Source organism: Paenibacillus algorifonticola (assembly GCF_000971975.1).
GTDB classification, from domain to species: Bacteria; Bacillota; Bacilli; order Paenibacillales; family Paenibacillaceae; genus Pristimantibacillus; species Pristimantibacillus algorifonticola.
Window position 1 is genome coordinate 288,358 of record NZ_LAQO01000001.1, and the last position, 57,671, is coordinate 346,028.

Below are 57,671 nucleotides of genomic sequence, written 5' to 3' on the forward strand. Positions count from 1 at the left end.
CTAGAGCGCGACGGATTAGTTGAACGTCGATCAGATCCAACCGATGGCCGTGCAGTGCTGGTTCACATTACAAGTCAAGGCGCGAAGGTCATCGATTCACGCCGAATAGATCGAATTACGCAGATCAAGGAGGAACACGCATGACAGAATCCGCTTTTGCGCTTGAACCCACACCGATTTACGTTTCAGAGGACCTGCTTACAGATCTCAATACAAGGCTGAAATCTACCCGATGGCCTCTTGGCAATGGCAATGAAGACTGGTACTATGGCGTGAGCAGGAGCTACCTCGCGGAGCTCGTCGACTACTGGATCAATGAATTTGACTGGCGCAAATCCGAAGCTGCGATCAACGCCTATGAACACTACAAAATAAAAGTTGACGAAGTTCCTATACACTTTATGCGAAAGCCCGGTGTTGGACCAAATCCCACTCCGCTAATACTGACTCATGGTTGGCCGTGGACTTGGCATACACTCATGACCGATATTCTCGGTTATAAAAAATACGCCGCAGCGGGGTGCGACGTTGGTGCTCTCGTGACTGGTCAACTTGGCCACAAATATAATGACGAACTCTATGCCATCCACATTGGCTCCGCACAGAAGCTCAGCCTATTCAACGGTGCTCGCGCATGGGATCTCAGCGGTGGGCGGCCAATCCCTGACAACATTCCTGATGAGGTTCGCAGCAAAATACTGGAATTTGATCACCGTTTTGCATCGCATCTTGCCGTACATGTTCTCGATCCGAGTACACTCGCCTTCGGATTGAGCGACTCGCCAGTTGGAATGCTCGCATGGATTTTGGAACGATGGGCCAGATGGAGCAGCAACGACGGCAATGTCAAGAATGTCTTTACAAAGGATGACATTCTTACACATGCGACCATCTTTTGGGGTAAATAATGCCATCGAATCTTCAATGCGCTTTTACGCAAACGCAAATCGATACCCGTGGACGCCAACTCACGACCATTGGCCTGTCGTTAAAGCGCCCACCGGCATTACCTTCGTAGGCTACGAGAACCCGTCAGGCGTCACAACCGGGAACAGAGTTGAGAACTTCCTCAGCAGCGACCGTGCACCTTGGTACAATCACGTTAACATAACAGCCCATGAACAAGGCGGCCACTTCATACCTTGGGAAATTCCGGGCAACTGGGTCGATGACCTGCGCCGAACCTTCCGCGGACGACGATAATTGTATGCCTAGTTCATATCTTTTGTGCATCCATTGCATCGACCGTTCGATCTAAAATGCAAACAAGATGTTCACATTTCATCAATATTATTAGAAGCTAACTTAATTTTTTGATGACAACAGAAGCGTTTACGTTTGTTTGTGTACCACCGGCCAAAGTCTGAAGGCTAACCGCAGCAGCTGAACTATGATTTCTCAGAGTAAGAACATCACCGGCCGCTAGAGCAATTATAGCCTGCCCATTGTTTTGCTGAGTGCCGGCACCTGAACCATATACAGTTCCCGTAACCAGCGTGCCATTTAAAAATAGGGCGAATTGGTTGGGTTCTGCACACGTCACGGAAAAAGTAACCTCATATTTTCCCGGATTGCTAACTGCAATTTGTGCGGTTCCGGGGTCATGTGTGATTCCAGGTGAAAGAATGCCATTTGAATCAAAAATAATATCAGTTTCTACAGGAACAGTTTGAGCACCTACATTATAAATAACACCGGAAATTATGGGGGGAATGATAGGGTATATAATCGCCATTCATTTTCACTTCCTTTATTTGTTTTTCAAGTAGATATGTACGAAAATAATATCCCCAAAAGCATTTAAAAAGACAATACCGACAATCCAAAACAATATAATTGTCGGCATCTCATCAATAAAGATGATTAGTTTACAACAAATTCGACTACAATTGTTGTCGCAGGATCGAGTGTATCACCACCAGGTATCGTAATCGCAGTGGTGGTAACGGTTGAAGTATCCGCTGTTTGAATCTGCGCATTAATATAAAGATTATAATAGGCGGGTGCAGTTGGAAAGGCTGTGGCAGCAACTCCGGCATCATTGGTGGTGGCTGTTGCAAGAATATTATATGCAACGCCGACACCTGTTCCGTCTCCAATTGTAGCAGTAAACCTTCGAGCAGCCATAAAGGGTTTTGTAATTGCCATTTATATCACCTCCCTTCTTCAATCTCTACTAGTAAATGACAGAGATAGATTAAAGGGAAGGGCGGATCATCTGATTAAACGCACATTTTATAAGGTTACTTGAGCAAAAAATTGAATGATTTCGAGAATAATAGGCGTACCTAAAAAATAGTTTGATTGTTTAGATTAATGTTCAAGGCACTGAATATTTGAGGTCACAATACTCGCGGAGCCGTTACAATATTTTCCAGCTGTGTACAAGCAACACGTTTAAAATTTTTTCTGGATAAAATAAACTTTTTACGTTCTTTTTTCTTCTCAGAGGGCAAACAATAATTGTTTTCTTTTTAAAATCTTTTTTCCGACCAGTATTAGAGTTCATCACTTTCCGTTTAGCTGTTATACGTATTTTCTTTTTTTGACGATACATTTCTTATTACGTGCATGCTTTCTTGTTACTGAAGTCATTCCATTTTTATTATGGATATTGACACTCTACAAGCTAAACATCTCCCTATACAACAATTGTATATTATGAGATTTCTCTATTGAAGGTATAGACTTTTAACTAATAACTATATAGACGTTAATCTATTTTACTGAAAATAGGTGTCAGACTACTTGTCTTTATATTCCTAGTCTACAACTTTATTTATTGTGAACACCATTTCAGATTACTCTGGAAAATAGACGTACTTTTTTTACCTTCCAACGTTCAAACATTCGCCTTTTCAATTGATAAATGATCATTTTTTGGCGAATCATTAGAATACCCCCTTTATTTCTGCCAAAATAAATACTGTCAACAGCGCTCATGACGCTTTCTTCTTTTCCTTTCATTGCGACTGTAAACGCTATACATTAACATGATTATAAACCCGTTTGTTAACAGCTACATGAAAAACGGTGAAAACTTGTTGCGCGTGATGATCGCTTCGTTCATTCATATACCCGCGCCTATCGAAGCTGTTATTGCTTCGCAATTCATTGAGGAGGAGTCATGTCATGAGTAGTCAAGAAGTACAACAATCGTCATCCGGCGGCGTAAAGGTAGGGGTGCAGAAATTCGGCCGGTTCCTAAGCGGAATGGTTATGCCGAATATCGGTGCATTTATTGCCTGGGGGATTATTACGACCCTGTTCATCCCGACCGGCTGGTTTCCAAATGAAGATTTGGCAACGCTTGTTGGCCCAACCATTACTTATTTGCTGCCGCTCCTGATCGGTTATACAGGTGGTAAAATGGTTCACGGCACTCGGGGCGGCGTCATCGGTGCCATGGTCACGATGGGCGTTATTCTCGGATCGGACATTACCATGTTCCTTGGAGCCATGATCGTAGGTCCGCTGGCCGCATGGATTTTGAAAAAATTTGACCAATCGCTGGAAGGCAAAATTCCCTCTGGCTTCGAAATGCTTATCAACAACTTTTCTTCCGGCATCATTGGCGCGGCGCTCTCTATTGGGGCATACAAAGGTGTTGGCCCGCTCGTTACCGCATTCAGCAAGCTGATTTCTTCCGGCGTTGAATTTCTCATCAACCACGGCCTGCTGCCGCTGGCGAACATTTTAATTGAGCCGGGTAAAATTTTGTTCCTGAACAATGCGATTAACCACGGTATTTTAAGTCCAATCGGGCTTGAGCAATCGCTTGCTACTGGCAAATCCATTATGTTCATGCTGGAGTCGAATCCAGGTCCTGGTCTTGGTATTTTGCTCGCTTATTGGCTGTTTGGCAAAGGCGCAGCGAAAGGCTCTGCTCCAGGCGCTATCATCATTCAGTTTTTCGGTGGTATTCACGAAATTTATTTCCCGTACGTCCTGATGAATCCGCGCCTCATTCTTGCGGTTATCGGCGGCGGCATGGCTGGTACGTTCACCTTCTCCCTGCTGGGCGCAGGCCTTACAGCCGCTCCTTCACCAGGAAGTATTCTCGCTTATTTTGCCCTTGTGCCTAAAGACGGCTACTTTGCTATGATTAGCGGCGTTGTCGTTGCGGCGGCGGTATCATTCGTAATCGGTGCGCTTCTGCTGAAAACAAGCAAAAACGCTCAAGGCGATATTGAGGAAGCAACGACTAAAATGCAAGATATGAAAGCCTCGTCCAAAGGAGCTGAAACGGCTGGTGCTCAAGCTGTCACAGCTTCCGCAGCCGCTAACACGGTGAAATCGAAAGACGATGTGAACAAAATTATTTTTGCCTGCGACGCTGGAATGGGCTCTAGTGCAATGGGCGCTTCCATTATGAAAAAGAAAGTCAAAGCAGCTGGTCTTTCTATACAGGTGACCAACACGGCGATTAACGATCTCCCTTCCGATGCGGATATCGTCATTACCCATAAATCGCTGACTGAACGGGCGCGCCTCAAAGTTCCTGGAGCTGAGCACATCTCCATTGAAGATTTCTTGAAGAGCCCCGAGTATGATGCTTTGATCAAAAGATTAAGCTAAGCGTAAACGGCTGAAGCTGCCCTTTGGCGGCAAAGCTGCCGTTTCGAGGGTGAAATATAAGTCCATTTATAAGTGTGAGGCTTATAAATTCTTATATTTTAAACGAAGCAAGCCTAGACTTTGCGCTTAACGCTGACATTTAATGTCGGCGTTAAGTCCATTTCCCGGATAAGGATGATCTCCTATCAAAGTATCGACGAGACAGCGACGTATTGTAGAGCTGCTTCTGGAGCAGCGGGATGAAATAACAGCGGCCGATATTGCCGCTGAGGTAGGGGCAAGCACCCGAACGATTCACCGCGAGCTGAGTGACATTGAGCTTGTGCTAGCTGCCAATCATATCAAGCTGCATAAGCGTTCCGGAATCGGGATCAAAATTGAAGCGGACAGCGAGAGACTGGAGCGTTTTAAGCAAGCGCTTGAGCATGCGGATCTGTTTGAATATTCAGCTGAGGAACGCAAGGCGCTTATATTGTGCAGGCTGCTTAAGCATACCGAGCCGATCAAACAATTTTCGCTCTCCCACCAGCTGCGCGTTACGATGCCAACGATTAGCCATGATCTTGACGAGCTGGAGCAAATGATTCGCGATCACGGGCTGACACTCGTGCGCAGGCGCGGCTACGGCGTAGAAATAAGCGGACCAGAGCCAGCAAAAAGGCTGTTTATTGCTTGGCTCGCGCAAACTCATCTGGACGAATCCGACCTGTTCGGCCAAGCCCAGGAAGCCGTCGCCTTGCATCCTTTATCGAAAGAGCTGCTGGCGATGGTTGGCAGGAAGCATTTTTTCTCCCTGGAGCAGGCGTTTTGGAAGCTGGAGGATGGCTGGCAGCTGCAATTATCAGAAAAAGAGCATTTAAATCTGCTCATTCGGCTTGCTGTCACGATGACGCGAATTCAGGAAGGCCATTTGGTTCCACCGCATGTGAACGGAGCTCTGCCCTCCTACTCAGCGAGAGGGGGAAGCAAAGCCGAGGAACTGCTGCGCATGCTTGCAATGGACCTGCCTTCTGAGGAAGTCCGCTATATCGCCAAGCTGCTAAAAGCTACCGATTCGACTGAAGAAGATGGACTGCTGCTCGCCCAAGGAGATTGGACGCTCAGTGCAAGTGTAACGAAGCTGATCGCTTTTATGGAGGAGCAGCTCGGCGAGCCTTTTACTGAGGACCGTTCACTTAGAGAAGGTCTGCAGCAGCATATGCTCCCTGCTTTTCGCAGAATCGAGGAAGGCAGCATGATTCGCAATCCGCTGCTCGCGCAAATTAAGAAAGATTATGAATTGCTGTTTACCCTTATTCGCAAAGGCGTTAATGCTATTGTAAGCACAATTGAAGTGCCTGATGAGGAAATTGGCTATATGGTCATGCATTTTGGCGCCTCCATGGAACGGCTCAAGCAGTTTCCGCGAAAAGTTAGAGCGGTGCTTGTCTGCACCAGCGGTATCGGTTCGTCAAAGCTGCTTGCCGTTAGAATTAGCAAGGAGCTGCCGCAAATTGAGCTGATTGGCAATCGGTCTTGGTACGAAGCGGCTCGCATGCCGGAGCAGCAATACGATCTTATTATTTCGACGGTTGATTTGCCGATAGCTGCCGAGCGTTATATTAAGCTAAGTCCCCTGCTGCTGGAGGCGGAAGTAGAACGGCTGCGGTCCTTTATTCAAAATATTACGCTCAAGCATGCTCCCTCGCCCAATACGCCGGAAACGAGCAGCCACTCGCCGCTGGAGCGGTTAATGCAGTTAAAAATGTACGCCTCTGATGCGGTTATGCTGCTGGAAACCTTTCAGGTTTATACGATGCCGGAACGGCCTGGCCTGCCTCGAGACGATTTAACGGACGTCACCGAGGAGCTTATTGAAAGCATTCGGCACTTGCATGCGGTGACCGACGAGCAGAAGGTCGTTCACCTGCTGTTGACACGGGAGCAGCATGGCAGCCAGGTTATTCCGGACACGGAGCTGGCGTTGTTCCATACCCGCTCTGATGCGATTGCCTTTCCTGTGCTCAGCCTATTTCGATTTAATGAGCCGCTGCCATTTGGAGACAGCAGCGCTGCTCCAGTGAAGCAGATTTTAATGATGCTTGGCCCTGCCGAGCTTCGTCGTACCGCTCTGGAGATTTTGAGCGAGGTGAGCGCGATGCTGCTGATGACGGAGCTGACAGAGCTGCTCAAGCACGGCAGCGCAGCGGAAATTCAAGCATTTATTTCCTTTCACCTAGAGAAAGAAATCAAATTCAAACTGGATTGGAGAAATGAGCCATGACTATTTTATCTACAGACAAAGTGAAATTGAACGTCCAAGTTAACGACAAATATGAAGCAATCCGCCTTGCAGGACAGCTGCTCGTTGAAGCAGGCCATGTTCCGGCGTCCTATGTTGACAAAATGATTGAGCGCGAAGAGCTGCTCTCGACTTATATTGGCGGCGGACTTGCGATGCCTCACGGCACAAATGATTCCAAAAGCCTCATCCACTCGACGGGCATGTCGATTCTAATCGTGCCTGGCGGAGTAGATTTTGGCGGCGACGAGCCAGCTAAACTCGTCATTGGCCTGGCAGCAGTCGGCGATGACCATCTGAACATTTTAACGAGCGTTGCGATGCTTGTATCCGAGGAAGACGATATGGAGCGGATTTTGAACGCCAGCTCCGAGGCCGAGCTCATCGCTATTTTTGAGCAGGGTATGGAAGAATGAGGGCCGTCCATTTTGGCGCAGGCAACATCGGGCGAGGCTTTATTGGCCTCCTGCTCTCACAAGCAGGCTGCAGCGTCACTTTCGTCGATGTAAATGCCTCACTCGTCGCGCTGCTGCAGGAAAAGCAGCAATACACCGTTAAGCTTGCCAGCGAGCAAGCAGAGTCGTTCACCGTTTCGGGCGTCAATGCGATTAACGGCAATGATACGGCGCTTGTTGCCGCAGCGATTGCCGAGGCAGACCTCGTCACGACAGCAGTCGGCGTGTCAGTCCTGAGGCATATTGCCGGAGCCATCGCTGAAGGCATCACGCTTCGTCTCGCGAAGAACCCGGCGGCAGCCGCTTCTCTTTTGCCTATTATCGCCTGTGAGAATGCGATTGGCGGCAGCACGCAGCTGGGGGAGCTTGTTTATTCCCATCTGGCCGCTGAGGTTAAAGCACAGGCGGAGCAAGCTATTGCTTTTCCAGACGCGGCCGTTGACCGCATCGTTCCGCTTCAGCAGCATGACGATCCGCTGCAAGTGACGGTTGAGCCTTTTTATGAGTGGACGGTTGACCGCTCGGCGCTGCCGCAAGGAACGCCGGAAATTCCCGGCATCCATTATGTTGACCAGCTCCAGCCCTATATCGAGCGCAAGCTGTTCACCGTCAATACCGGACATTGCGTTGCCGCTTATCATGGCTATTTGCAAGGGTATGCCACTATTCAGGAAGCGATGCAGGACGCCGCTGTCCGCAGTGAAGTCGAGGGCGCGCTTAAAGAGACGGGCGCGATGCTTGTTCGTACTTACAGCTTCTCGGAAAGCGAGCATCAAGCGTATATTGAGCAAATTTTAGAGCGTTTTATTAATCCTTATTTGACGGATGAAGTGGTGCGTGTCGGGCGTTCGCCGATTCGCAAGCTGTCGCCGGATGACCGTCTCGTGCGGCCCGCGCTGCTCGCCTTCGAGCTCGGACTGCCTACTGCACATTTGACAAAAGCGATGGCCGCAGCGCTGCGCTTTGCCTATACTGAAGATCCCGAAGCTGCGGAAATTCAGGCAGCTCTCGCAAGCTCCACACTCAGCGAGGTTATTGCCCATTATACGTCGCTGCCGGCGGAACACCCGCTGCACGCGCAAATCGTAGAAGCCTACAGCAAGCTGTAATCATTTTTAAAACAAACGGCTCCCGGTTCAAGTCAAGTAGCCAAGGAGTCAAAGAGTCAAGGAAAGGAATGAGGTTGCATGACGGCATTAAGGAAAGGTACGGGTGCATCGCCAGGACTCGCGGCAGCTCCCGCCTACTTTATTCATCAAGACCACTATACGCCGAAAAAGCTTGAAGCCGTAAATACGACAGGGGAAATTCAACGTTTTCGCAGCGCAGTAGCCCAGGCGCAGGAAGAAATTGAAGCGATCAGAGTTTCTACGGAGCAAAAGCTTGGTGCAGATAAAGCCGAAATTTTTGAAGGCCATCTAATGATTTTGGAAGACCCTGATTTCATTGATGCTACAGAGGAAAAAATAAGCGACGAAGGCATTAACGCTGAATATGCCCTTCATGAAGTATCGACTTCCTTCATTGAATTATTGCAAGCAATGGAGGATGAGCTGCTTCAAGGCCGAGCCGTCGATATTAAAGATGTGGCGGGCCGCATTATGAGCCATTTGCGCGGAGTGCCCCATCTCGATCTAGCGAATATGACCGAGGAATGTATTATTATTGCCGAGGATTTGACGCCTTCGGATACAGCGCAGCTCAATTTGGACGTCGTGCGCGGCTTCATTACCGAAATCGGCAGCCGTACTTCCCATTCGGCCATTATGGCGCGAACGCTGGAAATTCCGGCAATCGTAGGCGTCGGCTCCGCCCTTCGCTCATTGCCGGCGGATGCTTTTATCGCAATGGATGCCGAAGCTGGCTCCATCATTATCAACCCGTCCGCAGACGAGCTTGCTGCCTTCCAGCAGCAAAAGCAGCAATATGACACGTTTAAAGCCGAGCTGACCAAGCTCAAGGATCAGCCAACCTTTTCTAAGGACGGCAAGCAGGTTGAGCTCGCGGCCAACATCGGGAAGCTGGAGGATGTACAGCGCGCGCTCGATAATGGCGCCGAAGGCATCGGCTTGTTCCGCACCGAGTTTCTTTATATGGGACGCAGCTCGCTGCCTACTGAAGAGGAGCAATATACCAGCTACAAATATGTACTTGAAAAAATGAACGGCAAGCCCGTCGTCATCCGCACGCTCGATATTGGCGGCGACAAAGAGCTTCCTTACATGGATTTGCCGAAGGAAAGCAATCCATTCCTTGGACAGCGTGCGCTCCGGCTTTGCCTCGATCGCCAGGATATTTTCCGCACGCAGCTGCGCGCTCTGCTTCGTGCCAGCAGCCACGGCAATCTTAAAATCATGTTCCCGATGATTGCGGTCATCGAAGAGCTGCTTGAGGCGAAAAAACTACTTGCCGAAGAGCAGGCAAAGCTTGCTGACGAAGGCATTGCTGTTGCAGACCGCATTGAAGTCGGCATGATGGTTGAAATTCCGTCCGCTGCTGTGTCCGCTGATCTGTTCGCGCCAGAGGTTGATTTTTTCAGCATCGGGACGAACGATTTGATTCAATATACGATGGCGGCGGACCGGATGAACGAGACGGTATCTTATTTGTATCAGCCATGGCATCCTTCGATTTTGCGCCTCATCAACATGGTGATCAAAGCCGCGAAGCAGGAAGGCAAATGGGTTGGCATGTGCGGGGAAATGGCTGGCGATACGACGGCCATTCCACTGCTGCTTGGGCTTGGGCTGGATGAATTCAGCATGAGCGCTGGCGCAATTTTGCAGGCTAGACAGCTCGTTGGCGAGCTGGAGCAGGCCGAGTGGGCTGCCTACGCTGAGCAGGCGCTTCGCATTCGCAGCTATGAGCAAGTGACCGCTTTCGTCCAACAAAAACGGAAATAAAGATTAGCCCAATAATAAAATATATCCGAAATGGAGTGATCTCCTCATGATCAGTCAAACGTTTACGATTCTTAACCCAACAGGTTTTCACGTTCGCCCGGCTAAAACATTCGTTCAGGCCGCAAGCGCATTTCCCTGCAAAATTTCCGTCCTGAACAAGGGCAAAAAAGTAAATGGGAAAAGCTCGCTCAGCATGCTGACGCTCGGTATTGCCATGAACGAGGAAGTGACGCTGGAGATCGACGGCGAGCAGGAAGCCGAAGCGATGAAGGTGCTTGGCGATTTGCTGACGCAAATTCACGAATAAGCGGAATAGCGTCCAACCGTTTATTGAAAAAGAGAGGAGGCCGTTTGCTTAGGTTTAAGCCTAAGCAAACGGCCTCCTCTCTTTTTTCGTTCAAGCCTGCCTCTCCCGCTCATTTGAAGGCAACTGGAATCATCACATAGAAGGTGCTGCCTTTGCCAACCTCAGGCCATACGCCAATTTTGCCCTGATGGGCTTCCACAATTTGCTTGGCAATTGCGAGTCCCAGCCCATGGCCGGACGTTCGCCGCGTTCGCATCTTATCCGTCCGATAGAAACGGTCAAATATGCGGGCAGCTTCTGCCGCTTTAATACCCGGCCCTTTATCCCGCACCGTCAGCCTCAGCAAGCCCCGACGCTCCGAGGCTGACGCGCTTAGCTGGACGATAATACGTTCTCCCTCAGGCGAAAACTTAATCGCATTATCGAGTAAAATATACAGCACCTGCTTCATGCGCTCCGCGTCGCCACGCATCATCGTCTGATTTGGCGCTTCCAGCTCAAGACGTATGCTTCTGGAAGCGGCCAACGTCTCCATCGATTGAACTGTCTTTTCGGCAATGGGGCGAAAATCAAACATTTTATGCTCCAGTTCAAGCTCACTTGCATCCGAACGGGCCAGCAGCAGCAAATCACCAACCAGCCGCGTCATCCGCTTCACTTCATCCTTCATCGTCGCAAGCGTCTTAGAAACAAAATCATTTTCGTTTCCTGCAGCTGTCCCGAATCGGGCTGCACCTGAGGCATCTTCAAGCTCCATATGAACGAGTCCAGCACTTTCATCATTGCTGCCGGAGCTCTCCTGCTCCAGTTCAAGCGCGTTGATCGACATCAGCAGCACGCTCAGCGGCGTACGGAGCTCATGCGACGCATCCGCTGTAAAGGTGCGCTGCCGATCGTACGATTCGGCAATGGGCAGCATGGCGCGGTACGACATATATCGGCCAATTAGAAAAGCGACAATCGTAAACGAAGCCGCGACGCCTATGAGAATGCAGAGCAGCCATTGAAACAGCGAATGCTGCTGGGAAATATTTTTCGCCACATAAAAAATGCTGGAGCTGCCTTGTCCGGTCAGAACAGGCTTGCCCGCAATCATTAATGAGAGCTTGCCTGCCGGCGGCTTCGAGCCTGGCTTGCTGTCCGCTGAAGCCGTATCGGTCGAGATCGTCTCATAACTGACTTCTCCATTGCCCGGCTTCCAGCCCTGGATTAGTCCCAGCAGCTCCGGCCTCAAGAACGGAAATACCTCTTTGCCCGCAATCAGGCTGCCTTCCGCATTGACTAAATAATAAAAAAACTGGTCATTGCCAAAGCCAAGCAAGTTGCGATCGTTCAAATCAATTTCTTCAGCCTGCCGATTGTCTTTCATCTGCTTCTCAATAACGTTCGTCGATTGATCGAGAAACGACAGCAGGTCCTTCTTCTGCTCATTGTAAATGACAAACGACAGTAGCCAGTACACAACGACGACAAACACAGCGAGAAACAGCGACAACAGACCGACATACAGCAGCGTCAGCCGCGCCTGCGTCTGCGCAAACACATCTGTATTTTTAAACAAACGGTTAATCATCGAATTTGTACCCAACGCCGCGGATGCTCTGGATTTTATCCGCCTTGCCGAACGGCTCCAGCTTTTTGCGCAGCAGCTTGACGGTAGCATCGACGGTCTTTGGCGCCACATCGGCATCATAGCCCCAAATCCGCTCTAAAATCAGCTCGCGCTGCATCACGCTTCCCTTGTTACGCAGCAGCAAATCCAGCATTTGAAATTCGCGTGGGCTAAGTGCCCCTTCCTGCTCTCCCTGCTTCAACAACTGCGTGCTACGGTTCAGCGTCATATCGCTAATTTGGACAATTTCCTCCAGAAGCGGCGCAAAATTGCGACGGCCCAGCGCCCGCAAACGGGCCAGTAGCTCGAACAGCTCAAACGGCTTGACCAAATAATCATCCGCCCCAGAGTCAAGGCCTTCTATACGATCCTGCAGCGTATCGCGTGCCGTCAGCATCAGAATCGCTCCGCTGTAGCCTTGCTCCCGCAGTTTCCTGCATACTTCAACTCCGCTCATGCCCGGCATCATCCAATCGAGCACTACGACTTCATAATGCGCCGCAAACGTATAATCATAAGCATCCTCGCCATCCTGCACCCAATCAACCTGATGGTAGCCGGATTTCTCAAGCATCTGTACAATTAGCCCGCCCAGCCGCTCATCATCTTCGGCTAGCAAAATATGGCCTTGCAGCATACTATCCCTCCTTGTATCGCCTTGTCCGTATGTTATGCTTTTTCCAGCGTTTCACGCAGTCCCGGCTCTAACGCCTTCTATGTTTGACAGGGTTAGCAACCAGTTTACACTGTGAAAATGTACAAGCTATGAACGAGGCTGATGTAAAAAATGGAAGCTGCTATCCAAACAACACCCAAACCAAAAAGCCGGAAGGCTCTGCACGCGGCCTCCAGCTTACAGAAGCCTGCGCCAGAACGTTCCGGCTTTCAGCATACGATTCTTGAACCTGCTCCACATTCAAATTCAAACTTAGATGATAAATCCGATCCCGCTCTTGCGCTGCTCTAGCATTTTGCGCAGAACGGAGCCAATATGGGCCCCTGCTTCAACGGGCGGCGTACCTCTTGCATGAATATTGGAAATAACCGTTCGCTCCGAATCCTTCCTCCCCGGATAGGGGCGGTAGCACATATAGGCGCTCATTGAAGTTGCCGCCGCAAGGCCGGGGCGTTCTCCAATGAGAAGGACAAGCGACTCCGGCTCCAAAATCCGCCCGATATCGTCCATACAACCAACCCGCGCCCCTCTGACGTAGAAGGGCGTTCCCGCCGTTAGCCCGTTTGCTTCCAATGAATCCATCAAAGCAGGCAAAATATCAGGCAGATTGGCATCGACCGCCTTGGCGCTCAGCCCATCCGCCACGACGACCTGCACTTGGGGTCGCCTCAAGCAGCGCTCCGCTATTGCCGCGCTCCCCTCCGCGGACAGCAGCCTGCCTTTATCGGGCCGCTTCAAATATAATTCTTTGTCTTGAAACTGAGTATCAACGGTAAACAATTCGAATTCCGCAAGCAATGCCGGAGATACTTCCCCGTATACCGCATCCACCGCATGGGCATGATCCAGCCTCAGCTTCAGCACTTCCTGCGTAAGCGCACGAGTACCTGTGCGGCCAACTCCAATTCGGGCTGGCGAGTGGGCAGCAAGTCTTTCAAAGATTTCGGCCTGCCTTTGTCGATCCATTAGATGGCCTCCTCTCTCAATAGACGAACCGGATGGCATCTCCCGCCTCAGCAGTAAGCCTGCCGTCCCGCATGACGCCGACGCTTTCCAGCCATGCTTCAAACGCAGGGGCCGGCTTCATCCGCAGCGTCTCGCGCACAGTTGCAATGTCATGATAGCTTAACGACTGGTAGTTCAGCATACAGTCATCCGCTAGCGGAACGCCAATAACGAAGCTGACTCCGGCAGATGCGAGTAAAATGCTCAAATTATCCATATCATTCTGATCGGTCTGCATATGGTTCGTATAGCAAATGTCGCAGCCCATCGGCAGCCCGTGAAGCTTCGCCATAAAATGATCCTCAAGCCCCGCGCGGATGACCTGTTTGCTGTCATACAAATATTCAGGACCGATAAAGCCGACAACCGTGTTGACGATAAACGGGTTAAACCGTTTCGCAAGGCCGTAGCATCTTGCTTCCAGCGTAACCTGGTCGATGCCGAAATGCGATTCCGAAGACAGCTCGGAGCCTTGCCCCGTCTCGAAATACCAGCGGTTCGGCCCCTCAGCCGTGCCCCGTGCGCGAATTAAAGCATCCGCTTCCTCAAGCAGCGCCAGATCGATGCCAAAGCCGCGATTGCCCTCCTCGGTTCCGGCGAGGCTCTGGAAAAGCATATCTGCCGGGGCCCCCTCCTCCACTGCCCGCATTTGCGTCGTGATATGGGCGAGCACACAGTTTTGGGTTGGAATCGACCAGCGGTCAATGACCTCCTTCGTCGCATAGAGCAGCGATTTCATATTTTCAACCGCATCCGTCGCCGGGTTGATGCCAATGACCGCATCGCCGATGCCGTAGCTGAGCGCCTCGAACAGCGAGGCCTTCATGCCGCCAACATGGTCGGACGGGTGATTCGGCTGGGCGCGGGAAGCAAGCGTTCCCTTATAGCCAATTGTCGTCCGGCAGGTTGTCAATATTTCCATCCGCGAAGCCGCCTGAATTAAATCCAGATTGGACATCAGCTTGCATACCGCCGCTATCATTTCACTCGTCAAGCCCGAGCCGACGCGCAGCAGCTCGCTGCCTGTCGTATCGGAGCGAAGCAAATACTCACGCAGCTCGCCGACCGTAAAGCTGGAGAACGCCTGATAGACGTCCTCGGCAAGATCCTCCTCAATCAGACGAGAAACCTCGTCCTTATCTGGGCATAGCAGTGGATTTTCCCGAATATCCGCGAGGCGCAGCTCCGAGAGCACATATTTGGCGGCAACCCGTTCCGCCGCATCGGCTGCGGCAATGCCTGCCAGACGGTCTCCCGATTTCTCTTCGTTTGCTTTGGCCAACACCTCTTTCAAATCATGGAAGGAGTAATTCCGGCCTTTCAGTGTAACGGATAACTTCATGCTTGCTCCTCCCCGCTCTCCCGCCGGTGAAACACCAGCGTTTTCATGATAACCGGAACCATGTCCTCCTTTATTGGAAGGCCAACGTCAACGTAATCGCCGTCAGCAGCGTTTAACTGATCAACGCATACGAGCCGCAGCTTGCCGCGCAGCCGCTTCACAAGCGCATGTCCAAGCGCCTTGGCCATATCATTTTGGCAAATGACAAGCAGCACTGAAGCCCCCGGAGCTGCGGCCGCATACTCGGCGCACAGCACTTCTGCCAGCTTTTGCAGGCGAATGTACGAGCAAACTCCGCCGCCTTGCAGAGCCAAAGCAAAGGGCGGATCGGTCATGCCGCTGCCGTATAAGCCAGCAGCCAGCTTCATACTCGCCCGTACCGCCTGCTCCAGCTTGTCATCAGCTGGCGGCAAGCGGCAAATGCCAACCGGAATGTTGCGCAGCGGCAGCGCCTCCAAATCATAATACAGCGTCGCTCCGCTCACCTCCGTCATATGTGTTCCCGCGCCAATGACCGTTGCGCGGGCCGCCTCTTCCGCTTGCCTGACCGGCACCTCATGCCTGGTTGCTAATTGCGCCAGCTGCGCCCCCAGCTCCGGCCCGATATCACCATATTTAGCTATTTCCTCCATTGTAAGGGAAGCTGACACATCCATCAATGCTCCCACGCCGCCGGAAATCAAAATTTCGTCCGGCAGCGGCAGTTCACCGGCAAGCGGCGCGACAAGCAGCGCATCCGTTTCCAGACCGTAGCCGCCCGCCTGTCCGCCTGATACGACGCACGAATACAAATGCTCTGCCATTCGCTTGCACAACAGACGCAAAGCTGCGAGCGGAAACAGACTACCTATCGCGGGCAGCTCGCTTGCATAGCCCTGCTGCTCTGCCCAGAGCCGCCAATATGCAGCGTCACCGTCCCTATCATTGCGCCATCGCGGTAATAGGCCGCATTTGCCGTTCCGCCGCCGACGTCCACATTGACAATTATGCCTGGCTGCCGCGCTGAGCGGGCAGCTGCTCCCGAGCCTCGCCCGGCTAGCAACGATTCCAGATCCGCGCCTGCTGTTGCGACGACGAATTGTCCGGCATGCCCAGCCATCGCATGTACAATTTTCTCGGAATTGTCCTTCGTCGCCGTCTCGCCCGTAATGATAACTGCTCCAGTCTGCACGTCCTGCGGCTTAATGCCAGCCTGTTGGTATTCCCGCTCCAGCAGAGAGGATAAAGCTTGCAGATCAATTTCGGATTCGCTTAGCAGTGGAGTAGGAAATACCGGACTTTCATAAGCCAGTCTTCGCTCGGTTATTTCATAGCGCGGCAATGAAAAGCCGCCAGAGATCTCCTCAACCTTAAGCTTCGAAACAATCCACTTGGTCGTGCTTGTGCCCAAATCGATGCCTACACTCGTCAGCCATTTCTCCCGCGCCATGTGGCTCATGCCATCTTCCAGCCAATTTCTGGCGGTATCCGGCGGGCGCATCCCGTCGAGATGGCAGCTTCAATAACGGCTAGCCGCACTTTAGCAACGACCTGCTCATTAAAAATGCTCGGAATAATGTATTGCTCATTAAGTTCCCCATCAGAGACGACCGAAGCAATGGCCCGCGCCGCTGCCAGCTTCATCGCTTCATTAATATGTCGTGCCCGGCAATCCAGCGCGCCCCGGAAAATACCGGGAAACACAAGCACATTATTAATTTGATTTGGCAAATCGCTGCGTCCCGTTGCAAAAATGCGAACGTGCGGCAACGCTTCCTCCGGATCGATTTCCGGCATGGGGTTCGCCATCGCAAACACAATGCTGTCCTTCGCCATCGTCCGTATATGTTCGCTATTCAGCAAGCCGCCCCGCGATACGCCGATGAACACATCCGCTCCGGCCAGCAGCTCCTTCAAACTTCCGGGAGCGCCCTCAACCTGTGGCTGCGTCGCCAGCCACTGCCACATCGAATTGTCATAGGAGCCGCCAAAGACGATAGCGCCGTCCAGATCGATCGGCACGAGACGGCTCGCTCCTGCGGCAAGCAGCATTTTACAAATCGATACGCCTGCCGCTCCAATGCCGTTCACCACAATTCGCACATCCGCGAGCTGCTTCCCCGTTACCTTGAGCGCATTCAGCAGGCCAGCCATCACAACGATAGCCGTACCGTGCTGGTCGTCGTGAAACACCGGAATATCCAGTTCCTCCACTAGCCTGCGTTCAATCTCAAAGCAGCGGGGCGAAGAAATATCCTCAAGATTAATGCCGCCAAAAATCGGGCTGACCGCTTTAATCGTGCGAATCAGTTCCTCCGTGTCCTGCGTATCCAGGCAAAGCGGGAACGCATCTACATCCGCAAGCTGCTTGAACAGCATCGCTTTGCCTTCCATAACGGGAGCAGCAGCATAGGGGCCGATGTCGCCAAGCCCCAGCACCGCCGTTCCGTCGGTAATAACCGCAATCGTATTGCGCTTGATTGTCAGCGAATACGCCTTATCCGGGTTTTCATGGATGGCCTTCGACACTTTGGCCACTCCGGGCGTATAAACCTTGGAAAGATCATCCCGATTTTTGACCATTAGCTTAGGGCTTGTAGCAATCTTCCCGCCCAAATGGGCGAGAAATACCGGGTCCGAAACATGGATCAGCTTCGTCCCTTGCAGCTCTTCCAGCCGTCTGAGCAAGGGGCTCTCATCTGAATCATTAATATGAACTGTAATGTCGCGTACCGACATGTCCTTGCCGGAGCGAATGACATCAATCGATGTCATATCGCCGCCGGCATGGCTGACCTGAGAGGCAATCTCGCCGAATTGCACAAGTCGATGATCCATCTCCAACCTTATAATCAAACTGCTAATCGTCATGTATGCTTCCTCCGCCATTTTGGCTTTCGGTTCTAATTTTGCTTCCATACATCTGGAGGACCGGCAGATACGCCGCCATCCAGTACAAATTCCGCTCCTGTCGCATATGAAGATTCATCGGAGGCAAGGAATAGGGCCAGCCGCGCTACGTCGAGCGTACTGCCTACTCTGCCAAGGGGAACAAGCGCCCCTTGATCCTCCACCTTCTTGCCTGCAAGCTCCGCCGCATAATCGATCATTTGCGTATGAATATAGCCCGGGTGAATGGAGTTGACGCGAATATTCACCGAAGCGAACTCAAGCGCTGCATCCTTCGTCATAATGCGGACAGCCCCTTTGGTGGCGCCATACAGCGTCAGTCCGGAAGCGCCAAACAGACCCGCATTGGATGATGCATTGATAATCGAGCCGCCTTTGCCTCCGGCCAGCATCAAGGGAATGATATGCTTCATTCCAAGAAAAACCCCCGTTACATTAACGGACATAAGGCGATCCCAATCCGCAAGCGTCGTCTCCAGCAGCGGCTTAATCAGAAACAGCCCGGCGTTGTTGAATAAAATATTCGCTTTGCCGTAAGTGTTCGCCGTTTGAACAGCAACCTCCTCCCAGTCCGTCTCGCTGCGCACATCATGCTTAACGAATAATGCTTGTCCGCCCATCTCCATGATTTTCTTGACGGTCTTCAGTCCGCTATCCTCGTCAATATCCGTTACGACGACGCTTGCTCCCTCGCCTGCAAACAACAGGCTGGCCGTTCTGCCGATTCCCGTTCCGCCGCCAGTGATGACGGCCGTTTTTCCTTTTAGGCGCATACGAACGTCTCCCTTCCGATCTATTCAATTCAAATTATAGTCATGCCGCTCAAGTCTGCGTCTTGGTACGCGCGTAATAATCGAACATGACTGCGCCGATAATAATGCAGCCTTTGAAGACAGACTGCCAGTACGGGCTTAGCGACAAGCTATCAAAGACGTTGGACAGTACCGCCAAAATACACCCGCCTACAATCGTCCTCCAGATCGCCCCTTCGCCTCCGCTTAGCGAGGTTCCGCCAATGACGACTGCCGCAATAACGTCCAGCGCAATCGTCTCGCCGATATTCGCCTGCCCTTGGCCGAGCCGCGAAGCGATGAGAATGCCAGATACAGCTGCGCACAGCCCGCTCAGGCCATACGTGCTGGAAATAAGCCAGTTGACGCGAAGGCCGGATAAGCGGCTTGCTTCCTTATTGCCTCCAAGCGCGTACAGCGAGCGGCCATAGGTTGTAAAAGCAAGCACGATCGCGCCAACGACGTAAACGAGGAAAAGCAGGAACACCGCTACGGGAATCGCGCCAAGCTCGCCGGAGCCCATCCATTGGAACGACTCCTTTTGCACGAAGAAAGGCTGGGCATTGGAATAAATAAGAGCAATTCCGGTAAATACAGAGCCGGTCCCGAGCGTCGCTACAAATGGCGGCACCCTGAGCCTCGTAACAAGCATCCCATTGATCAGTCCTGCCGCCAAACCGACAACAAGCGTAATGGCAAAAGCGACTGGTAGCGGCATGCTGTCTGCATAGCTCGCAATCAGAGTGGCACACAACGCATAAATACCTCCAACTGACATATCGAGTCCGCCCGTAATCATCACAAAGGTCATCCCGATGCTCATAATGCCTACAATAGCGAGCTGGCTAAAGATATTGAGCAGGTTAGCCGGGCGCAAAAAACCCGGATACAGGATGGCAGACAAGCCGACCACGACGATAAAAGCAACAACTACGCCGTAGCGCAGCATGAGGCTATTCATATTTTTGAACAATCCCTGTCGCTCCGTATTCAAATTAAGCTGATTTCCCAGCGTGCTCATACGATAACCCCCTTTTTCTAAAAAGTAGCTTGCAAAATATGATCGACGCTAATTTCTGAGCGCTGGCTCAGCTCCTTCACCAGCCGTCCTTTGGACAGCACCAGCACGCGGTTGCTTACCGCAATAACCTCCTCCAGCTCCGAGGAAATAATTACAATCGCCATGCCTTCGTTTGCAAGCTGGCGCAAAATTTTCAGCACCTCAACCTTGACGCCAATATCAATGCCGCGGGTAGGCTCATCGACAATGAGCACCTTCGGGCGCAAATTGCATACTTTCGCAAGCAGCACCTTTTGCTGGTTGCCTCCTGAGAGATTGCGGCAAAGCGTATGAATAGGGCGGGTGAGGCCAAACCTTTTGCTAAGTCCGTCTGCGATATGGCCTGCCTTTGCCTTGCGGTAAAAGCCCAGCTTCTTGACTTGGCTGAAGTTGACCATGTTGATATTGTCCTCGCAGGACATTCCGAGCACCAGCCCCTGATGCTTGCGATCCTCCGGCGCCAAGGCAATGCCAAGGCTCATCGGATAGCCAGGCTCGCGCGGCCATTTGACCTGCTTTCCTTCGATCCACAGGCTTCCGGTCGATTTGGGCTCAAGGCCGGCCAGCGCCCGTACGAGCGTCGTCCGCCCCGAGCCTACCAACCCGCCGATGCCAACGATTTCGCCGGCATGAAGCGTAATAGCAATATCCTCGATTGCGCCCGGCACGGTCACCCCGGTTGCCCGGAGCAGCTCTGGGCCGGGAGCGGCATCCTCATGCCTGGTTTCCTGCGTAACTCTGACGATTTCCTCCGCCACCTCTGCGCCAAGCATCGAAGACACCAGCTTGTCCTTCGTCCAATAGGCACGCGGCTGGGTTACAATCTTTTCCCCATTGCGCAAAATCGTCACGCTGTCACTAAGCTCCAGCACTTCATCGAGATGATGGCTCACATAAATGATCGTAATGCCGCCCGCTTGCAGCGTCTTAATCGTTTTCAGCAGTGACTTGCGCTCAGGGGGAGCGAGCGAAGCCGTCGGTTCATCCAAGATCAGGATTCCCGCATCCAGCTGCAAGCCCCGCATAATTTCCAGCATTTGCTGATCAGCAATCGACATATTCCCCGCCCGCTGGAGCGGTGAAATGTTCACGCCCATCAATGCGCAAAGCTCCATATAGCGCTTTGTCATCCGCTTGCGGGAAATAAAGCCTTTGACTGACAAGAGCTGTCCAAGAAAAACATTTTCCAGCGCGCTCAGATTAGGGGCTATCGTCAGCTCCTGATAAATCGTCGCGACACCGAGCTTGCGCGAGGACCTTGGGTCGCCGTAATGCAGCTCGCTGCCAAATATGCGGACACTTCCCTCGCTCGGAGCTGTCCGGCCGGACAAAATGCCAAGCAGCGTCGATTTTCCCGCTCCATTTTGTCCAACCAGTGAATGAATCTCTCCACGCTGAATGTCGATATTTACCCCATTCAGAGCGCGAAAGCCTCCATAGGACTTAATAAGCTCCGATATTTCAATCGCCATTTCCTTCTTTACCGGCGCCGCCTCTGCCACAGCTCCTCCACTCATTCGCAATCTCTCCTCCGCTTAATATTCAGGCAATCCTTTAGCTGTAAAATCAGCCATGTTGTCCTTGTAGACGAACGGTGTGCCGGGGAGAATCGGATCTTTGGTCAGATCGATATATTTCTCTACTTCCTTGCCATTGAACGAATCATACAGCGCCTGAATCGCATGCTGAACCTCTTCCACTGGAAGCATGACAACCGTCGATTTGATTTTGCCGGAGCTTACCGAATCAAAGGCCCATTTGTCTCCGCCGAAATCGTAGACCGCTACATCATCCCGTTTGGCCGCATCAATCGCTTTAACGACGCCGACGGTCATTCCGGAATAGTTGGAGAAAATAACGTCAAGATTTTTATTGGCCTGCAAAATATTTTGCGCCACTTGGAACGCCTCGTTCGCCGTATAAGTCGTCGCGTGCATGCCGATGAGCTTCCACTCCGGGTGGTTCGGCAGCTCGCTGTCGAAGGCAGCCTTCATGCTCAGGTACGGACCGCCAGTTGCCGGGCCGCCAATGACGGCGATTGTGCCTCCTTCCGGCTTGTCACTGAATATTTTATTCACGATTTCTTTATAAACGTTGACTTCCTGTCCGCCCACATAAGTCAGCGTACCTTCCTGCCAATCCGGCGATCCGCACAGCGTTGCATTGATGATGGCTACCGCCACGCCTTTGGCCGGCACATCCTTGGACAACACCTTACAGAGCTGGTTGCCATCGACCGGCTCCACGACGAACCCTTTATATTTCCCGGTTGTCACCGCATTTTGAATTTGATTGAGCTGCGTCAGCGGATCAAAGCGTCCATCGAATGTATCAATTTCGAATCCGAGCTCCTTCGCTTTGGATTCTGCTGCCTCCAGCCCTTTTTGAAGATACGCATTTGAGGCCCCAGCGGAAAAATATGCAATTTTCCCCGCTCCGCCCGCTCCCTCTGACGAGCCGGATGGCTCGGATGAAGCGGCGCCTGGGCTCGAGCTGTTTCCGCTGCATGCGGAGGTTGCAAAAACAAGGACAAGAAGGGCTATGCCTGCTATCATGTGCGCGGATAAACGTTTCATTTAAAATCCTCTCCCTTTTCTCATGAGTTAGTTGGAACGTTCCTGTGTATACGGAGCATGGTTGGCGTACATTCCGCTTTTGCGAATGCGGTCATTGTAGGTCGTCGCCGCGCCAGTCTTGCGATTCTCATAAAGCGCATCCAGGTTGACGGTTCCGGTTATGACGGTCTGTACATTCGTATCCGCTTCAACGGCTATGCCGTTTGCCGTCCACGGCGTGTCGCATGGCGTCAATATCGCGGAGCGGCCATAACCGCTGTCAATCGGCTTGCCGATGTCACAAATCGTCGGGCAATGCACGACATAAATCTGATTTTCGATGCTGCGGGACTGCGCGCAATGGCGAACCCGCCAAAAACCGAACTCCGTGTACGTATAGGACGGACAAAATACGATATCTGCTCCCTGTCTGCTCAAAATATGGGCGACCTCAGGAATTTCTGCCTCATAGCAAATCGCAATGCCAATGCGGGCCGGACCAATGTCAAAGACGTTCAGCTCCTCGCCCTCCCTCGTCTTCCACTTGCCCTCAGCGGGAAAAATATGCGATTTCTTATGCTCCGCCATATCGCCATTCGGCTGAAAGATCGTGCTTACATTAAAATAATCCTCGCCTCGCTTTTCCAAATGCGAACCGGCGACAATAATTTGCCCCCGCTGCGCCGCCAGGTCTGCGAATAGCTTCTTGAAAGGATCGGTGAATTGGTCCAGCCTCATCATCGCTGACGGTCCAGCTGTCTCCCAATCGGGGAATGAGGTCAGCAGGCCGACCGTAAACAGCTCAGGGAACAGCACATAATCGGAATCCAGCGGCACATCCTCCATCAGTCCGCGAACCTGCCGCTCAAAGTCTTCAAAGCCGGCTACACGCTCGGCGCGGAACTGAACAGCGGAAATACGAATGTTTGTCATAGTTGCCTCCTATTTAATCAGTGTAGACTCCGTTTTATGAGCTGCTGGCGTCTGCCTCGTTATCGGTATAGGCATCGTAAATTTCACCTAGCGTCGCGAACCAGGCTCCACGCGATTCCATATGCTGAATCAGCTTCTCCAGCATTTGAATGTTATGCGCCCGGCCAATCGTCTGCGGATGTGTCGTCAGCACATAACATGCGCCCTCTTCATGGTCACAAGCATAGTCAAAAATATCTCTCCACCGCTCGAATACCTCCTGCGTAGAGCGCATGCCTTCCGCTCCGCCAATGACATATTCCTGGGTTGGAAAATCATCCAAATACCATGAAACCGGAATTTCCACGATTCGGCTAGGCGGGCCAAACACATTCGCCTTGTCCATATTAATCTCTACGACTTCCCTTGGGCGGTAAGGATGTAAATCATTTCCCATCAGACTGCTGTCATAGCTGAATCCATGCTTCTCCAGCAGCTTCAAGGTGTTGGGGCTGTAATCCCATGCAGGCGAGCGGTAGCCGCGCGGCTTGACTCCCAGCCTGTCCAGCGCCGCAAAGCCGCGGAGCAAAATTTCTTCCTCTTCCTCATAGCTCATATGGGTTGGATTTTCATGCGCATAACCGTGATGGCAAATTTCATGCCCGGCAGCTACGATTTCACGACATACCTCCATATGCGTATCAATCGTATGGCCCGGAATGCACCAGGTTGTCGTGATGCCGTATTTGCAGAACAACTGAAGCAAGCGCGGTGCGCCCACCTCTGCACAAAATTCACCGCGTGACAGATAAGCCGGCGAGAAGCGGTCGAATGTCCCCATCCATACGGATGCGGCATCAAAATCGACACCGATGTTGACGGCGACCTTTTTTCCTGCAGGAAGTTTCACCTTACCAGATCGTTGCATTTTTAACCCTCCCGTTAACTTTTCTAACATCATTTTGTCATTCATCTTAATTTAAGGCTCAGAGCCAGTCTCATTTGCCCCGGCCGCTTGAATTCATTATAAGATCGCTTACAAAACAAAAAAACTCTAACAATTTGCGGAAAGGTGTACTTTTTCACGGTATCAGGTTAATATTTCCTGCCTATTCATGCATTTATTTTTCAAATAACACTTGTCAAGCTCTTTACTATTCATGATATATTAATTAACAAGCGTTATAAAAGTCTATCGTTTACACGATGATTGGAAATTAAAGGAGGGTCCCGGTGGCGAGAGTACCTTTGAGCGTAAAATATAAAATGATGCTTGTTCATACCATCGTCATTATGATTCCGATTATTGCCGTCCAGTGGCTGGCTTTTCAGACGTTGAGCAGCAAGCTCTACGACAATGTTGTGGAGAGCAATCTCAATATTTTAGATGAAGCAAGCAACAGCCTGATTTTTCTTAATCTCAATGCGCTGCAGCTGGAGGACAAAGGAAACGACCAAGTCCAGCAATTTATTTTTTACGGCCTTGCCAATACCGCCATGGGAAAAGACAGCGACGTCATTATTAGCAACCATAGCGGGCAAACGTTATTTTCCACGAATAAGCATCTCGCTACCAAGCATCTGCATGAGCAAATCTTCACATCCAAGGACGGCAAAGGCTCATTCACCGTCGATTATCTGCATGTCAAACGGGTCGTCTTCTATTCGTATAATGCTTTCGCTGACTGGTACATTATTGTGTACACGCCGGAATCATCCATTATGGAAAAGCTGTCGTACATTCATCATTTAATGGGTATTTTAATGCTTTCGAGCGGCATTATGTGTGTCGTGCTCATTATCATTCTATCCATCTACTATTCGGGACCGATTATTTTGTTAAACCGGAAAATGCGACAATACGCCACCGGAAAAATCGATATGATGCGCCCAAGCCGGCGCCAAGACGAGGTCGAGGAATTGGAGGGTTACTTCGAGGACATCGTTGTTCGGCTGAAGGAAAGCGTAAATCGGGAATATGAGATGAAAATGAAATCCGATAAAGCGAAGCTGCTGGCGCTGCAAGCGCAAATCAATCCGCATTTTCTCCATAATGCACTGGAAACGATCAATTCCATTGCGCTGATCCACCGTGTGCCGCTCATTTCCGAGCTTGCCCGCTCCTTGTCCCAGATGTTCCGCTACAATATTGTCAATGAGGAGAAGCTGGTGACAATCGATGATGAGCTTCATCATATTGAAAATTATTTGAAGGTTCAATTAATTCGCTTCGACCAAGCGATTCAAACGAAAATCGACATTGATCCCAACGTCCGTAGCAGCCGCACGATCAAATTCGTCCTGCAGCCTATTGTTGAAAACAGCATTGTGCATGGTTTTCGAAATATGGACAAGAAAGGCTTTATTAACATTACCGGGTACTGCGAACGGGGACGGGTCATTATCAACGTCCGCGACTCCGGCGAAGGCATGACTGAGCAAGGAGTCCAGCAAATGAACGATAAGCTTGGCAATTTGGACATGTCGCTTAGCCTGGAGCAGAATTCGCAGGAATCGGCTGGGAATAATCGCGCTTATGAAAACGGAATAGGCATCTACAACGTCAATAACCGCATCAAGCTTGCTTTTGGCGAGCAATACGGCCTCACTTACCGCGCTATGGAGGAAGGTCTGTTGGTCATCATTATATTGCCTTATCAACCGGAGGGATAATCATGTATAAGACTATCATTGTGGAAGATGAGCCATGGATTCGCAAAGGAATTGAAGAGGTTATCCCTTGGAATGACCTGCCGCTGCTGCATGCCGGCAGCTTCCGTGATGGCCTGGAGGCGCTGGAATGGCTGGCTTGCAATGAAGCCGATATCGTCATTACCGATATTCGGATGCCCAAGCTGGACGGCATTGAAATGCTAAGCAGGATTGCGGCTAAAAACGGCAAGCAGCCGAAATGCATCATTTTATCCGGGTACGATGATTTCAGTTATGCTAAAAAAGCGATTGCCTACGGGGTTAAAGAATATTTGCTGAAACCGATTAACCCCCTGGAAATAGCGGGCGCCATGGAGAAACTGACCGCTGAGCTCGACAAGGAAAGCAGCACGCGCAATATAGAGCTGAAAAATCGCGTTTGCGAAATTATTCTTGACGACACGACACTGGCTGCCTGCGAGGAGCTGCCTTATTCAAGCCTTTGCCTGCTGCTTGCGAATGAGCCGCTTCCGCAGCAAAGCCCGCCTCCGTCAGGAATTACCCTCGTCGCTATTCCGCTTGGCTCGCATACGGTGTATTGCGCGGCTTCCGACGAGAAGGACAAGCTTGCCGAATGGCTGAAGCGCCTCCCTCCGCTTGAAGCTAATACCGCAAGCGTTTACAGTGCTATTTTTAATGGAGATGGCCAGTCTTTGCAGCAAGCCTACCGTGAAGCCGAAAAACAACTGCATATGCTCCGGTGCTCGACTACCGCAAGTCAAGTCGGCTTGACGCCACAGGACGAGAACAGCTTTGCTCTTACGGTTCAAAAGGAAGGCAAGCAAGCCGTGTTAAAGCTGATTGAAGAATATGAGCAGCGGTTCCGCACCTTTGAAGAACGGTGGATTGTGTATTTGCAGCTCTGGATATCGATCAGCAAGCATGCAACGAGCCCCTCCTGCCTGGAAGGACTGCAATCGTTGAACGAGCTTAAACGCACGAATACGCTTGTTTCGCTAGTCACTTGGCGTTCGCAGCAGCTTGATCCCCTTATCGAAAAGCTTGCCGCTGGTGTGCTGGCGACGAATGGCTCCGGCTCCCATACCGCACTTAGCATTAAACGATATGTGGAGCAAAACTATCGCAACTCTTCCCTGTCGCTGCTGGATGCAGCCGAGCATTTTCAGCTTTCTTTCTCTTATTTGAGCAGCTTGTTCAAATCGCAATATGGCGTCAATTTCACGGCTTTCGTCACGAACCTGAGAATTGAGGAAGCTAAGCGGCTGCTCGCCACCTCTAGGCAAACGGTCTATGAAATCGGGGAGCTGGTCGGCTTTAACGATGTGAAATATTTTGTGCGCGTCTTCAAGAAAGCGACTGGCATAACGCCCAGCTCCTACCGTGAATTAAACGGGAGCCTCTAGTCGTCTTTTCACCATTAAATCGTACACCCAGCTTGAATATTTGGAATTTACCCCGGCTTCCGATCCTTCTATCCTAGTTATATAAAGACTCTTGTATAACTATACTTGGAGGTGCACACGGCATGAAACGATTACAAAATAAAGTAGCCATAGTCACGGGGGCAGCCGGAGGTATTGGAGCCGCCATAGCCGCCGTATTTGCAGCCGAGGGCGCCAAGGTGATCCTGACAGACCTGTTGGAAGCCACGCTGAATGAAACCGCTGAAGCAATTCGTGAAACGGGAGGCGATGTGTGCCCGCTTGCTCAGGATGTCTCATCAGAGCAGCAATGGCAGCATGTGACTCAGAAGGCCGTTCAGCGATATGGAAAACTAAATATTTTGGTCAATAACGCAGGCATCGCCTCGCCCTTCAACGTGGAAGAAGAAACAGTGGAACGCTGGGATAAGGTTCAGGCGGTCAACTCCCGCGGCGTGTTTCTCGGCATGAAATACGCCGTACCTGAAATCCGTAAAGCTGGAGGAGGCTCCATTATTAATATTTCTTCGATTTTCGGCATCATTGGCGCAGGTGGAGAAGCTGCCTATCACGCCTCCAAGGGAGCCGTACGGCTGTTGACGAAAACGACGGCTATCGATTTAGCCAAAGACTTTATCCGTGTCAACTCCATTCATCCCGGAATGATTGAAACGCCGATGACCGAGCATAAACTGACCAATCCCGCGGGACTTGAAGCAGCCAAGCAGATTACGCCATGGCCTAGGCTCGGCAAGCCAACGGACATCGCTTATGGCGCGCTGTATCTCGCCTCGGATGAGTCCAGCTTCGTCACTGGCTCCGAGCTCGTCATTGACGGCGGCTGGGTTGCCCATTAATTCGCAGAGGAAAACCAGCTCCGCTCAATGACCGTAATCACCAAATTTAAATTTCATCGACATCGGTTCCGCCAAGCTTGCCAGCACCCTCGAAGCCCATTGCAAGGAACAAATTGCAAGCCAAATTAAAACAGCTGGGGAGCATTTTGCATAACCCCGCTTGAACCGATCCAGCAGCATCTCACGCAAGGCCGACTCCACTCGGTCTTGCGTTTTTTCATGCCCTTCCATTTGCCCGGAAAAATCGGTAAAATGATAGAGAATTGTTCAGCAATATGGATAGCAAGCCCATTTTACAAATAGGAAGGAATAATTAAATATGATCATTCAACCTAAAACACGCGGTTTTATTTGTACGACAGCACACCCGGAAGGCTGCGCACAGCAAGTCCTTCGTCAAGTCGAGTATGTAAAATCCAAGCCAGCCATTGCAGGCCCGCGCAATGTGCTCGTAATTGGCGCTTCGACAGGCTACGGTCTGGCATCGCGCATCGTCTCCTCCTTTGCAGCTGGCGCCAATACGATTGGCGTTTATTTTGACAAAGCCGCTGAGGGTGCGCGTACCGCTTCTGCAGGCTGGTACAACTCCGCTGCTTTCGAGAAAGCTGCAGCCGAAGCAGGCCGCAAATCGTACAGCATCGTTGGCGATGCCTTTTCTGATGAAATCAAAACACAAACGATTGATCTCATCCGCAGCGAGCTGGGCAGCATTGATCTCGTCGTGTACAGCGTAGCATCACCGCGCCGTACTCATCCTAAAACGGGCGAAACGTTTGCTTCCGTTATTAAGCCGATTGGCGGAACCTACACGAACAAAACGGTTAACTTCCACAGCGGCGACGTAACAGAAGCAACAATCGAGCCGGCTACCGAAGATGAAATCCGCCAGACGATTGCCGTTATGGGCGGCGAAGACTGGCAAATGTGGATCGATCAGCTCGAGGAAGCAGGCGTGCTGGTAGATGGCGCAACTACTGTTGCCTACTCCTATATCGGCCCGGAAATTACACATGCGGTTTACCGTGAAGGAACGATAGGTTATGCTAAAAATGATCTCGAAGCAACGGCGAAGCGCCTGAGCGAGCAGCTCGGTAAGAAAGGCGGACGTGCCTTCGTCTCCGTCAATAAAGCGCTTGTTACCCAATCCAGCTCGGCGATTCCAGTTGTACCATTGTACATTTCCGCGCTGTATAAGGTTATGAAAGAAAACGGCACGCATGAGGGCTGCATTGAGCAAATGTACCGCCTGTTCTCTGATCGCCTATACAATGCTTCCGGCGAAACACTCGTTGATGACAGGGGCCTTATCCGTGTTGACGATTGGGAAATGAGACCTGAAATTCAAGCAGAGGTCGCGAAGCTTTGGTCAGAGCTGACTACTGAAAATGTGTACGAGCTGTCCGACCTTGCCGGCTACCGCAAAGAGTTTTTCCAGCTGTTCGGCTTTGAAACCGACGGCATTGATTATGAAGCAGATGCAAATCAGGATGTTCCAATCCCTAATCTTCGTTAATCACTATTTTTGATAAAACAGCCTCCAAACTTGCGTTAATCGCAGGCTTGGAGGCTGTTTTGCGTTTTACTCCAGCTGTCAGCAAGTCAGCTGCCTGCAACCTTTAAACGGAAAGGCTCGTCAAAGCTGTTATTCAAAATCACAAGGATGGTGTCCTCATGTTAAATAGGAAGAGAAAAATGATCGCAACCTGTCTGGCCGCTTGTCTCGCCGCAGCTCCGTTTGCCGGCCAAGCTGAGGTGCATGCAGCCTCTGCCCTGCTTACCACGGAGTTTCAGATTGCAAATCTGACCTATGCCGACCATACCGGCACTCATAAATTGCAAGCTCCCCCATTTTTGTATGAGCAATCGGTGATGATTCCATTGCGTGCGCTATCCCAAGCGATGGGCGCTAAGGTGACGTGGAATCATAAAACGGGCACGGCTGTTATCGAAGGCCAAACGTCGGGAAAATTGACCTTCAAGCCGGGCAATAACAACGTTTATCAGGGCTCCAAGCTAGTGACTAAGCTTCCGGCTCCCGTTGTTATGGCTTCAAACACGCTGTTCGTGCCGGCGAAAGGGCTGGCTCAATTGCTTGGCGGACAAGTCGCCTGGGATGCAGCCAATCATATCGTGAGAATTACGCATCAAAGCAGCGAAATGGACAAGCTGACGTTCCGGTACCATTTTGATGTGAGCGCTGAAGGCTGGAAAGGCGGTTTTTCCGACCTTCCTGTCGACTATAATCCGGACATATACGATCTGGCGTATAAGCGGGAGCTGATTCCGCTTCAAGACAATACGACGAATTATGGCATGAAGCTATCAGGCCACAATCGCAGTGATGATTTATTTATGTATATGACCAAGAAAGTAGCTGGCCTTAAGCCAAATACCGCTTATCAAGCAAAATTGCGAATCGGCATATATACCAATTATGAAAATGAAAGCTTTGGCATTGGCGGCTCGCCCGGTGCATCTGTATATGTTAAAGCAGGCATATTGGATAAGGAGCCAGCTCCGGTAGAGCTCAAGCAGGGCAATGATCTTTATTACCGGATGAACATCGATAAAGGGGAACAATCGGAAGGCGGAGCTGAGGCAGCAGTCGTAGGCAATCCGATCAAAGCAGAGGGCAGCAAGGCCGGCTATCAGCTTGTCTATTTTGATTACAGCCATACGGCAATGACGAACGACAAGGGCGAGCTATTTTTGCTCGTTGGTACAGATTCCGGCTTTGAAGGCTTGACCACCCTTTATTATGATGACATTACGCTAACGCTTACTTCCTAAATTGAGCGAACTATGACTTGAATCTGACCTCCTTCAATGTATAATGGAATGTAGTAGTTTTTCGTAGCAAAACTTAAGTTTACGCTTTCGAAGCAGTTTTGCTGCGCAAAACTTAAGTTTACGCTTTCGAAGTAGTTTTGCTGCGCAAAACTTGAAGGAGGAGCACAATGCAAAAGGTAAAAATATTTTCGGGATCATCCAATCGCGCGCTTGCCGAGGAAATTTGCAGTTCACTCGGTATTCCGCTAGGCAATGTCGCCATATCCCGTCAGCAAAGCGGCGAAATTCACGTATCGTATGAAGAACCTATTCGGACATGCCATGTGTTTATAGTACAAGCGCTGTCCCATCCGGTTAATGAACATTTAGTGGAATTGATGATTATGATTGATGCGGCGAAACGCGCTTCCGCCAAAACCATTAATCTCGTCATTCCTTATTATGGATATGCGCGCCAGGAACGCAAATCCGCTCCTCGTGAGCCGATTTCCGCCAAGCTGGTTGCTGATGTGCTGACTACGGTTGGCGCTCACCGCATCATTACCGTGGATTTGCATGCAGATCCTATTCAAGGCTTTTTCGAAATTCCGGTCGATCATCTGACGGCTCTGGATCTCATTATCAGACATTTAAAAAGCCAAAATATCGTCAATCCCGTCGTCGTTTCGCCAGATGCTGGACGAGCTTCAACGGCTGAGAAGCTGGCGAACTATTTGGATTGCCCCTTTGCCATTATGATCAAAAACCGCCCGGCCCACAACCAGTCGGAAATTACCCATATTATCGGTGAAGTGGAAGGCATGACGCCGATTATTATTGAGGATTTGATCGATACAGGCAGCACGATCGTAAACGTCGTTGAAGCGCTCCACAAAAAAGGCGCTCATGATGCCTACGTTTGTGCGACGCACGGCTTGTTCTCTGCCAACGCCATCGAGAAGCTGACGCATCCGAACATCCGTCAGGTTGTTGTAACGGATACGATTGCGCTGAGCGATCATTCGGACAAGTTTTTCGTTCTGCCAATGTCACCACTCATTGCAACCGCCATTAAAATCATTTCCGAAGGCGGCTCGCTTGATAAGCTCTTCCAAATCGGCGGCTAATATTTTTAAGCGATACAGGCCGCAATTGCGGCAATGCAAAAACGCATCGAAAGGCTGCCAGAAGCAGCCCTCCGATGCGTTTTATTTTTGACAAATAACTCGTTTAGTTAACCCACTGCACAATTTCCTCTAACGGCAGCCTTGACTTGGGACGCTTTGGCTCAGCGAGCCGGTAGCCAAAAGCGGCCATCACGGAAACCTCCAAATTCCCGCCTTCCAGCAGTCCTTCTCTGTCCAAAATCGTATGCGCCTGATCCAGATTGAAGCCTTCAATCGGGCAGGAATCAATGCCAATTTGCGCAGCTGTGGTCATCATATTGGCAAGCGGGATATACGTTTGCTTCGACGACCAATCCAGCAGTGTACGCTCATTATCAAGCAAATGCAGATCGGCTTCCTGAAACGGCTTATAAATGACTGGGATTTTCTCATACACTTCCTCGCGCATCCCTTTAACCTGTGTGTACATATACTTCATATACTCCGAGTCATAGCGCACATTGCGGCGGGCTAGGAGAACGATAAAATGGCTCGCCGTTTCCAGCTGCTTTTTCGCTCCCCAGGATACGTCAGCCAGCTTCGCACGCAGCGCCTGATTTTGAATAATAACAAACTTCCATGGCTCAAGCCCAATGGAGCTAGGGGACAGCCTGCCCGTTTCCAAAATAAACTGGAAATCCTCATCGGAGATTTTTCGCTCGGGATCAAATTCCTTCGTCGCATGCCTGAACCAAAAGGCGTCCAGGATTTGCTGTTTTTTTGCTTCGTGATCGTTCATGCTTTGCCTCCTTTCCAAACCGTTAAATTAATCTTAATAGAATGTGCGGCGTGGTACAAGTTGACTCCTTTACGTCTCCTGCCAGCCTGCCCTCTCTTATAAACAGGCGAACAACGCCCGCCAGCGTCAGTTCCCTGACAATGGCGGGCGTTGTTGATTAGCGATTCTATGATTTTAATCAAAATGTTATTTCATACTGCGCTTGCCGTCTGCATATTTTGCCGTCCTTGCATCCTGAATGACACCGCTCCAGTTCAGCCCGTAGCCGAAATCATACGCATGGCCTGCCGTGTCGACATACACATCCATATCATGCGGCGTGTCTTCAAGCTGCTCTTCCACCGTCAACATGTCCCGCGGCATTTGGAAAGGCAGCAGGCCAGATGGCTCGGATGCACCGATTATCGTCTCCAGCAGCGCCTGCTCCTGCAAGCCAAAATGGGCAATAATCGCATCGGAAGCGGCTTCAAATTCAGCGACTACCGCAGGGTTGCTGAGCGTAATCGAAACGATAACGGGCTTGCCCTTCATTTTCGCTTTCGTATCCAGCACCATATCCAGATCGGATTCATTCGCAACGGCAACCGTCTTCCCTTTATAGGTACGATTCAGCACATCGCGCGCATCTCCAGCAAGGCTCGTCTCACGTGCATGTACAGCTGTATACGGACGGTATTGAAGGCTTACTGGCACATAGCCATTTCCGCCCGCTTCGGCGTCTGCCTTGCTGTAGCCCATCGTGCTATGCGGACTTTCGATGCACACCAATGCGAAATCCGCCTGCTCCGGGTTGTCCGTCACGTCAAAATACTTCTTGACCGTATCCACACTAATTGGATAACCCTCGAAAGACGGCGTCGGCAGCCCGAGCCAGCTCGCACCCTCCGGCCGGAACTTCCGGGGAAGATAGACGGTACGACGCTCGCTTGTAGCAGGCAGCGGCAGCGTTTGCCCTTCATTTTTCAGCAGCACAATCGATTTCAGCTGGGCTTCGTAGCCTGCCGCCATGAAAGTCGGGGAGCCTACCGTCGCAGCCGTATGCGCCACTTCCAAATAAGGATTTTCAAAGAGGCCAAGCCGGAAAATATTTTTCAGCAGACGCACCGCCGATTGCTCAAAACGGCTGCGCATGAACGCCTCTCCATGCTGCTGCACGCCGATCTGATAAGCTTCAATAACCGGACCCGTCTCATTGTTGCCGCCAAATTGGTCTACGCCAGCCATCAGCAGCTTGTAGTGACGTTCCGCTACGCTGTAGCCTTCCTCCACACCCCAGCAGCGGCCGCCGCTCATCAGCCTCGTAATGTCATCGCCTTCATCCGCGGTAATGCCCCAGTCCGTGCAGACGACGCCATCGTAGCCGTACTGCTCGCGCAGCAAATCGTTTATGAGGTAGCTGTTGTAGGAGTTGCCGACATTTTCGCCGTTAATCGGGTCTTGTCCTTGCGAAATCGTATAATAAGGCATAACGGCAGAAGCTTTGCCGGTCTTGCCATCCAGCTTGAACGCGCCTTCCGTAAAGGGACGCAAATGCTGCTCAAACTGCTCTCCCGGATAAACGGCATATTTGCCGTAGCCAAAATGCGCATCACGGCCGCCCTCGCCCGAGCCGCCGCCCGGCCAATGCTTCACCATCGCATTAACACTGTCATAACCCCAGCCTTCGGCAATTTCATTCTCGCCCTCCGAAGTCTGGAAGCCGTCAATATAAGCGCGGCCCATATCAGTGGACAGCTGGGGATCTTCGCCAAAGGTCATGCCAAAACGGAACCAGCGCGGATCGGTGCCGATATCAACCTGCGGCGACAACGCCGTGCCAATGCCGAGCGCCCGATACTCCTTCGCTGCAACCTCGCCGAATTTTTTCGCTTCCTCCGGATCAAACGTAGCGGCAAGCCCCATCGTCTCCGGCCACATCGAAATGCTGCCGCCGGCTCCGGCATTAAATTCCTTCGTCGAATCTGTCGCATGCCGCGGATCGGAGCTCGTATTTACCGGGATGCCCAGCCCTAAGCCTTCAACGTACGCCTGCATCGTATTGTTCCACTGCGCCGCCGTTTCCGGGCTTTCCACCATCGTCAGCAGCACATGGCGCAAATGATCCTGCTCCAGAAAAGCAAGCTGCTGGTCCGTCAGCGCATGCGAGTCCGCGCCACTATCCGCATATGTCTTGCCCCCATAAGTGCCCGGATGCCAGCCCAGGCTAGCCGGAACGGCCTGATGGCTGCTGTAGAGCATAAGCCCGGCAATTTGCTCGACGCTCATTTTCGAAGCAAGATCTTCGGCTCTCTCCTGCGGACTAAGGCGCCAATCCTCATATTTAGCCAGCTTGCCGTCCTTGTTCAAATCTTTAAAATAAAAACCGTCCTGCTCCAAAATACGGACGCCGGACAAGGTGGAATAGCCGAGCTTCGGTCCATTTTTATTGTGAATATATTGAATAGTAGAAGCCTGATCACGCTCGTCTGCCAAACCGATCCCATCCCTTCGCTTGCCTGTAGATGCCTTGCTCACCTTATAATTATAGCTAATTTGGACATGCTCAGGCTAATCGTATTCCGACTTTTTAGTTGTGATATTAAGACTATTTTGAACCTCTCATGACTAAAGTCACGAGATTCTTGGGTCGTCCCTTCTAACGAAGAGAAATGTACCAAGCTAACCCTGTCGTTCCGACAGTTCGTGTAAGGATTACACAGCAAGAAGTCTTTTGCCTTCAGCAAGAATATTCAGGCTTGCGTTAAAGTCCCGGTCGTGGTGCGCTCCACATGCTGGGCAGTCCCATTCTCGCAACTTTAAGTCTTTTACCTCTTTGTGCTTATAGCCGCAGCAGGAGCATAGCTGCGAAGATGCGAATGTTTGACCCACAGCCACTACGATGCGACCATACCACTTCGCTTTGTACGCTAGCATGGAGCGATACACCGACCAGGAAACCTCGCTAATGGCCTTGGCTAACTGATGATTCTTCATCATATGGGCTACCTGTAAATCTTCAATCGCAATATCGAGGAAATATACGCGGTTATTTTTCACAGCCGGAAAGCTCCTCCATGCCGGATTCGATTTCAGCAAATCTATAAAGCGCTGATGCTCCTCTTCCTCCTTAAAAACAAGAAATAAATAATCCGCTTCATAGTCCGTCAGCTCATCCGGTGCAATCGAAACCCAATTAAAGCCGGTTCCCGGCGCATGGCGCTCCAACCGACCGGCGTCTTATTCATCACCTTCTTGAACACCTGTAAATAATAGGAGGGATGCAGCTGAGCAATTTCAGCAAGCTTGTTCACCCGAATATCCTCGCGAAAATGGTGCTGCATATAGCGCAGCGTCAGCTCCAGCCGCTTTTCCAAATCATTGGCTGCCGTAGGAGCTGCATATGCAATAAAGCTCTCCAGCATTTCATGCAAATCATGCTGCTCCAGAAAACGGCTGTTCTCCTGCCTCGTGCTTTCTTCTGCCGTTAGCAAATAGAGCAGCCGCTTGAAGCGGCTTCCCTTAAGCTTTATCAGCCCTTCCACGGGGAACTCCAGCTCTCGCTCATACTCCCGCTGATGCTCGCTGCTCACCTTCATGCGAAACATATCAAAAACAACCCAGCGCAGCCCTGCTGGCACGACTATCCAAGGTGAAAGCACAAACGTCCATCTGCATACAATTTGCCTGTGCTGGAAAAAATAGCTGAACCAAATGAATCGACAGAGAGGAAGTCTACCGCTATGCCTGACAACAATACGGAGCAAAATATACCGCATAGCGATCGCATCAGCGCCGATTTAAAGGAAAACCTAGCAAAAATTCAGCGGCTTTTTACCGAAACCCCCGATATGGTTACCCGCCATCTGACCATTAAACAATCAGGCAAACAGGCTTTGCTGATCTATATCGACGGGTTAAACGACAAAGCGGCGATTAATGAAAATGTTCTCCGTCCACTGCAGCAAGAGATGGGCGAGAACAGTCAGGAAATTGCCGTCACCGTCGGTCATGTAGAGCATTTATACAGCTGGGAGAAAGCAGAGATCGGGCTTTTTCAGGGGAACAGCCTCTTATTTATTGATGGCAGCGAGCGGACCTACTCCCTCGATACAAAAGGATGGCCGCAGCGCAATATCGAAGACCCTCAGCTCGAATCATCGCTGAAGGGCGCACATCAGGGCTTTCTGGAGACAGGCGATTTAAATATCGCCCTCATTCGCCGTTATCTCCCCCACCGCGGACTCAAAATCAAACGGCTCATGGTTGGCGAGAGAGGACAAACGACCGTTTCCATTTTGTACATCGAGGATATTGCCAACGAGAAGTATATGGCGAAGCTGGAACAGCGAATTCGACAAATCAATGTCGATGCCATCATTAATACAGGCGAGCTGTGCGAATTTATCGAGGATAATCCTTTTTCGTTGTTTCCGCAGCTCATAACGACGGAGCGGCCTGATACGACCGCTTCCCAGCTGCTGCAAGGACGCTGCGCGGTTGTCGTCGACCGTTCCCCAAACGTGTTGATTGCTCCCGTAACCTTCATGTCCTTCTTTCAAAATATTGACGATTACAGCTCGCGCTGGACGATAGCGACGTTTCTTCGCCTGCTGCGCGTGTTTGCTTTTTTTATGGCAGCATTTTTGCCCGCCTTTTATATTTCCGTCGTTTCCTATCACTTTGAAATCATCCCGCTCAAGCTGCTGCTGACGCTGGGAGAATCAAGGGGACAGGTTCCTTTTCCCCCGTTTGTGGAGGCGATATTAATGGAAATTACACTGGAGCTGCTGCGGGAAGCTGGGATAAGGCTGCCAGCGCCAGTCGGACAAACGGTCGGCATCGTCGGCGGTATCGTTATTGGACAAGCGGTTGTGCAGGCCGGGCTTATCAGTAACGCCATGGTTATTGTCGTCGCTTTTACGGCCATTTCATCCTTTATTCTGCCTAACTATGACATGGTAGCAGCGGTGCGGCTTATCCGTTTTATTTTAATGATACTAGCGTCCATGTTCGGATTTGTTGGCCTCGTCATTGGGCTCATGACTTTGATCGGTCATATTTTGTCGCTCAAATCGCTTGGCACCGCCTATGGAACCCCGATTGGTCCAGTCAGACTGGCTGACTTGAAGGACACAATTGTAAGGGTTCCCCTGTGGCTCATGGACAAGCGTCCGTTAAGTACGGCTCCTAAACAGTCAATAAGGCAAAGACAAAGCCGGATCAAGGAGGACACAGAATGAATAGCTACGTGGGAAAGCAAATCACGCTTTTCCAGTTTATCTCCATTATTTCGGGTAGCCAGGTGAGCGTGGCAGTATTAAACTTGCCCAGAAAGCTCTCGGAGGCTGCGGATACGGACGGCTGGATCGCCCTGATTATCGGCTGGGCGCTAAGCCTGATTGCTGGACTTGCGATTGTTGGGGTCATGAAATATTATCCGAACGGCACCTTATTCGACCTGCTGTCGGAATATATGGGACGGTGGGCCGGGGTATTGGCTGCTATGCTGTTTGCGCTATATTTTTTTTACCTGATGTATGATGGGCTTGTGCGCACGATTCTCGTAACGAAAACCTGGCTGCTGCCTACTACGCAGTCATTCGTGCTCATGTCGCTGCTGCTCATTCCGGCCTATTCGATTGTCCGGCACGGCATACGCAACGTTGCGAGATACGCTGAGCTGATCATCTGGATATCGCTCTGGATTCCTTTTGTGTACATATATACGCTCAAACATGCGCACTGGGTATATTTGCTGCCTCTACTCAAGGAAGGCTGGCTGCCCATTCTGACTGCGGTAAAAGCGACGATTTATCCTATGCTGGGCATGGTATCCATTTTCATTCTTTATCCACATTTGAAGTATAAGGAGTATGCCACCAAAGGCATTGTAATTGCGAATTCCATTACGATGCTGTTGTATTTGTTCGTCACAATTATTTGTTACGTCTATTTCAGCCCGGAGGAATCCCATCTCTTTAATGATCCTGTCATCAGTGTATTGAAATCGATTGAATTCAAATTTATTGAACGCATTGAGGTTCCATTCATCTCCTTCTATCTGTTCATTTTCTCGCTTATTTGGATCCCAATGATGTATCTGCTTACCTATTGTATAGCTTGGATATTCAAGCGGGAGAGCATTGGCATCCCCTTGCGGCTGCTGATTATCCTGCTGGCAGTCGGGACGTTTTTTTATTTTCCGACCTACAATATAAACAACTTTCTGGTCAGACAATTATTTTGGGTTGGGCTGATACTGGAATATATTTTTCCAGTATGCCTGCTTTGCTATTTATGGCTAAGCAAGTTTTGGAAGGAAGAAAGGAGCAGCCTATGAGCTCATCCATCACCCGGATAACACTGTTTATTGTTATCATGCTCCTCCTGTCCAGCTGCAGCGACCAACTAAATTTGGAAAATGCCACTACCCCGCTTGTGCTGGGGATGGATTTGGATAAAAATAAAAAATTCCATTTTTATTTGACCGCACCTGTATTCAGCAATCGCATCAAGAAGAAGAGCATTGAAATGACCGGAACGGCTAAGACGCTGAGACAGTCCAGGTCTGAGCAGGACGCTCAGACGGCTGGATCCACGCAAGGGCGCAATTATCAGGTCATCCTGCTTGGCAGGCGAATGCTGAATTATGAGGGCTGGTTTCAAATGCTCGACGTCATCTATCGCGATGCCCGAAATACAGTTACGGACAGGGTTATTGTCGTTGACGGCTCCGTTCCAGAGATGTTGTATTTGAATCCACCGGATCAGCCGATGCTACCTATTTTGCTCCGCGGCATGGTAGACTCCACCAGTTCCCATTCGGAAACGGTCAGTACGACGGCGCATGAGCTTCACCGACAATTTCTTGATAAGGGAATAACCCCCTATTTCTCACAGGTCAAAATTATTGGCGGCAAAGTTCGAATTCAGGGAACGGCACTCGTATCGAAAGCAGGCATATACAAAGGGATGCTCGATGCACAGGAAACGGTGCTGCTGCGCATTTTGCAGAAAAATGCATCACCGGGCTTCAGCCTTTCCTATCAGTTGCCGGAGGAGCCGAAAAAATCACCGTTTTCCACGAATACGGTCAGCTTTTCTGCAGGAAAGGTCAAAACCAAAATTAAAACCAGCTTTAAAAACAACCGCTTCAAATATGATATAAAAGTAAGCATGGTTGTTGGCCTATCCGAGCATCTTTTTCCCTTCGATGTATTTAATGACAGCAAGCGGCTGGAGGACATGATCGGCCAGCAGGTGACCGACCACTTCAATGCGCTTATTGCCAAATTTCAAAAGCTCAAGGTCGATCCAATCGGACTTGGAGTGTACGCAAGGGCGTATGAGTACAAAGCGTTCAAAAAAGTAGAGGATGATTGGGCAGAAGTGCTGTCGCAAGCCGACATTACCGTATCTGCGAAAGTCACAATCGCATCGATGGGTCCGATAAAATAAACAAAGCAGGCTGCCCGTCACTGGCAGCCTGCTTTCAGTTGCTGTTTAAGAGAATTTAGCCTGCTGCCTACCGTCTTAAACCTGCTTAATAATGTCGAGCTTATCGCCCGGGGCCATCACTTTGCCGATGAGGCCGCGCGCTTCCAGCGCTTCCACAAAGCTTTGCGCATCCTGTCTGATTGGCTCAAATGTATTATAATGAACCGGAACGACCAGCTTGGCCCGGTACCACTCTGCTGCCTGCAAGGCTTCCTCCGGTCCCATCGTAAAGTGATCACCAATCGGAATAAAGGCAACATCAATGACCTCATGATCGCCAATCAGCTTCATATCGCTGAACAATGCCGTGTCGCCGACATGCAATATCGTCAGCCCCTCAGCGCGAATGACATAGCCCGAAGCCAGCCCGCCGTATGTAATCGTCTGCTTTTCTTCGTCAATAATGCCCGACGTATGGATAGCTGGCACCATTTTTGCCTGCGCAAAGCCTAAATCGACGGTGCCTCCGATATTCATCGGTATCGTCTGTACACCTTTCCAGGACATATACGCCGCAAGCTCAAAATTAGCTACAACAGGAGCATCATTGGCTTTAGCTATTGGCGCCGCATCCAGAATATGATCTTGATGAGCGTGTGTCAGAAGGACAGCATTCACTTTAATATCCTCGGGTTTCGTAACCGCCTGCCCATTTCCGCTTATAAACGGATCAATAATCAGCGATTTGTCCTCAGTTATGAGCTGCACAGCAGAATGTCCATGATAAATAATTTGCATCGCTTCCTGCACTCCTTTAACGATAAGTTTGCTTGTCACCTTCGTTTCCATATTACGCTCCTGCCTGTACAGTTGCAACCTATCGCGAGGAGCATCGTCGCGAAAATACGAAGGGAATGCAAAAGGCGGCCAAACGATAACGATCGCTTGGCCGCCTGAAATGCTTTATGAAGAAGCTTTATAATGAAAAAAGCTTATTTTACCACTAACCTATCTCAATCCTTCAAGAATTCGATCCTGAATGATTGAGTCATCTTCAACAATCGTACCTCCGGCTTTCATAATATAAATAATGCCTCCAAAAAAACAAGCGGTAAGAATCAAAAACCACAACATCGCTTACACCTCCTTGATCCATTTTCCTCTACCTTTATTATAGGAGAGTATTGGGGGTAATGGCGCAGGAGAATTTAACAGGATCGTGAACATCTGCAGCTGCCTTTACATGAATTTGTACAAACCAAAATAAGCTTTGAATTTTATCCATTGTACAAATGGTCTCAATCCATTATGCTAATCGACGATAATGATTATCAATATCTTTGAGACAACGCAGGAGGAGAAACACAATGAAACAAGCGGGACGTATTATTTCTTTACTTACTACTGTCGCATTAATGGGGGCATTATTGTTGGCATGCGGAAGCAACACGGAGCAGTCGGCGGCGAATCAAGCAAGTTCTGCTCCTGCTACAGAAGCGAGCAGCTCCCCAGCTGCTGAAAGCCCAGCGACTTCAGCGGAAGCTGAAACAGGAACACGCATTTTCAAAGACTGGACTGGACACGACGTTGAAGTGCCCGTAACGCCTAAGCGTGTTATTTACCATGGCGAAACGACAGGCGATTTGCTCGCTCTTGGCGTTACACCTATCGGGGTTATGAAAAACACAGAAGGCTCCGTCTACGAGGATCAAATTAAAGATGCAGAAGATGTTGGTTTTCCAATCAGCGTCGAAAAATCATTGTCGCTTGCTCCTGATTTGATCATTTTTGGCAATGCGGATGATGCCCAATATGAGGCGCTTGCCAAAGTCGCACCTACCGTTACCTTTGATACATTTGCGCCGCTTGAGAACCGTATGCGCATTTTGGGCGACCTGCTTAATAAGAAGCAGGAAGCCGAGGACTGGATCGCCCAATATACAGCGAAAACAAAAGATATGTGGGCCATGCTGCACGAGAATGGCCTGAAAGAAGGCGAAACGGCTTCCATCTTCACGATGTATCCTGGCAACCGCCTGTTCATTATGGCGAATGCCGGACTTCCGCAAGCTGTTTACAACGAGGATGGCTTCAAGCCGACTCCACTCATTCAGGAAATTATTGACGCTGGCGAAGGCTTCCGAGAAATCTCCACAGAAATTTTGCCTGAAGCTGCAGGTGATCGGATTTTCATTTTGAACCCTGTACCTGATGATGCCAAGAAAGACACGGAAGAGCTGCTGAAAAGCACCATTTGGAAAAACCTCCCTGCTGTAAAAGCAGGGCAAGTATACTATTTTGATATTCAGAAAGCTTCCAGCGACGCGACTTCCCGCGATTGGCTGATTGAAGCGCTGCCAGCTGAAATTTCGAAAAAATAATGGTTAACGCGCAAGCTTCATTATAAATGACTAACGATACAGGACGAGTTAGGGGCATGAATGGGCCCTGACTCGTCCTGTTTTCTTTTTAAGGCAAATAAACCAATCCTTCTTTCCGTCCATTCGCTTCCCCTCCTTTCTGTGGCATAATGAAAGGATACAAAGCAATCGTATTGCTAAAGAACTTAAAAGTAAGGAGCACCGCTCGCATGAATGCCCATGAAACCCCGTCCGTTCCGCTTCACCACCTCTTGCTTAAGCTTGTCAGCATGAAGCGGCTAACGAAGTCCGCGGACATTACTTTTGCCGAGCAAACCATCGAGAGCCACACGCTGCTCATTATTGTCAACAGTGAAGGCACCCTTTATTTGAACAACCGCTATATCCGGTTTGAAGCGTTCAGCGCATTCCAATTAGCTCCCGGGGATTGCTACCAATTTGATGGCCAGACGAATGAGACGATGGACTACTATTGCCTCGTTTATTCGGTCGTTCGCGTCGACTATGTGCAGCCATCGTTTTATCAGCAATCGCTGTTTCCTGGCAAGCATGAGCTGCGTCTTTACCCGCTAGCTCCATACGTCAAGCTGCTGGAATCGATACAGGCAGCTGGCAAAGCGCTTCAAGGCATCGACGCGTATAAACAAAATCTCGCTTTCCAAAAGCTGATGGGCATGCTGCTAGAACAGCATCTTCCTGCAAGCCAAGTTGACCGCCAGCTATATTCAGTTGAGGATACCGTGCACTATATTCAGCTTCATTATAAAAGCCCGCTTACAGTCAAGCAGCTCGCGGCGCTGACGAACATGCCCCAGTGGCAATACAGCTCCTTGTTTAAGGCGCTCACTGGAAAAAAGCCGCTCGATTATTTAGTATCACTGCGCATTGACCATGCCAAGGAATGGCTCGCAAACTCCCATGCCTCGCTGCGTGAAATTGCCGAATGGTGCGGCTTCGCCGACGAATATTATTTCAGCCGCCGTTTCCGGCAAATGACCGGCGGTTCGCCAAGGCAATATGCCCTGTCCATGCGACAGCGCGTTCAGGTCAAAGACTGGCTGGGACATCAAGTCATCATTCCGGCAGAGCCGCAGCGCATCCTGTATTATGGCGAGACGCTGGGCGACTTGCATGTACTTGGCTTTCAGTCTGTCGGGGGAGAGGATTATTCCGTTTTCCCAGTATTCAATAAGGAACAGGCGGCGGAGCTGGAGCCTGATTTGATTATTTTAGCAAGCGGGGACGAGCACATTTATGAGCAGGCGGCGGACATTGCCCCGACGCTTGCCTTTAACTCTTGGGGAACGCTGGAGGAGCGTCTGCATATGCTTGGCGACTGGCTAGGCAAGAAACAGGAAGCGTTGCGCTGGTTAGCTAGACATGAGCGGCGGACGGAACAGATGTGGCATCAGCTAGGCAGCCATATAAGGAAAGGTGAAACGGCTTCCGTATTCATTTTTGAACGGGGAAATCGGCTGTTTATTATGGCTGGCAGCGGGCTTGCCTCCACCCTCTATCATCCGCTTGGCTTTGCCCCAGTCGGTGATGTGAAAATGCTCATTGCCGCTGAGCGTGCCTACAAGGAAATTACAGTCGACTCTTTGTCCCAATATGCCGGAGATCGCCTGTTTATGGTCGTGCCAGAAACAGAGGAGTCGCGGCAAGCGATGGAATCGCTTATAAGCAGCCCGCTCTGGAAGCAGCTTGCGGCCGTCCAAAAGGGCCATGCCTATGTAGTGGACAATAGTTGGAACTACGGCGATGCGGAAACAGGAAACAAGCTGCTCGGCATGCTGCCCAAGCTATTGCAAAAACCGTCCTGAAGCCGAAGCTCCGGGACGGTTTTTGGTTAGCCTTTCACTGCGCGGTTTTCCACCAAATAGAAGATGGAGGGCGGCCAGCCCCAACGGACACCGGCTCGCCAATTATTGGCGTTGCAACCTGTACATTTAGCTGCTTGGCCGCTTTCGTCACGCGCTCTACTGGATCATTCCAGTCGTGAAAGCTGAGCGTAAATGCTCCCCAATGAATGGGAAGCAGCGTTTTTCCTTTTACATCGACATGTGCCTGCACCGTCTCCTCCGGCATCATATGAATCGACGACCAGCGTGGATCATATTGTCCGCATTCCATAAGGGTCAGGTCAAACGGGCCGTATTTCTCGCCAATCTCTTTGAAATGCGCGCCATAACCGCTATCTCCGCTAAAATAAATGTTAGCCGCGCGTCCTGTAATAACCCAGGAGCACCACAACGTAGAATCCCGATTGTTCAAGTTTCGTCCTGAAAAATGCTGAGCTGGAGCAGCGGCCAATCGAAGGCCTTCAAATTCCAGCTCCTCCCACCAGTCATGCTCCGTTATGATCGATTTCTCTACGCCCCAGCGCTCCAAATGGCTGCCTACGCCGAGCGGAACGATGAAGCGGCGAACTTTGTTTTTAAGCTTGAGAATTGAATCATAATCCAAATGGTCATAATGATCATGGGATAAAACAACAGCATCAATTTGCGGCAGCTCGGCAATTTCAAACGGCAATTTGCCGCTATAACGTTTGTTTCCGAAAAAAGGGAACGGCGATGGCGCTTGGCCAAACATCGGATCCAGCAAAATATGTTTCCCATCCAGCTCCAGCAGCATAGCCGAATGCCCAAACCAAGTGACTCGCGCTTGCTCGCCCTTATCGTCCCGACCAAATTGGAGCTGCTGTAGCGGCAGCTTAGCCTGCGGCCTGCGATTCGGGTTTGTTCTCATATAGTCTCGCAGCATGGAAAATATGCTGCTTGCACTGTTATCCATGACCGTTGTGCTCAAATTTTTAAACTTGCCATCTCGGTAATGAGCGGAACGCGAGAAAGCAGCGAGCTGCTCCTTCGTTAACACTCCTCCAAGCGCAGGGTAGAACTTTAAAACAAGCACTATCGCAAGCAGCAGTGTAGCAAGCACAATAATAGCAGTCAGCATGGCAATTGCTCCTTTAAATGATGGTTACTGAAAGATAAACTTCGCATAAACGAATGATCATTTATTAAAAAAGAATCTTTCGATGACGCAAAACAAACTCCTTCGCTAATAATAAATGATCATTCAGTTATTGTCAACAAATGTGCATATCCGCCTATTGTCCATTCATCTAAAAGATTGTAACATTTTTCACAGCTTCTCTGCGTCCAATGGATTATAATAGAAGCAAGCCCGGAAGAATAAGGAGGAAGCCCATATGTCTATCCAACATACCGTACATTTCAAAATCATTCGTCCCCATGAAACGAAGACGCTGCACGGGTTGATTTTTCTGGAAGAGAACCAGCAGCCTACTGTAGAGGATTACGCCAAATGCCTTAAATTGTGCGGCCACGACGTGGTCATCCACGATGCCGATAAGTTTATTTTCAAAGCCCAATCTGACGGTGATTCCTATTTAATTGATGTTCTGGAGGATTTCGAGAAGCGCGTGCGCGATCTTGACGCTGAAAATCTCAGCAGAAGCTTCCAGAAACCAAACCCAAGCTTTTAATCCACTCCACTCTTCTTATAAGTAAAAAAAGACGCCAAGCTCCAGCCCTTCACAGGTCTGATGCTTGGCGTTTTGCTTATTGGTGATTGATGCTTCTCTCTATCATCTGACGATTATACGGACTATCTGACTGGGCGACGCTCGCTTGCTTGTGGAAAGTAGCCAATCGATATTGCATAAGCGAGCATATTTCCGATTAGCTGCTCATTAGGCGCTGCGCATGTAATGCTCGATTGCTGCAACGCAGCGCTTGTCAGCTCGCAGCTGTAGCGATAGGCAGAGTCCTTCGCCCCGTCGCCTTCCAATTGAGCGATCGCGAGCTGCACACCCTCCTGATTTTTCGGGATGGCTTTATCAAGCAGCCACTTCGTATAGGAAGTTGGGCTTGACGTCTCGATGGAGTAGCCGCTGCTGCGCAGCATGTCCATCAGCTTCTCGTATGGCAGCGGCTCCGGGTTGCAAATATGGTAGACACCTCCTGCCGTATCCGGCTGCAGCGCCAGCTGTACAATCGATTGTCCTGCGTAATCAATTGGCGTAATATCGATGTCCCAAGTAACCTCCGGCGCTTGCCCAAGCAGCAGCATCGATTTGAGCATACGGTAAAACGCATTACTGTCAATGTTCCGTTGGAAGCTTCCGCTCACTGAGTGGCAGGACAAATTGCCTGCCCGGTAGATACTGACGGGAACGCCCTGCTCAGCAGCAGCGTACAGCAGCTTCTCCGCTTCCATCTTGCTGTTCGTATACAAGCTCTCGACTCGCAGCTCCGGCGCCAGCTCCCCAGCGGCTACCACTGCCTCCCATTGCCCGCTTAAAGCCAAATCTTCCGGAATGCCAAGCGTGGAAATATGGTGGAAGCGAACTGTTTGGCGGCAAGCGGCGGCAAGCTCCAGCAAATACGCCGTCCCATTTACATTTGTACGGGCGAATTGCCCTTCTTCGCCAAAGTGCCTAACATCCGCCGCGCTGTGCATAATCGCATCCAGGCTGCTAATTAACTGCTGATACTGCTGCTCCTCAAGCCCAAGCCGCGGCGTTTCCAGATTGCCTTCTACCGCTACAACGCGCCCCTCCATTAATGGAATAGCCGCATCTCCAAAATAATACGCAATATGGCTGCGAAGTCTCGCTTCGCCTGGCTCGGTTCCTGGCCGTACGAGGCAATATATAGTTGCGTCGCTTTGCATCAGCAGTTCATAGAGCAAATACCCGCCTAAATAACCGGTAGCTCCGGTTAAAAGCACGGCTTTCGGCTGTTGCTTGAAGCTGATAGGCAGCTGAGGCTTATAACGCATGGCTGGTAATTCTTCCAGTGGCAAAGCTGGCCCAACATGACGGGCCGTCTCCTTGTGCTCAGGCGCTTCGGCAGCAAGCTGCTCGATGCGTACGGCAATCGATTCGATCGTTCTATATTGAAATAAATCATTAATTTTCAATTCCGGGTAATACGGCTTTAGACTTGCCAAAATATGAATAATTCCGAGCGAGTCGCCGCCAATCGTAAAGAAATCATCATGAATGCCGATATGAACGAGGCTGAGTGCCTCTGCCCATGCGCCCGCAATCATTCGTTGAATGCCATTTTGAGGGGCAACGTAGTCGACGCTGATCTGCTCCTCTTGGTAGGAATAGCTGTGAAGCTTTTTCCGGTCGATTTTTCCGGTTGGCGAAATCGGCATTTCGTCCAATTGGACGATCCATTTCGGTACAAAATAAGTGGGCAGCTTATCGCCCAGCTCTTGCTTAATGGTAACGGTAGTGAGCGGTTTACCGTCCTTTGAAGTAAAGAAGCCGACGAGCATGTTTTGCTCCTGTGCATCCTTTTTGCAGATGACTGCTACGTTTTGCACATTGGCGATTTTGGAAAAGCTGTCTTCGATTTCCCCAATCTCAATGCGATGTCCGCGAATTTTAATTTGCGAATCCCGGCGTCCCACATATTCAATTGTGCCGTCTGGCAGCAGCTTCGCAATATCGCCTGACTTATAAATTTGACCATCGCCAAATGGATTGGCGACAAAGGCATCCGCCGTTTTCTCCGGCTGATTTAAATACCCTTTCGCAAGGCCGATCGTCTCAATCAGTACTTCGCCATGCACATGCACGGGGCATAGCTGGTTCAGCTCATTGACGATATACACCTTATAGTTTTGAATCGGCTTGCCGATTGGCACGTTTGTCAAATCGTCGGAAATATAACCGCTGATTTTATGCGTTGTCGTGCACACCGTGCATTCCGTTGGCCCATATACATTGACGATAGCAATGTTGTCCTGGAACTTCCGCTGGAATGCCCGAACCTGCTCCCCATAAAGCGCCTCTCCTGCTACAGTGATCAGCTTCACGCCTGCAAGCTTTTTGTAGCCTTCATCCGACAAATAAGCAGAAAGCTGGTTAAAAAATACAGTCGGCAAAATCGTAATAATCGTCGTTTTCGTCCGTTCAATAGCTGAAGCAAACTCCTCCACTGATACGCGCTCCTCTGGAGACAGTAAATACAAATGCGCACCATAGAACAGCGCTCCAATCGTATCCCATACCGATGCGTCAAAGCTGTAGGTGGCGAACTGCGTCAGTACATCCTCATGCCCGATTTCACAATCCAGCCGCACCGTTTCGCCGAGATTGACGACTCCTTCATGCGCGATGAGAGCTCCCTTCGGCCTTCCTGTAGAGCCGGACGTATAAATAATATAGGCCAAATCATCCGGCGCTACATCAACGTTCGGGTTCGAAGCTTCTTCATTGTCATATGCAATATGCTCCACCACGATGATTTCCTTTAGCTGCTCAAGCCCTTCGGATTGATGCTGCGCCTGCTCTTCATATTTCGCTTTGGTCAGCACGAACACCGACCGGGTATCTTGCAAAATGTAGCGGTTGCGCTCCTCCGGATGCTCGGGGTCCAGCGGCACATAAGCGGCTCCCGCCTTCAAAATGCCAAGCAAGCTGACAATCAGTTCCAAGCTTCGCTCCATATAAATGGTGACGAAATCGCCTTTGCTCACGCCTTTGCTGATCAATAGGTTCGCCATTTGATTCGCCTGCTCATTGAGCTCACGGTATGTAAGCTCCCCGTGTACAGATGATACAGCCGTTCGCTCGCCATACTGCGCAGCAGCAAGCTCAATCATGCCATGAATCGTCTGCTTGCGATCATATGCGCCAGCTGTCGCATTCATTTTCTCATAGACGAGCCGATCTTCTTCCGTTAATACATCAATGGCTGCCACATGCGCGGCTGGATCAGTTAAAGCCGTCACGAACAGCGTCCTATAATAAGCGGCATAGCGGTCAACGGTCGCTTTCTCAAGCAGCGATTGATCATACTGAATGTTGAGCTGCCACTTTCCGCTCAGTTCCAGAAGCTGAAAGTTGATCATTTCCGAAGTGGGTTGTACCGTGTGTCGATGCGAGAAGCGAGTGTCATAATGGGATTGTTCCGAGGCTGGTCCATCATTTACAGCTTGCAATAACGAGGTCTTCAGGCTTGCAAATGTGTTGGTTTCTTCGATATGGACTAACCATGACCTATCCTTATCTTGGGGCCCCTGCACACCGATGAGCAGCTGCTTCTCGTTTGAAAGTCGATACAAGAGCGCTGCATACGCCGCAGCGGCCTCTGCTTCTAGATCCTGTTCTTTTCTCGTTTCTATCAGTTGGCTTACCTGTTCGCCCAGCGCGTATTCATTCGTTGCATAAGAATACGTACGGTTATGACGCGAAAAATCTAGTGGGATTAATAAGACAAATTCACTGGAAGCAATCTGGTTAATTGTAGTGTGTTTATTTTCCGTCATAATTGTAAAACCTCCTGTGGGGGAAATGCCCCGCAGCTGCCTAGCAGCTGCAAGGCTCCCTTTATGATAGTTATACCGGGATTAAGAAGTACGGACTTGGAAATGGTTGATGAGCTCTTGCAGCTCCTCCGACATTTGCGTCAATTTTGTCGACGATTCCACAATGGCATTCATCGATTCTTTTTGCTCGGCAATGGATTTGGAAATTTTCGCACTGTTTGCTGCTGTAATGCCTGCAGAAGCCGACAGATTTTCAGCCGTAGCCGTCAATTCTTCCGTACCCGCCGAAATTTGCTCTGTCGAGCTTGATACTTCTTGAATTTGAAGCGTTACGCTGCGTGTAGCGGACAAAATATCGTCCAGCAGCGAACCCGTCTCGCTGGAAATTTGCAAGCCCGTACGAACCTGGCCTGTTCCCAGGTTCAGTGCATCAACAGCTGTCGTAATTTCATGCTGAATTTCTTTAATCAATCCTGAAATTTGAGTTGCCGAGTTATTGGACTGCTCCGCCAGCTTGCGAACCTCGCCTGCTACGACTGCAAAGCCTTTGCCATGCTCGCCGACTCTTGCTGCTTCAATTGCTGCGTTAAGCGCCAGAAGATTCGTCTGCGTCGCAACGCCCATAATGAGCGAAACGATATTTTCAATTTCCTGTGAACGGCTGGCAAGTGATTGAATCGCACTTGAGGACTCAACTACAAACTTTTCAATTTGCTCCATTTGCTCGACAACCTGGCCTACAACTTTATTGCCTTCCATCGATTTGTGCTCCATATCGCCAGCTTCTTCTGCTACGCTCGACGAGCTGTGAGCAATGTTCTGAATTACGGTCGACATTTCGTTCATCGCTTTGGCCGCCTCGCTGGACGACAGCTCTTGGTTGGCGATTTCAATGTTGATTTCCCGCATGTTTTCGGTAATTTCTTCTACCGTTTTGCTATTGCTTTCGGAAAACTCATTCAACGATTTAGCCGAATCCGTTACCGCATTCGACGTTAAGCGAACTTTGACCATCATATCGTTGATGCGGCGAATCATCACATTAAACTTGTGGTTGACGACGCCAAGATCGTCGGCGCCCGCTTTCAGCTCGACATTCAAGTTGCCGCCGCTTACTTCCTCAATGCCTTTAATCAGCTCTTTAATCGGCTTCATCGTCATACGTGAAATGAAGAACTGGAGCAAGAAGATGAGCACAAGGAAAATGAGCATGATCGTAATGCCGCTGATCAGCAGCGTCTTAAGGCCGTTAGGTACCGCGCTGGCGTCTACATCCGCTGCGAAGAAGGCGAATACGTTGCCGCCGCTATCTTTGATTGGATAAAGAATCGTCGTCCAAATGCCGAAATCATCGGAGTAAAAGCTGGTGAATGTAGGAACTCCGGTATTCAGCATTTCGCCTATAGCGGTCGACATCGCGACTGGCTGCTCATACATCGTGCCTACGCCCATATTTTCGCTGGAGAAAGCTTCTACCAGATTCGTAGGCATAGCAATAATTGACGTTTGATTGCCATTCGTCAGCTCCGTTCCGAATACATAAGCTTGCGCAATATTCGGATTATATTTATGTATGAGATCCAATGTTGCTTTCAATTCTAATTGTGTGGAGCCTTCATAGCTTTTCTCTGAAATGGCTTGCTGGATTTTCGCGGGTTCCATTTCCTGTGCCCATTCCTGTGTAATGGCGCTAATTTGCCCACGAAGCTGTTTAATCAAAATATCCTTCTGAATGATGTAGCCTGATGCAATTAAAATGGATCCAATCAATACGATGTTAAAGAAGGCAAGCAGCAAATTTTTAGAAAAAAAGGACATTCTTTTTATGAATTGCATTCTGTCAACGCTCCTATATGTATGATGTAATGCTACTTTCAAAAATGATTGTGACGGTTCGCTAATGGCTCTGTCATCCGGCTGTTGCAGTTGGCTGTATTCTATTTGCTTCTCACCCATGACTGCGACTAAAGTTCTATTGTCGAAACTTGTCAGGTCCCGATTCACACTTTAGCCTTATATCGGTATATTTATAAGAAAATCCAAAAAAGGCACCACTCTCCCTCTCTCCTACCTATATTTCTCTATGATGATCTGCCGAAAGTTCCCCCTCAATCTATCTCAATACATTATTCAACAGATACTATTATTACTATCGACCTATTCGATACGAATAGTAATAGTTTTTGATAAATTGTTCCGTTTATTATGTAAAATTTTATACAACAGCCTAAATGCAAGCAAGCGGACGACAGGAAATCCCTGCGTCCGCTTGCTCTCAAACCGAGTATAACAGCTTGCTTCAACTACTATATCACTTGCCCGACCACACCACTGTAATTTCGTTATAGCCATCTTTGTCCCGGTCAGGAGCACCGGTAATCGTCACAGCAAAATCATCCCCCTTTTTGCCTACCATCGTTAATGTTGTGCTGCTCACATCCTCTGATGTATCCGTCAGTTCCTTCGTCTGGAAATAAGCTTTATAGGATACGCCAAGCGAGTCCAATCCATTTTGCGTCTCATATACGAAGTACAGCGATTTTTTGTTGTCCCGGTTGTTTTCAACCGTCTCTTTCATTTTCGCATCTTTCGGAATCGGGAAATCTGCCGGCAAATATTTCGGGCGTTGGCCTGTGTACACATTGCTATCGGTACCGCCGCCTCCGGTGGAGCTGCTGCTGCCGATTTTCACTTTATTGCTCCCCGCATCGTAAGTAACGGGCACATTCAAAGCATCTGCAATCGAACGCACTGGCAAGTAGGTCGAGCCTTTATAAGTAATCGGAGCCTGCTTGGCGCCATTGCCATCAACTGGCGTATAAGCGCTGCCATTAAGCTCGATTTTTAAGCCATTATTCAAATAAGCTTTAATCTGCTCCAAATTGCTTCCTGCATATACGCCTGCCGAGCCGGTAAGCACCATGCCGAATACCGCTGCGGAAATGACCATTTTTTTGCTTTTCACTCGTATCTACCCCTGTCTATTAAAATAATATTCCCCTAATCATTACCTCCTCTGGATGTTCCTAAAACCATTTTCTGCAAAAATAGTTCCCCCTTCCTTACTGCTCTCCAGCATCCATCTGGTAACCTACGTCTCAGGAACCAGGAGCGGGACAGTATTTGCCATATCGGATGATTCAAAATCGCCCGTCCCTCCTGTTCATCCACCCCTGTATGCGCAAGCGAAAAAAACACCCGGTCACCCGCGTAATCTGGCAGCTCCTCAAGCCGTATCGGCATCCATTTCAGTTGCTTGTTCCGCTCGGTCAATGCTTTCAACCGCTTCGGCAGCTCAAAGCCGCCCCCCTGATAGAGCGTATGTCCAAAATGATGCGTCGCATACATATACAGCGTCTGATCCACATAAACGAACGCCGAAGCCGTCTCGCCCGGCCGGATGCAATTCCCTAGCCGCTCGCGTGCCAGCACCGCCTTTTCCATATAGCCAGCAATCCACTCCTCGGCCTCCTTTGGTCTGCCCAGCAGCTCGCCCATCGTACGCATTCGTCCATACACATCATCGTGCCAGCTCACGTGAGCCATTGGCGCAATTTTCACCAGTTGATCGACGAGCGACGCCGGCGTAAAGCTGGGATACAAAATCAAATCGGGACTGAGCCGCATAATTTGCTCCGCATCAACCGGCTCCTCAATGCCATGAACACCGCGCAGCGCCTCCTCCTCAAAAACAGGAAACATCGCGCTGTTCACTGCAATCGGACGAATGCCAAGCGCCAGCAGCTCGCCAATGTATTGAATCGAAAATATACGCGGAGCGCGACCGAACTCCTGCATGTATTGCGTCGGTGTAAGCCCGGTCATTTGCTTGAAGCGCCGGCTGAAATAATATTCATCTCCGAAGCCGACCCGCCCGGCAATATCGCGAATGCGGGACGTTTGACTCATCAGCAGCTGCTTCGCCCGCTCAATCCGCAGTGCAGTCAAATAAGCGGTTGGCGTGCTGCCCGTCAACGCTTTGAACTTTTCCCCATATTGCCAGCGGCTCATGTTCACTTCCTGCGCCAGACGCCCGATGGAAATTTCCTCTTTGTACGAATGCTGCATAAAAGAAATCGTCCGCTCCACTGCCCTTCTGGCATCCAGCTCGTCTTCCTCTTTGTGCTGGCGCTTCAGTACCTCCAGCATGAGCTGCTGAAAACGAATGTGGCGCTGGAGCGCCTCCAGCTTTCCTCCGGACGGCTCGTCACGAAGCGACAGCAGCCTATCTTCCAATAACGTAAACGGCTCAAAAACCATTTCGCCGCCATCCGCGAGCAGTTCCTCATCCTGTGCACCTATCTCAAAAGAGAGCTGGTATAATCGAATCGGCTGAAAAGCCTCGCTTTCGACCCCGATCGCTGTGTTTGGCGCCAGCAAAAAGCATTTGCCGTATGTTGCGAGGTGGCTCACGCCATTAATCGTGATGGTGCCCTGCCCCTGAGTGACGGCCAGCAGTGTGTAGGCAGTCAGCCAGACGAAGGCGCGCCCTCTGCCTTGCTCCTCATTTTCCCGGCAGTCATAGAGCCGATACTCCAGCCCCGAGAACATGAGTGCTGGAGGAAACGCAGCCGCTTGTCCATCATGCTGATATGCCATTTTTCACTCCCCCTGCCCAGTGATAACCGTTATCAATATTATGCTCCCATTATAAAAGATTCTGGCATAGGCGTAAACGGCTCACAGCTGCCCGTTTCCATTAACCTTATTGCAAACCGTAGAGCAATAGGACGGTTTCTTTTAAAACAGGCAAAAAAGAAGCTTTCATACGCCAAAAAGCGCATGAAGGCTTCATAAAATTACGGTTTAACTCGTATATGGCAAGTTTTTAGCCGCTTATTGCTTCGCCAGCAGCTCATTCGTCATTTCATCCAGCAGCCAATCGAGTGTAAGCCTGCTCCGGCTTGCCGACAATTTCACTCAAGGAGCGCAGACGGCTGAAAATATCGCCGCTGTAATCAATGACTACCGTAGGAGCGATTTTGGACAATTCCTCAAACTCCGCCGCATCCAGGAAATTTGGCACGATAATAAGATCAGGCTCTAGCGCCAGCACCTTCTCCAAATTCGTCGATACGCCCTCACCGCTAACGTCTGCAATGCCTTGCAGCTTCTCTTCACCGAGAACCGCTTTCGCATTCAGAAAGTTCGTACCTACCATTGGAAAATCAAGCGCCACCATCTCGGAAGCATAATAATGCGCTACAATTCACTGCGGATTGCTTGGCAGCTCTACCTCTCTGCCCATTACATCCTTATAGATGCGGGTTGCAGCCTGCTCTTCAGTCGCTGCTGGTTTTGCCGATGCAGCCTCAGTTGATGCCGCTGCCGTTGGCTGTGCCGAGCTCGCACCCTCCACTGTATTGCCTGCATTCGAGCCGCAGGCTGCAAGCAGCAGCAAAAGCAAAGCTGCCGCACTTAAAAAAATCAATCGTTTTGAAGCTGATGCCAATGCAACTAACATAAGACCTCTCCCTTTATATGATAATAATTCTCAATGATAGCTCCTTTATTCTACTCTGCCCCTTCGCTTCCTTCAATGGACTTTTTCGCAGTTTTTCATAGACGAATTTTGCTGCCGCCTGATCCAGGCAAGCTGTGTAAGGAAAATAAAAAAACCACTGGATTACAGTGGTTTTTTGTCGAGTGTATTATTTTCAGGCTTCTCCACATCAAGCACATCCATGAGGAACATGAAGATCGGAATACCGATAATGAGTCCCCATATGCCCATATAATGCTGGGAAAAGATCAGAATGATAAAGGTATAAAACATCGGCAGCTTTGTTTTGTGCGCATACAGCCTTGGATTCAGGAAATAGGTCTCCACCGCGTGAATAACCAAAATCATGCCGATCGCCCATAGCACCATCGTCAGTCCGCCAATCTGGTAGCCGATAATGCCAATTGGGATGAAAGAAATGATAACGCCCGCTACCGGAATCAGGCTGAGCAGGAATACCATAATCGTCAGCGCAATCAAATACGGGAAACCGAGTATCCAGAGGCCAATCATCGTCAGCGCTGTATTAAACAGCGCAATTAGCAGTTGAACCTCAACCACCTTTCCGAAGGAGGAAGCAAATTTGCTGCCGAAATAGTGGAACTCCCGGTAGGCCCAAGAAATTTTACTGTAGCGGAATTTCTCCGTAAACTGGACGACCTTGTTTTTTTGCAAAAGGTAGAAAAAGCTGAGCAAAATAACGAACAAAATAATTTCCAGCCATTTTCCCAGCCTCATAATATAATCAACGGCATTGCCCAGATACTTCTGGTAGTCCACCTTCTCCAAGGCATCGACCAGTACCCCGACAACCTGGTTGTTTTGAGAAGTGTCTAAAAACCTCGTAATATTATTAATCATATCCGCGACTTGATTGACGATTTTAGGCAAATAATTCGATACCCCGAATACTAACCCGGTCACAAGCAATACGTATAACACAACCGTCACCAAAATTGGCGACACCGGAAACAGCCTGCTGAGCTTTCTCGTTACAAATCCTTCGAGCCGTCCCATAACGAAAGTTACCAAAAAGAGCAGCAGCAGTAAATTAAGCATATTGTGAAGGCTGTAGAACAACAGCACGACCAACATAAGAAACAATATTCTCCTAACTACTGAATGGGCAAAAAATGTGCGCATGGCTTCCATAGACTTCCCTCATTTTTATCTATTCTCGTCTCTTTGAACCCTTTCACCTTATACGGCGCAAGCCTGAACATGTTTCACTTTTTTTTGTAGAAGGCTGCCGATTAAAGCATACGTGTTCATCACTAATAGTACCTGATACCTAAGCGAGACACAAGCAATCGCCGCGCTTTTACCCTTCATATAAAAATCAAACAAAATCATAAATTTACGGCATCGCGAGCGAGCCCTATTGAACCTTAAGATAAAGAAGGATGGATTATTAGCCTATTTCGGCAATCGTTCGTTGGAGGGGATCTATGTCTACGATGAAGCTAAGAGATAAAGTCGTCTTTATTACCGATGCGGACAGCCGCTCTGGAAGAGCGCTTTTTCGCCTTTTTGCCGAGCAGGGCGCGCATTTTATTTTAAATAGCATGTCGGGCGGCGCTCATATTAAGGAGGAGCTTAAGCGGGCCCGCACCCTAGGGCTCAATGTCCTCGTGACCGCTACAGATCTTTGCAGCAGCAGCAGGCTGCAAGCGATGCTGGGGCAAGCAGCACCCCAACTTGGCCGTGTAGATGTGCTCATTCATAACAATGACCTCATGAAACCGACCTCTATTGAATATGGCGAGGAGGATTTGTTTCTGGACCTGCTGCATACGAACGCCAAAACCGCCTTTATATGCACGAAGGTAGTCGGCCAGCAAATGGCTGATGCCGGGTCAGGGGCGATCATCTACGTCTCCTCGATTCATGCGCAGAAGCCGACGGGCTCCTCCTTCGCCTACAGCGCGACCAAAGGCGCGGTTAGCATGCTGGCAAAAGAAGCGGCACTCGTACTTGGGCGCAGCGGCATAACCGTTAATACGATTGAGCTTGGCCCAATAGAAGGCGATGATGAACGGTTCGCGAGCGAGCTCTCCACGCTA

At 50.1% G+C, this 57,671-nt stretch carries 49 protein-coding genes and 3 pseudogenes (2 of these 52 only partly in view); 22 read left to right on the top strand and 30 right to left on the bottom strand.

All coding sequences use genetic code 11. The features are described from left to right. The 3 genes in view from WH37_RS08075 to WH37_RS36330 are tightly spaced (each overlapping or abutting the next) and all read left to right on the top strand, a layout consistent with a single transcriptional unit that may run on beyond the window. Positions 1-144: the end of a MarR family winged helix-turn-helix transcriptional regulator gene (locus tag WH37_RS08075; protein ID WP_082110703.1), read on the top strand. 222 nt of this gene lie to the left of the window's left edge; the window shows 144 of its 366 coding nt (coding positions 223-366); its start codon lies off the left edge, out of view; the stop codon is at positions 142-144. After that, positions 141-908 carry an epoxide hydrolase N-terminal domain-containing protein gene (locus WH37_RS08080; protein ID WP_231594158.1) on the top strand — a complete coding sequence of 256 codons (768 nt, stop codon included), beginning with the start codon at positions 141-143 and terminating at the stop codon, positions 906-908. Before WH37_RS08075 ends, WH37_RS08080 begins: the two co-directional genes overlap by 4 nt. Beyond that, positions 883-1,203, top strand: a complete 321-nt coding sequence (locus WH37_RS36330; protein ID WP_231594159.1) for a hypothetical protein — start codon at positions 883-885, stop codon at positions 1,201-1,203. Before WH37_RS08080 ends, WH37_RS36330 begins: the two co-directional genes overlap by 26 nt. Positions 1,204-1,300: 97 nt before the next feature. Here the strand turns inward: WH37_RS36330 and WH37_RS08085 are convergent. Together WH37_RS08085 and WH37_RS08090 are read right to left on the bottom strand one after the other, a co-directional pair. After that, positions 1,301-1,696, bottom strand: a pseudogene (locus WH37_RS08085) (BclA C-terminal domain-containing protein); the annotation flags it as partial. 167 nt (positions 1,697-1,863) lie between these two features. After that, a complete protein-coding gene (locus tag WH37_RS08090) occupies positions 1,864-2,148 on the bottom strand; it encodes a DUF4183 domain-containing protein (protein WP_046230033.1) in 285 nt (94 codons plus the stop codon). Positions 2,149-3,132: 984 nt separating this feature from the next. On the opposite strand from WH37_RS08090, the gene WH37_RS08095 reads away from it, so the two are divergent. The 6 genes from WH37_RS08095 to WH37_RS08120 all read left to right on the top strand — a co-directional run bounded on the left by WH37_RS08095 (position 3,133) and on the right by WH37_RS08120 (position 10,524). Then, a complete protein-coding gene (locus WH37_RS08095; protein ID WP_046230034.1) occupies positions 3,133-4,578 on the top strand; it encodes a PTS mannitol transporter subunit IIBC in 1,446 nt (481 codons plus the stop codon). 211 nt (positions 4,579-4,789) lie between these two features. After that, a complete protein-coding gene (locus WH37_RS08100; protein ID WP_269431289.1) occupies positions 4,790-6,841 on the top strand; it encodes a BglG family transcription antiterminator in 2,052 nt (683 codons plus the stop codon). Next, positions 6,838-7,275 carry a PTS mannitol transporter subunit IIA gene (locus WH37_RS08105; protein ID WP_046230036.1) on the top strand — a complete coding sequence of 146 codons (438 nt, stop codon included), beginning with the start codon at positions 6,838-6,840 and terminating at the stop codon, positions 7,273-7,275. Before WH37_RS08100 ends, WH37_RS08105 begins: the two co-directional genes overlap by 4 nt. Next, positions 7,272-8,423 carry a mannitol-1-phosphate 5-dehydrogenase gene (locus tag WH37_RS08110; RefSeq protein WP_046230037.1) on the top strand — a complete coding sequence of 384 codons (1,152 nt, stop codon included), beginning with the start codon at positions 7,272-7,274 and terminating at the stop codon, positions 8,421-8,423. The genes WH37_RS08105 and WH37_RS08110 overlap by 4 nt, the downstream gene beginning before the upstream one ends. 78 nt (positions 8,424-8,501) lie before the next feature. Continuing rightward, positions 8,502-10,217 carry a phosphoenolpyruvate--protein phosphotransferase gene (gene ptsP, locus WH37_RS08115; protein ID WP_046230038.1) on the top strand — a complete coding sequence of 572 codons (1,716 nt, stop codon included), beginning with the start codon at positions 8,502-8,504 and terminating at the stop codon, positions 10,215-10,217. Positions 10,218-10,263: 46 nt separating this feature from the next. Next, on the top strand, positions 10,264-10,524 hold the full coding sequence (locus tag WH37_RS08120) for an HPr family phosphocarrier protein (RefSeq protein WP_046230039.1): 261 nt from the start codon (positions 10,264-10,266) through the stop codon (positions 10,522-10,524). Between the two features lie 109 nt (positions 10,525-10,633). Here WH37_RS08120 and WH37_RS08125 read toward each other — a convergent pair whose 3' ends face one another. The 13 genes from WH37_RS08125 to WH37_RS08180 all read right to left on the bottom strand — a co-directional run bounded on the left by WH37_RS08125 (position 10,634) and on the right by WH37_RS08180 (position 24,294). After that, positions 10,634-12,097: a sensor histidine kinase gene (locus WH37_RS08125; protein ID WP_052736874.1), complete on the bottom strand. Its 1,464-nt coding sequence runs from the start codon at positions 12,095-12,097 to the stop codon at positions 10,634-10,636. Beyond that, entirely contained in the window at positions 12,090-12,773 is a 684-nt protein-coding gene (locus WH37_RS08130) for a response regulator transcription factor (protein ID WP_046230040.1), read from the bottom strand. Before WH37_RS08130 ends, WH37_RS08125 begins: the two co-directional genes overlap by 8 nt. A 291-nt stretch (positions 12,774-13,064) precedes the next feature. Next, positions 13,065-13,778, bottom strand: coding sequence for an ethanolamine ammonia-lyase subunit EutC (gene eutC / locus WH37_RS08135; protein WP_046230041.1), 714 nt, complete (start codon positions 13,776-13,778; stop codon positions 13,065-13,067). 16 nt (positions 13,779-13,794) lie between these two features. Then, the gene (gene eutB / locus WH37_RS08140; RefSeq protein WP_046230042.1) at positions 13,795-15,159 is read right to left on the bottom strand and encodes an ethanolamine ammonia-lyase subunit EutB; all 1,365 of its coding nucleotides are present in this window, start codon (positions 15,157-15,159) and stop codon (positions 13,795-13,797) included. Then, positions 15,156-15,962: an ethanolamine ammonia-lyase reactivating factor EutA gene (locus WH37_RS37010; protein ID WP_269431279.1), complete on the bottom strand. Its 807-nt coding sequence runs from the start codon at positions 15,960-15,962 to the stop codon at positions 15,156-15,158. The genes eutB and WH37_RS37010 overlap by 4 nt, the downstream gene beginning before the upstream one ends. Positions 15,963-16,006: 44 nt before the next feature. Continuing rightward, on the bottom strand, positions 16,007-16,597 hold the full coding sequence (locus WH37_RS37015; RefSeq protein WP_269431280.1) for an ethanolamine ammonia-lyase reactivating factor EutA: 591 nt from the start codon (positions 16,595-16,597) through the stop codon (positions 16,007-16,009). Next, positions 16,594-18,009, bottom strand: coding sequence for an NAD-dependent malic enzyme (locus tag WH37_RS08150; RefSeq protein WP_046230324.1), 1,416 nt, complete (start codon positions 18,007-18,009; stop codon positions 16,594-16,596). The genes WH37_RS37015 and WH37_RS08150 overlap by 4 nt, the downstream gene beginning before the upstream one ends. Positions 18,010-18,041: 32 nt before the next feature. Then, positions 18,042-18,821, bottom strand: a complete 780-nt coding sequence (locus WH37_RS08155) for a glucose 1-dehydrogenase (RefSeq protein WP_046230043.1) — start codon at positions 18,819-18,821, stop codon at positions 18,042-18,044. A 49-nt stretch (positions 18,822-18,870) separates the two neighbouring features. After that, on the bottom strand, positions 18,871-19,860 hold the full coding sequence (locus WH37_RS08160; RefSeq protein ID WP_082110706.1) for an ABC transporter permease: 990 nt from the start codon (positions 19,858-19,860) through the stop codon (positions 18,871-18,873). Between the two features lie 17 nt (positions 19,861-19,877). After that, positions 19,878-21,416 (bottom strand): sugar ABC transporter ATP-binding protein, encoded by a 1,539-nt coding sequence (locus tag WH37_RS08165; protein WP_082110707.1) that lies wholly within the window; start codon positions 21,414-21,416, stop codon positions 19,878-19,880. A gap of 18 nt (positions 21,417-21,434) precedes the next feature. Beyond that, complete coding sequence (locus WH37_RS08170; RefSeq protein WP_046230044.1) at positions 21,435-22,475, bottom strand: sugar ABC transporter substrate-binding protein; 1,041 nt, start codon at positions 22,473-22,475, stop codon at positions 21,435-21,437. Between the two features lie 27 nt (positions 22,476-22,502). Next, positions 22,503-23,387: a nitrilase-related carbon-nitrogen hydrolase gene (locus WH37_RS08175; RefSeq protein WP_046230045.1), complete on the bottom strand. Its 885-nt coding sequence runs from the start codon at positions 23,385-23,387 to the stop codon at positions 22,503-22,505. Positions 23,388-23,421: 34 nt separating this feature from the next. Beyond that, positions 23,422-24,294: a polysaccharide deacetylase family protein gene (locus WH37_RS08180; RefSeq protein WP_046230046.1), complete on the bottom strand. Its 873-nt coding sequence runs from the start codon at positions 24,292-24,294 to the stop codon at positions 23,422-23,424. 305 nt (positions 24,295-24,599) lie between these two features. On the opposite strand from WH37_RS08180, the gene WH37_RS08185 reads away from it, so the two are divergent. The 6 genes from WH37_RS08185 (at position 24,600) to WH37_RS08210 (ending at position 32,213) form a co-directional block, all read left to right on the top strand. Then, a complete protein-coding gene (locus WH37_RS08185; RefSeq protein ID WP_046230047.1) occupies positions 24,600-26,039 on the top strand; it encodes a sensor histidine kinase in 1,440 nt (479 codons plus the stop codon). Between the two features lie 2 nt (positions 26,040-26,041). After that, positions 26,042-27,442, top strand: a complete 1,401-nt coding sequence (locus WH37_RS08190) for a response regulator transcription factor (protein ID WP_046230048.1) — start codon at positions 26,042-26,044, stop codon at positions 27,440-27,442. Between the two features lie 122 nt (positions 27,443-27,564). Then, complete coding sequence (locus WH37_RS08195) at positions 27,565-28,317, top strand: glucose 1-dehydrogenase (protein WP_046230049.1); 753 nt, start codon at positions 27,565-27,567, stop codon at positions 28,315-28,317. Between the two features lie 319 nt (positions 28,318-28,636). After that, positions 28,637-29,830 carry an enoyl-ACP reductase FabV gene (fabV, locus tag WH37_RS08200; protein WP_046230050.1) on the top strand — a complete coding sequence of 398 codons (1,194 nt, stop codon included), beginning with the start codon at positions 28,637-28,639 and terminating at the stop codon, positions 29,828-29,830. Positions 29,831-29,988: 158 nt separating this feature from the next. After that, the gene (locus WH37_RS34505; protein ID WP_082110708.1) at positions 29,989-31,107 is read left to right on the top strand and encodes a copper amine oxidase N-terminal domain-containing protein; all 1,119 of its coding nucleotides are present in this window, start codon (positions 29,989-29,991) and stop codon (positions 31,105-31,107) included. A gap of 167 nt (positions 31,108-31,274) precedes the next feature. Further along, on the top strand, positions 31,275-32,213 hold the full coding sequence (locus tag WH37_RS08210) for a ribose-phosphate diphosphokinase (protein WP_046230051.1): 939 nt from the start codon (positions 31,275-31,277) through the stop codon (positions 32,211-32,213). Between the two features lie 103 nt (positions 32,214-32,316). Here the strand turns inward: WH37_RS08210 and WH37_RS08215 are convergent, their stop codons facing one another. From WH37_RS08215 to WH37_RS08230, 5 genes and pseudogenes are all read right to left on the bottom strand, one after another. Next, positions 32,317-32,991: an NAD(P)H-dependent oxidoreductase gene (locus WH37_RS08215; protein ID WP_046230052.1), complete on the bottom strand. Its 675-nt coding sequence runs from the start codon at positions 32,989-32,991 to the stop codon at positions 32,317-32,319. Between the two features lie 186 nt (positions 32,992-33,177). After that, positions 33,178-35,469 (bottom strand): glycoside hydrolase family 3 protein, encoded by a 2,292-nt coding sequence (locus WH37_RS08220; RefSeq protein ID WP_052736904.1) that lies wholly within the window; start codon positions 35,467-35,469, stop codon positions 33,178-33,180. A gap of 213 nt (positions 35,470-35,682) precedes the next feature. After that, positions 35,683-36,027: pseudogene (locus WH37_RS08225) on the bottom strand (RNA-guided endonuclease TnpB family protein); the annotation flags it as partial. A gap of 30 nt (positions 36,028-36,057) precedes the next feature. Beyond that, positions 36,058-36,195, bottom strand: a pseudogene (locus WH37_RS36335) (hypothetical protein); the annotation flags it as partial. Continuing rightward, a complete protein-coding gene (locus WH37_RS08230) occupies positions 36,135-36,629 on the bottom strand; it encodes a helix-turn-helix transcriptional regulator (protein ID WP_046230054.1) in 495 nt (164 codons plus the stop codon). The gene WH37_RS08230 and the pseudogene WH37_RS36335, both read right to left, overlap by 61 nt. Before the next feature lie 81 nt (positions 36,630-36,710). Here WH37_RS08230 and WH37_RS08235 point away from each other — a divergent pair, with 81 nt between their 5' ends. The 3 genes from WH37_RS08235 to WH37_RS08245 are packed head-to-tail and all read left to right on the top strand — an operon-like array spanning position 36,711 to position 40,428. Next, positions 36,711-38,210 carry a spore germination protein gene (locus tag WH37_RS08235; RefSeq protein WP_046230055.1) on the top strand — a complete coding sequence of 500 codons (1,500 nt, stop codon included), beginning with the start codon at positions 36,711-36,713 and terminating at the stop codon, positions 38,208-38,210. Continuing rightward, the gene (locus tag WH37_RS08240) at positions 38,207-39,310 is read left to right on the top strand and encodes a GerAB/ArcD/ProY family transporter (protein WP_046230056.1); all 1,104 of its coding nucleotides are present in this window, start codon (positions 38,207-38,209) and stop codon (positions 39,308-39,310) included. The genes WH37_RS08235 and WH37_RS08240 overlap by 4 nt, the downstream gene beginning before the upstream one ends. Beyond that, a complete protein-coding gene (locus WH37_RS08245) occupies positions 39,307-40,428 on the top strand; it encodes a Ger(x)C family spore germination protein (RefSeq protein WP_046230057.1) in 1,122 nt (373 codons plus the stop codon). Before WH37_RS08240 ends, WH37_RS08245 begins: the two co-directional genes overlap by 4 nt. A 75-nt stretch (positions 40,429-40,503) precedes the next feature. Here the strand turns inward: WH37_RS08245 and WH37_RS08250 are convergent, their stop codons facing one another. Both WH37_RS08250 and WH37_RS37020 read right to left on the bottom strand, forming a co-directional pair. After that, positions 40,504-41,205, bottom strand: coding sequence for a metal-dependent hydrolase (locus WH37_RS08250; RefSeq protein WP_046230329.1), 702 nt, complete (start codon positions 41,203-41,205; stop codon positions 40,504-40,506). A gap of 210 nt (positions 41,206-41,415) precedes the next feature. Beyond that, on the bottom strand, positions 41,416-41,541 hold the full coding sequence (locus WH37_RS37020) for a hypothetical protein (RefSeq protein ID WP_269431281.1): 126 nt from the start codon (positions 41,539-41,541) through the stop codon (positions 41,416-41,418). A gap of 233 nt (positions 41,542-41,774) precedes the next feature. Between WH37_RS37020 and WH37_RS08255 the strand changes: the two genes are divergently transcribed. Together WH37_RS08255 and WH37_RS08260 are read left to right on the top strand one after the other, a co-directional pair. Further along, positions 41,775-42,788, top strand: coding sequence for an ABC transporter substrate-binding protein (locus WH37_RS08255; protein WP_046230058.1), 1,014 nt, complete (start codon positions 41,775-41,777; stop codon positions 42,786-42,788). A gap of 209 nt (positions 42,789-42,997) precedes the next feature. Beyond that, positions 42,998-44,611 carry an ABC transporter substrate-binding protein gene (locus WH37_RS08260; RefSeq protein WP_046230059.1) on the top strand — a complete coding sequence of 538 codons (1,614 nt, stop codon included), beginning with the start codon at positions 42,998-43,000 and terminating at the stop codon, positions 44,609-44,611. Between the two features lie 34 nt (positions 44,612-44,645). Here the strand turns inward: WH37_RS08260 and WH37_RS08265 are convergent, their stop codons facing one another. Next, positions 44,646-45,749, bottom strand: a complete 1,104-nt coding sequence (locus tag WH37_RS08265) for an MBL fold metallo-hydrolase (protein WP_046230060.1) — start codon at positions 45,747-45,749, stop codon at positions 44,646-44,648. A 256-nt stretch (positions 45,750-46,005) separates the two neighbouring features. Between WH37_RS08265 and WH37_RS08270 the strand changes: the two genes are divergently transcribed. Further along, the gene (locus WH37_RS08270) at positions 46,006-46,302 is read left to right on the top strand and encodes a hypothetical protein (protein ID WP_046230061.1); all 297 of its coding nucleotides are present in this window, start codon (positions 46,006-46,008) and stop codon (positions 46,300-46,302) included. 122 nt (positions 46,303-46,424) lie between these two features. Here the strand turns inward: WH37_RS08270 and WH37_RS08275 are convergent, their stop codons facing one another. The 7 genes from WH37_RS08275 to WH37_RS08305 all read right to left on the bottom strand — a co-directional run bounded on the left by WH37_RS08275 (position 46,425) and on the right by WH37_RS08305 (position 56,703). Next, a complete protein-coding gene (locus tag WH37_RS08275; RefSeq protein WP_046230062.1) occupies positions 46,425-50,105 on the bottom strand; it encodes a non-ribosomal peptide synthetase family protein in 3,681 nt (1,226 codons plus the stop codon). 81 nt (positions 50,106-50,186) lie between these two features. Beyond that, on the bottom strand, positions 50,187-51,941 hold the full coding sequence (locus tag WH37_RS08280; RefSeq protein ID WP_046230063.1) for a methyl-accepting chemotaxis protein: 1,755 nt from the start codon (positions 51,939-51,941) through the stop codon (positions 50,187-50,189). Between the two features lie 475 nt (positions 51,942-52,416). Further along, entirely contained in the window at positions 52,417-53,070 is a 654-nt protein-coding gene (locus WH37_RS33435) for a stalk domain-containing protein (protein WP_052736877.1), read from the bottom strand. Between the two features lie 35 nt (positions 53,071-53,105). Further along, positions 53,106-54,704 carry a helix-turn-helix domain-containing protein gene (locus tag WH37_RS08290; protein WP_046230064.1) on the bottom strand — a complete coding sequence of 533 codons (1,599 nt, stop codon included), beginning with the start codon at positions 54,702-54,704 and terminating at the stop codon, positions 53,106-53,108. 268 nt (positions 54,705-54,972) lie between these two features. Beyond that, the gene (locus WH37_RS08295; RefSeq protein ID WP_046230065.1) at positions 54,973-55,266 is read right to left on the bottom strand and encodes an ABC transporter substrate-binding protein; all 294 of its coding nucleotides are present in this window, start codon (positions 55,264-55,266) and stop codon (positions 54,973-54,975) included. A gap of 48 nt (positions 55,267-55,314) precedes the next feature. Beyond that, positions 55,315-55,569 (bottom strand): hypothetical protein, encoded by a 255-nt coding sequence (locus WH37_RS08300; RefSeq protein ID WP_046230066.1) that lies wholly within the window; start codon positions 55,567-55,569, stop codon positions 55,315-55,317. A 162-nt stretch (positions 55,570-55,731) separates the two neighbouring features. Next, positions 55,732-56,703, bottom strand: coding sequence for an AI-2E family transporter (locus WH37_RS08305; protein WP_231594161.1), 972 nt, complete (start codon positions 56,701-56,703; stop codon positions 55,732-55,734). Between the two features lie 353 nt (positions 56,704-57,056). On the opposite strand from WH37_RS08305, the gene WH37_RS08310 reads away from it, so the two are divergent. Beyond that, on the top strand, positions 57,057-57,671 hold the 5' portion of the coding sequence (locus WH37_RS08310; protein ID WP_231594162.1) for an SDR family NAD(P)-dependent oxidoreductase. The gene runs 198 nt beyond the window's last position; 615 of the gene's 813 nt are visible here — the first part of the coding sequence; the start codon lies at positions 57,057-57,059; its stop codon lies beyond the right edge, outside the window.

Bases quoted from the DNA above. Each gene is read 5' to 3' on its own strand.
- WH37_RS08080 (WP_231594158.1), top strand. From the start codon at position 141: ATGACAGAATCCGCTTTTGCGCTTGAACCCACACCGATTTACGTTTCA.
- WH37_RS36330 (WP_231594159.1), top strand. From the start codon at position 883: ATGCGACCATCTTTTGGGGTAAATAATGCCATCGAATCTTCAATGCGC.
- WH37_RS08090 (WP_046230033.1), bottom strand. From the start codon at position 2,148: ATGGCAATTACAAAACCCTTTATGGCTGCTCGAAGGTTTACTGCTACA.
- WH37_RS08095 (WP_046230034.1), top strand. From the start codon at position 3,133: ATGAGTAGTCAAGAAGTACAACAATCGTCATCCGGCGGCGTAAAGGTA.
- WH37_RS08105 (WP_046230036.1), top strand. From the start codon at position 6,838: ATGACTATTTTATCTACAGACAAAGTGAAATTGAACGTCCAAGTTAAC.
- WH37_RS08110 (WP_046230037.1), top strand. From the start codon at position 7,272: ATGAGGGCCGTCCATTTTGGCGCAGGCAACATCGGGCGAGGCTTTATT.
- ptsP (WP_046230038.1), top strand. From the start codon at position 8,502: ATGACGGCATTAAGGAAAGGTACGGGTGCATCGCCAGGACTCGCGGCA.
- WH37_RS08120 (WP_046230039.1), top strand. From the start codon at position 10,264: ATGATCAGTCAAACGTTTACGATTCTTAACCCAACAGGTTTTCACGTT.
- WH37_RS08125 (WP_052736874.1), bottom strand. From the start codon at position 12,097: ATGATTAACCGTTTGTTTAAAAATACAGATGTGTTTGCGCAGACGCAG.
- WH37_RS08130 (WP_046230040.1), bottom strand. From the start codon at position 12,773: ATGCTGCAAGGCCATATTTTGCTAGCCGAAGATGATGAGCGGCTGGGC.
- eutC (WP_046230041.1), bottom strand. From the start codon at position 13,778: ATGGATCGACAAAGGCAGGCCGAAATCTTTGAAAGACTTGCTGCCCAC.
- eutB (WP_046230042.1), bottom strand. From the start codon at position 15,159: ATGAAGTTATCCGTTACACTGAAAGGCCGGAATTACTCCTTCCATGAT.
- WH37_RS37010 (WP_269431279.1), bottom strand. From the start codon at position 15,962: ATGGCAGAGCATTTGTATTCGTGCGTCGTATCAGGCGGACAGGCGGGC.
- WH37_RS37015 (WP_269431280.1), bottom strand. From the start codon at position 16,597: ATGAGCCACATGGCGCGGGAGAAATGGCTGACGAGTGTAGGCATCGAT.
- WH37_RS08150 (WP_046230324.1), bottom strand. From the start codon at position 18,009: ATGACGATTAGCAGTTTGATTATAAGGTTGGAGATGGATCATCGACTT.
- WH37_RS08155 (WP_046230043.1), bottom strand. From the start codon at position 18,821: ATGCGCCTAAAAGGAAAAACGGCCGTCATCACTGGCGGCGGAACGGGA.
- WH37_RS08160 (WP_082110706.1), bottom strand. From the start codon at position 19,860: ATGAGCACGCTGGGAAATCAGCTTAATTTGAATACGGAGCGACAGGGA.
- WH37_RS08165 (WP_082110707.1), bottom strand. From the start codon at position 21,416: ATGAGTGGAGGAGCTGTGGCAGAGGCGGCGCCGGTAAAGAAGGAAATG.
- WH37_RS08170 (WP_046230044.1), bottom strand. From the start codon at position 22,475: ATGAAACGTTTATCCGCGCACATGATAGCAGGCATAGCCCTTCTTGTC.
- WH37_RS08175 (WP_046230045.1), bottom strand. From the start codon at position 23,387: ATGACAAACATTCGTATTTCCGCTGTTCAGTTCCGCGCCGAGCGTGTA.
- WH37_RS08180 (WP_046230046.1), bottom strand. From the start codon at position 24,294: ATGCAACGATCTGGTAAGGTGAAACTTCCTGCAGGAAAAAAGGTCGCC.
- WH37_RS08190 (WP_046230048.1), top strand. From the start codon at position 26,042: ATGTATAAGACTATCATTGTGGAAGATGAGCCATGGATTCGCAAAGGA.
- WH37_RS08195 (WP_046230049.1), top strand. From the start codon at position 27,565: ATGAAACGATTACAAAATAAAGTAGCCATAGTCACGGGGGCAGCCGGA.
- fabV (WP_046230050.1), top strand. From the start codon at position 28,637: ATGATCATTCAACCTAAAACACGCGGTTTTATTTGTACGACAGCACAC.
- WH37_RS34505 (WP_082110708.1), top strand. From the start codon at position 29,989: ATGTTAAATAGGAAGAGAAAAATGATCGCAACCTGTCTGGCCGCTTGT.
- WH37_RS08210 (WP_046230051.1), top strand. From the start codon at position 31,275: ATGCAAAAGGTAAAAATATTTTCGGGATCATCCAATCGCGCGCTTGCC.
- WH37_RS08215 (WP_046230052.1), bottom strand. From the start codon at position 32,991: ATGAACGATCACGAAGCAAAAAAACAGCAAATCCTGGACGCCTTTTGG.
- WH37_RS08235 (WP_046230055.1), top strand. From the start codon at position 36,711: ATGCCTGACAACAATACGGAGCAAAATATACCGCATAGCGATCGCATC.
- WH37_RS08240 (WP_046230056.1), top strand. From the start codon at position 38,207: ATGAATAGCTACGTGGGAAAGCAAATCACGCTTTTCCAGTTTATCTCC.
- WH37_RS08245 (WP_046230057.1), top strand. From the start codon at position 39,307: ATGAGCTCATCCATCACCCGGATAACACTGTTTATTGTTATCATGCTC.
- WH37_RS08250 (WP_046230329.1), bottom strand. From the start codon at position 41,205: ATGCAAATTATTTATCATGGACATTCTGCTGTGCAGCTCATAACTGAG.
- WH37_RS37020 (WP_269431281.1), bottom strand. From the start codon at position 41,541: ATGTTGTGGTTTTTGATTCTTACCGCTTGTTTTTTTGGAGGCATTATT.
- WH37_RS08255 (WP_046230058.1), top strand. From the start codon at position 41,775: ATGAAACAAGCGGGACGTATTATTTCTTTACTTACTACTGTCGCATTA.
- WH37_RS08260 (WP_046230059.1), top strand. From the start codon at position 42,998: ATGAATGCCCATGAAACCCCGTCCGTTCCGCTTCACCACCTCTTGCTT.
- WH37_RS08265 (WP_046230060.1), bottom strand. From the start codon at position 45,749: ATGCTGACTGCTATTATTGTGCTTGCTACACTGCTGCTTGCGATAGTG.
- WH37_RS08270 (WP_046230061.1), top strand. From the start codon at position 46,006: ATGTCTATCCAACATACCGTACATTTCAAAATCATTCGTCCCCATGAA.
- WH37_RS08275 (WP_046230062.1), bottom strand. From the start codon at position 50,105: ATGACGGAAAATAAACACACTACAATTAACCAGATTGCTTCCAGTGAA.
- WH37_RS08280 (WP_046230063.1), bottom strand. From the start codon at position 51,941: ATGCAATTCATAAAAAGAATGTCCTTTTTTTCTAAAAATTTGCTGCTT.
- WH37_RS08290 (WP_046230064.1), bottom strand. From the start codon at position 54,704: ATGGCATATCAGCATGATGGACAAGCGGCTGCGTTTCCTCCAGCACTC.
- WH37_RS08295 (WP_046230065.1), bottom strand. From the start codon at position 55,266: ATGGTAGGTACGAACTTTCTGAATGCGAAAGCGGTTCTCGGTGAAGAG.
- WH37_RS08300 (WP_046230066.1), bottom strand. From the start codon at position 55,569: ATGTTAGTTGCATTGGCATCAGCTTCAAAACGATTGATTTTTTTAAGT.
- WH37_RS08305 (WP_231594161.1), bottom strand. From the start codon at position 56,703: ATGTTGGTCGTGCTGTTGTTCTACAGCCTTCACAATATGCTTAATTTA.